The organism is Vibrio sp. Isolate33 (assembly GCF_022397895.1).
GTDB classification, from domain to species: domain Bacteria; phylum Pseudomonadota; class Gammaproteobacteria; order Enterobacterales; family Vibrionaceae; genus Vibrio; species Vibrio pomeroyi.
In genome coordinates this window covers 1-57,595 of the sequence record NZ_JAKEUP010000024.1, presented here as the reverse complement: position 1 = coordinate 57,595, position 57,595 = coordinate 1, and the positions used below count along the sequence as shown (strand labels likewise).

55 protein-coding genes, 1 tRNA gene and 1 riboswitch are annotated in these 57,595 nt (G+C 45.0%); of the genes, 17 read left to right on the top strand and 39 right to left on the bottom strand.

The annotated features are described in order from the left end of the window. Nucleotides 1-512: 512 nt before the first annotated feature. On the top strand, nt 513-965 hold the full coding sequence (locus L1D37_RS22050) for an RNA-binding protein (RefSeq protein WP_017061054.1): 453 nt from the start codon (nt 513-515) through the stop codon (nt 963-965). Here the strand turns inward: L1D37_RS22050 and murI are convergent. From murI to btuB, 3 genes are read right to left on the bottom strand one after another with little or no spacing between them, the layout of a single operon-like run. Continuing rightward, nucleotides 928-1,734, bottom strand: coding sequence for a glutamate racemase (gene murI, locus L1D37_RS22045; RefSeq protein WP_239849188.1), 807 nt, complete (start codon nt 1,732-1,734; stop codon nt 928-930). The genes L1D37_RS22050 and murI overlap by 38 nt on opposite strands. Nucleotides 1,735-1,794: 60 nt before the next feature. Beyond that, entirely contained in the window at nt 1,795-2,460 is a 666-nt protein-coding gene (locus L1D37_RS22040) for an adenine nucleotide alpha hydrolase (protein WP_239849187.1), read from the bottom strand. A 48-nt stretch (nt 2,461-2,508) separates the two neighbouring features. Continuing rightward, nucleotides 2,509-4,344, bottom strand: a complete 1,836-nt coding sequence (gene btuB / locus L1D37_RS22035) for a TonB-dependent vitamin B12 receptor (RefSeq protein ID WP_239849186.1) — start codon at nt 4,342-4,344, stop codon at nt 2,509-2,511. 39 nt (nt 4,345-4,383) lie between these two features. Then, a riboswitch (cobalamin riboswitch) is annotated at nt 4,384-4,588 on the bottom strand. A gap of 154 nt (nt 4,589-4,742) precedes the next feature. Between btuB and trmA the strand changes: the two genes are divergently transcribed. Then, the gene (trmA, locus tag L1D37_RS22030; RefSeq protein WP_239849185.1) at nt 4,743-5,852 is read left to right on the top strand and encodes a tRNA (uridine(54)-C5)-methyltransferase TrmA; all 1,110 of its coding nucleotides are present in this window, start codon (nt 4,743-4,745) and stop codon (nt 5,850-5,852) included. Between the two features lie 82 nt (nt 5,853-5,934). Here the strand turns inward: trmA and L1D37_RS22025 are convergent, their stop codons facing one another. Both L1D37_RS22025 and fabR read right to left on the bottom strand, forming a co-directional pair. Continuing rightward, the gene (locus tag L1D37_RS22025; RefSeq protein ID WP_017061049.1) at nt 5,935-6,306 is read right to left on the bottom strand and encodes a YijD family membrane protein; all 372 of its coding nucleotides are present in this window, start codon (nt 6,304-6,306) and stop codon (nt 5,935-5,937) included. After that, complete coding sequence (fabR, locus tag L1D37_RS22020) at nt 6,306-6,947, bottom strand: HTH-type transcriptional repressor FabR (RefSeq protein ID WP_010438693.1); 642 nt, start codon at nt 6,945-6,947, stop codon at nt 6,306-6,308. Before fabR ends, L1D37_RS22025 begins: the two co-directional genes overlap by 1 nt. Before the next feature lie 327 nt (nt 6,948-7,274). Here fabR and sthA point away from each other — a divergent pair, with 327 nt between their 5' ends. Next, nucleotides 7,275-8,675: a Si-specific NAD(P)(+) transhydrogenase gene (gene sthA, locus L1D37_RS22015; RefSeq protein WP_102478815.1), complete on the top strand. Its 1,401-nt coding sequence runs from the start codon at nt 7,275-7,277 to the stop codon at nt 8,673-8,675. Nucleotides 8,676-8,858: 183 nt separating this feature from the next. Here sthA and dinF read toward each other — a convergent pair whose 3' ends face one another. From dinF to L1D37_RS21995, 4 genes are all read right to left on the bottom strand, one after another. Then, nucleotides 8,859-10,214, bottom strand: a complete 1,356-nt coding sequence (gene dinF, locus L1D37_RS22010; RefSeq protein WP_239849184.1) for an MATE family efflux transporter DinF — start codon at nt 10,212-10,214, stop codon at nt 8,859-8,861. Nucleotides 10,215-10,330: 116 nt separating this feature from the next. Then, nucleotides 10,331-11,209: a class I SAM-dependent methyltransferase gene (locus L1D37_RS22005; RefSeq protein ID WP_239849183.1), complete on the bottom strand. Its 879-nt coding sequence runs from the start codon at nt 11,207-11,209 to the stop codon at nt 10,331-10,333. A gap of 97 nt (nt 11,210-11,306) precedes the next feature. Then, entirely contained in the window at nt 11,307-11,927 is a 621-nt protein-coding gene (gene lexA / locus L1D37_RS22000; RefSeq protein ID WP_019820514.1) for a transcriptional repressor LexA, read from the bottom strand. Between the two features lie 94 nt (nt 11,928-12,021). Then, nucleotides 12,022-12,384: a diacylglycerol kinase gene (locus L1D37_RS21995; RefSeq protein WP_132788353.1), complete on the bottom strand. Its 363-nt coding sequence runs from the start codon at nt 12,382-12,384 to the stop codon at nt 12,022-12,024. A gap of 220 nt (nt 12,385-12,604) precedes the next feature. On the opposite strand from L1D37_RS21995, the gene plsB reads away from it, so the two are divergent. Continuing rightward, nucleotides 12,605-15,028, top strand: a complete 2,424-nt coding sequence (plsB, locus tag L1D37_RS21990; protein ID WP_239849182.1) for a glycerol-3-phosphate 1-O-acyltransferase PlsB — start codon at nt 12,605-12,607, stop codon at nt 15,026-15,028. A gap of 98 nt (nt 15,029-15,126) precedes the next feature. Here the strand turns inward: plsB and ubiA are convergent, their stop codons facing one another. Beyond that, nucleotides 15,127-15,981 carry a 4-hydroxybenzoate octaprenyltransferase gene (gene ubiA / locus L1D37_RS21985; protein WP_239849181.1) on the bottom strand — a complete coding sequence of 285 codons (855 nt, stop codon included), beginning with the start codon at nt 15,979-15,981 and terminating at the stop codon, nt 15,127-15,129. After that, a complete protein-coding gene (locus L1D37_RS21980; RefSeq protein ID WP_164913326.1) occupies nt 15,982-16,521 on the bottom strand; it encodes a chorismate lyase in 540 nt (179 codons plus the stop codon). 162 nt (nt 16,522-16,683) lie between these two features. On the opposite strand from L1D37_RS21980, the gene L1D37_RS21975 reads away from it, so the two are divergent. Beyond that, nucleotides 16,684-17,091 (top strand): flagellar basal body-associated protein FliL, encoded by a 408-nt coding sequence (locus L1D37_RS21975; RefSeq protein ID WP_017061041.1) that lies wholly within the window; start codon nt 16,684-16,686, stop codon nt 17,089-17,091. An 80-nt stretch (nt 17,092-17,171) separates the two neighbouring features. On the opposite strand, the gene glpG is transcribed toward L1D37_RS21975, so the two are convergent. From glpG to ftsY, 6 genes are all read right to left on the bottom strand, one after another. Next, nucleotides 17,172-18,014: a rhomboid family intramembrane serine protease GlpG gene (glpG, locus tag L1D37_RS21970; RefSeq protein ID WP_239849180.1), complete on the bottom strand. Its 843-nt coding sequence runs from the start codon at nt 18,012-18,014 to the stop codon at nt 17,172-17,174. Between the two features lie 48 nt (nt 18,015-18,062). Continuing rightward, nucleotides 18,063-18,383 carry a thiosulfate sulfurtransferase GlpE gene (glpE, locus tag L1D37_RS21965; RefSeq protein ID WP_076651411.1) on the bottom strand — a complete coding sequence of 107 codons (321 nt, stop codon included), beginning with the start codon at nt 18,381-18,383 and terminating at the stop codon, nt 18,063-18,065. A 442-nt stretch (nt 18,384-18,825) separates the two neighbouring features. Further along, a complete protein-coding gene (gene rpoH, locus L1D37_RS21960) occupies nt 18,826-19,683 on the bottom strand; it encodes an RNA polymerase sigma factor RpoH (protein ID WP_017055518.1) in 858 nt (285 codons plus the stop codon). A 177-nt stretch (nt 19,684-19,860) separates the two neighbouring features. After that, nucleotides 19,861-20,829, bottom strand: a complete 969-nt coding sequence (gene ftsX, locus L1D37_RS21955) for a permease-like cell division protein FtsX (protein ID WP_137002207.1) — start codon at nt 20,827-20,829, stop codon at nt 19,861-19,863. Continuing rightward, nucleotides 20,819-21,493: a cell division ATP-binding protein FtsE gene (gene ftsE / locus L1D37_RS21950; protein ID WP_004740528.1), complete on the bottom strand. Its 675-nt coding sequence runs from the start codon at nt 21,491-21,493 to the stop codon at nt 20,819-20,821. The genes ftsX and ftsE overlap by 11 nt, the downstream gene beginning before the upstream one ends. 77 nt (nt 21,494-21,570) lie before the next feature. Continuing rightward, the gene (gene ftsY / locus L1D37_RS21945) at nt 21,571-22,839 is read right to left on the bottom strand and encodes a signal recognition particle-docking protein FtsY (protein ID WP_239849179.1); all 1,269 of its coding nucleotides are present in this window, start codon (nt 22,837-22,839) and stop codon (nt 21,571-21,573) included. 230 nt (nt 22,840-23,069) lie between these two features. Here ftsY and rsmD point away from each other — a divergent pair, with 230 nt between their 5' ends. Then, entirely contained in the window at nt 23,070-23,672 is a 603-nt protein-coding gene (gene rsmD / locus L1D37_RS21940) for a 16S rRNA (guanine(966)-N(2))-methyltransferase RsmD (protein WP_176680586.1), read from the top strand. Nucleotides 23,673-23,682: 10 nt separating this feature from the next. Continuing rightward, complete coding sequence (locus L1D37_RS21935; protein ID WP_215407815.1) at nt 23,683-23,949, top strand: DUF1145 domain-containing protein; 267 nt, start codon at nt 23,683-23,685, stop codon at nt 23,947-23,949. A gap of 78 nt (nt 23,950-24,027) precedes the next feature. Here L1D37_RS21935 and L1D37_RS21930 read toward each other — a convergent pair whose 3' ends face one another. The 4 genes from L1D37_RS21930 to L1D37_RS21915 all read right to left on the bottom strand — a co-directional run bounded on the left by L1D37_RS21930 (nt 24,028) and on the right by L1D37_RS21915 (nt 27,064). Beyond that, the gene (locus L1D37_RS21930) at nt 24,028-24,612 is read right to left on the bottom strand and encodes a YhgN family NAAT transporter (protein WP_017061035.1); all 585 of its coding nucleotides are present in this window, start codon (nt 24,610-24,612) and stop codon (nt 24,028-24,030) included. Nucleotides 24,613-24,818: 206 nt separating this feature from the next. Next, nucleotides 24,819-25,055: a YecH family metal-binding protein gene (locus L1D37_RS21925; protein ID WP_017066763.1), complete on the bottom strand. Its 237-nt coding sequence runs from the start codon at nt 25,053-25,055 to the stop codon at nt 24,819-24,821. A gap of 88 nt (nt 25,056-25,143) precedes the next feature. Beyond that, a complete protein-coding gene (locus L1D37_RS21920; RefSeq protein ID WP_239849178.1) occupies nt 25,144-25,764 on the bottom strand; it encodes a lysoplasmalogenase in 621 nt (206 codons plus the stop codon). Between the two features lie 925 nt (nt 25,765-26,689). Continuing rightward, the gene (locus L1D37_RS21915) at nt 26,690-27,064 is read right to left on the bottom strand and encodes a hypothetical protein (RefSeq protein WP_017633159.1); all 375 of its coding nucleotides are present in this window, start codon (nt 27,062-27,064) and stop codon (nt 26,690-26,692) included. Nucleotides 27,065-27,307: 243 nt separating this feature from the next. Here L1D37_RS21915 and L1D37_RS21910 point away from each other — a divergent pair, with 243 nt between their 5' ends. Further along, the gene (locus L1D37_RS21910) at nt 27,308-27,637 is read left to right on the top strand and encodes a DUF2500 domain-containing protein (protein WP_132764908.1); all 330 of its coding nucleotides are present in this window, start codon (nt 27,308-27,310) and stop codon (nt 27,635-27,637) included. Between the two features lie 71 nt (nt 27,638-27,708). On the opposite strand, the gene L1D37_RS21905 is transcribed toward L1D37_RS21910, so the two are convergent. The 7 genes from L1D37_RS21905 to rhtB all read right to left on the bottom strand — a co-directional run bounded on the left by L1D37_RS21905 (nt 27,709) and on the right by rhtB (nt 34,219). Next, nucleotides 27,709-28,722, bottom strand: coding sequence for an acyltransferase (locus L1D37_RS21905; RefSeq protein ID WP_137002210.1), 1,014 nt, complete (start codon nt 28,720-28,722; stop codon nt 27,709-27,711). A gap of 153 nt (nt 28,723-28,875) precedes the next feature. Next, complete coding sequence (arsJ, locus tag L1D37_RS21900) at nt 28,876-30,096, bottom strand: organoarsenical effux MFS transporter ArsJ (RefSeq protein ID WP_239849177.1); 1,221 nt, start codon at nt 30,094-30,096, stop codon at nt 28,876-28,878. A 221-nt stretch (nt 30,097-30,317) separates the two neighbouring features. Then, nucleotides 30,318-30,809 (bottom strand): cyclin-dependent kinase inhibitor 3 family protein, encoded by a 492-nt coding sequence (locus tag L1D37_RS21895; protein ID WP_239849176.1) that lies wholly within the window; start codon nt 30,807-30,809, stop codon nt 30,318-30,320. 41 nt (nt 30,810-30,850) lie between these two features. Next, the gene (locus L1D37_RS21890) at nt 30,851-31,852 is read right to left on the bottom strand and encodes an ArsJ-associated glyceraldehyde-3-phosphate dehydrogenase (protein ID WP_239849175.1); all 1,002 of its coding nucleotides are present in this window, start codon (nt 31,850-31,852) and stop codon (nt 30,851-30,853) included. A 41-nt stretch (nt 31,853-31,893) separates the two neighbouring features. Further along, nucleotides 31,894-32,235, bottom strand: coding sequence for a metalloregulator ArsR/SmtB family transcription factor (locus L1D37_RS21885; RefSeq protein ID WP_136981726.1), 342 nt, complete (start codon nt 32,233-32,235; stop codon nt 31,894-31,896). 99 nt (nt 32,236-32,334) lie between these two features. Next, nucleotides 32,335-33,555, bottom strand: a complete 1,221-nt coding sequence (locus L1D37_RS21880; protein ID WP_239849174.1) for an EAL and HDOD domain-containing protein — start codon at nt 33,553-33,555, stop codon at nt 32,335-32,337. Between the two features lie 46 nt (nt 33,556-33,601). After that, the gene (gene rhtB, locus L1D37_RS21875) at nt 33,602-34,219 is read right to left on the bottom strand and encodes a homoserine/homoserine lactone efflux protein (RefSeq protein ID WP_123312060.1); all 618 of its coding nucleotides are present in this window, start codon (nt 34,217-34,219) and stop codon (nt 33,602-33,604) included. An 81-nt stretch (nt 34,220-34,300) separates the two neighbouring features. On the opposite strand from rhtB, the gene L1D37_RS21870 reads away from it, so the two are divergent. After that, on the top strand, nt 34,301-35,287 hold the full coding sequence (locus L1D37_RS21870; protein ID WP_239849173.1) for an alpha/beta fold hydrolase: 987 nt from the start codon (nt 34,301-34,303) through the stop codon (nt 35,285-35,287). Between the two features lie 184 nt (nt 35,288-35,471). Next, nucleotides 35,472-36,299, top strand: a complete 828-nt coding sequence (locus L1D37_RS21865) for a Cof-type HAD-IIB family hydrolase (protein ID WP_239849172.1) — start codon at nt 35,472-35,474, stop codon at nt 36,297-36,299. 73 nt (nt 36,300-36,372) lie between these two features. On the opposite strand, the gene L1D37_RS21860 is transcribed toward L1D37_RS21865, so the two are convergent. After that, entirely contained in the window at nt 36,373-36,840 is a 468-nt protein-coding gene (locus L1D37_RS21860) for an EVE domain-containing protein (RefSeq protein ID WP_239849171.1), read from the bottom strand. 39 nt (nt 36,841-36,879) lie between these two features. Here L1D37_RS21860 and L1D37_RS21855 point away from each other — a divergent pair, with 39 nt between their 5' ends. Both L1D37_RS21855 and L1D37_RS21850 read left to right on the top strand, forming a co-directional pair. After that, entirely contained in the window at nt 36,880-38,424 is a 1,545-nt protein-coding gene (locus L1D37_RS21855; RefSeq protein ID WP_239849170.1) for a hypothetical protein, read from the top strand. 2 nt (nt 38,425-38,426) lie between these two features. Beyond that, nucleotides 38,427-39,023, top strand: coding sequence for a DTW domain-containing protein (locus tag L1D37_RS21850; protein WP_239849169.1), 597 nt, complete (start codon nt 38,427-38,429; stop codon nt 39,021-39,023). Between the two features lie 133 nt (nt 39,024-39,156). On the opposite strand, the gene L1D37_RS21845 is transcribed toward L1D37_RS21850, so the two are convergent. From L1D37_RS21845 to L1D37_RS21810, 8 genes are all read right to left on the bottom strand, one after another. Then, nucleotides 39,157-41,637 (bottom strand): EAL domain-containing protein, encoded by a 2,481-nt coding sequence (locus tag L1D37_RS21845; RefSeq protein WP_239849168.1) that lies wholly within the window; start codon nt 41,635-41,637, stop codon nt 39,157-39,159. Between the two features lie 192 nt (nt 41,638-41,829). Beyond that, nucleotides 41,830-44,328 carry an EAL domain-containing protein gene (locus L1D37_RS21840; RefSeq protein ID WP_239849167.1) on the bottom strand — a complete coding sequence of 833 codons (2,499 nt, stop codon included), beginning with the start codon at nt 44,326-44,328 and terminating at the stop codon, nt 41,830-41,832. Nucleotides 44,329-44,496: 168 nt separating this feature from the next. Beyond that, a complete protein-coding gene (gene yigB / locus L1D37_RS21835) occupies nt 44,497-45,213 on the bottom strand; it encodes a 5-amino-6-(5-phospho-D-ribitylamino)uracil phosphatase YigB (protein WP_239849166.1) in 717 nt (238 codons plus the stop codon). Between the two features lie 15 nt (nt 45,214-45,228). Continuing rightward, complete coding sequence (gene xerC / locus L1D37_RS21830; protein WP_048658895.1) at nt 45,229-46,161, bottom strand: tyrosine recombinase XerC; 933 nt, start codon at nt 46,159-46,161, stop codon at nt 45,229-45,231. After that, nucleotides 46,130-46,828, bottom strand: a complete 699-nt coding sequence (locus L1D37_RS21825) for a DUF484 family protein (RefSeq protein ID WP_048658896.1) — start codon at nt 46,826-46,828, stop codon at nt 46,130-46,132. The genes xerC and L1D37_RS21825 overlap by 32 nt, the downstream gene beginning before the upstream one ends. A 45-nt stretch (nt 46,829-46,873) precedes the next feature. Continuing rightward, nucleotides 46,874-47,704 (bottom strand): diaminopimelate epimerase, encoded by an 831-nt coding sequence (gene dapF / locus L1D37_RS21820; protein WP_017061013.1) that lies wholly within the window; start codon nt 47,702-47,704, stop codon nt 46,874-46,876. An 11-nt stretch (nt 47,705-47,715) separates the two neighbouring features. After that, nucleotides 47,716-48,969, bottom strand: coding sequence for a diaminopimelate decarboxylase (gene lysA, locus L1D37_RS21815; RefSeq protein ID WP_017633315.1), 1,254 nt, complete (start codon nt 48,967-48,969; stop codon nt 47,716-47,718). A 41-nt stretch (nt 48,970-49,010) separates the two neighbouring features. Continuing rightward, nucleotides 49,011-49,223 carry a lipoprotein gene (locus tag L1D37_RS21810; protein WP_017104751.1) on the bottom strand — a complete coding sequence of 71 codons (213 nt, stop codon included), beginning with the start codon at nt 49,221-49,223 and terminating at the stop codon, nt 49,011-49,013. Between L1D37_RS21810 and cyaY the strand changes: the two genes are divergently transcribed. Next, nucleotides 49,203-49,517, top strand: a complete 315-nt coding sequence (gene cyaY / locus L1D37_RS21805) for an iron donor protein CyaY (protein ID WP_017633314.1) — start codon at nt 49,203-49,205, stop codon at nt 49,515-49,517. The two genes, L1D37_RS21810 and cyaY, sit on opposite strands and share 21 nt — an antisense overlap. A gap of 71 nt (nt 49,518-49,588) precedes the next feature. Here cyaY and L1D37_RS21800 read toward each other — a convergent pair whose 3' ends face one another. After that, complete coding sequence (locus L1D37_RS21800; protein ID WP_176680602.1) at nt 49,589-52,117, bottom strand: class I adenylate cyclase; 2,529 nt, start codon at nt 52,115-52,117, stop codon at nt 49,589-49,591. 344 nt (nt 52,118-52,461) lie between these two features. On the opposite strand from L1D37_RS21800, the gene hemC reads away from it, so the two are divergent. Genes hemC through L1D37_RS21780 form a run of 4 tightly spaced genes read left to right on the top strand, consistent with a single transcriptional unit; the run spans nt 52,462 to nt 56,558 of the window. Then, nucleotides 52,462-53,400: a hydroxymethylbilane synthase gene (gene hemC, locus L1D37_RS21795; protein WP_017633312.1), complete on the top strand. Its 939-nt coding sequence runs from the start codon at nt 52,462-52,464 to the stop codon at nt 53,398-53,400. Nucleotides 53,401-53,402: 2 nt separating this feature from the next. After that, nucleotides 53,403-54,131 carry a uroporphyrinogen-III synthase gene (locus L1D37_RS21790; protein WP_239849165.1) on the top strand — a complete coding sequence of 243 codons (729 nt, stop codon included), beginning with the start codon at nt 53,403-53,405 and terminating at the stop codon, nt 54,129-54,131. Nucleotides 54,132-54,150: 19 nt separating this feature from the next. Beyond that, entirely contained in the window at nt 54,151-55,377 is a 1,227-nt protein-coding gene (locus L1D37_RS21785) for a uroporphyrinogen-III C-methyltransferase (RefSeq protein ID WP_239849164.1), read from the top strand. Next, nucleotides 55,377-56,558 (top strand): heme biosynthesis HemY N-terminal domain-containing protein, encoded by a 1,182-nt coding sequence (locus L1D37_RS21780; RefSeq protein WP_239849163.1) that lies wholly within the window; start codon nt 55,377-55,379, stop codon nt 56,556-56,558. The genes L1D37_RS21785 and L1D37_RS21780 overlap by 1 nt, the downstream gene beginning before the upstream one ends. Nucleotides 56,559-57,495: 937 nt before the next feature. Here the strand turns inward: L1D37_RS21780 and L1D37_RS21775 are convergent. Beyond that, nucleotides 57,496-57,572: transfer RNA gene (locus L1D37_RS21775), tRNA-Asp, on the bottom strand. Between the last annotated feature and the right edge of the window lie 23 nt (nt 57,573-57,595).

Here is a 57,595-nt window from a genome sequence, read left to right as displayed (position 1 = left end):
TGCCAAATAACCGAGGTTATTTGTATTGGTCACTCAGTTCATTGAAATCATTTTGATTCCGAAGAATCTGTTTTATCTAACGATAAAACGTTTTGATATTCATCAACGAGTGCCCACACAGATTGATAGGTTTAAATTGTTAAAGAGCTCTAGCGTTTTGTGATTCACATCTCAGTCGCTAGGGGTGCGTACTATACCTGCACCACTTTGAGAGTCAAGGGTTATTTTCAAACTCTTTTTCTCTACCGATTTCGCTGTGCGACTTTCGTCTCACTCCGTGTCGGTGAGGCGGCATTATAGAGAGATTGAAGGGGAGCACAAGGGCTTTTTGAAATAAAAGTTTTGTTCGCCTAAAAAGCCACCAGATCCGCATTTTTCGAATAAAAACTAAACATTTGAGACGTATCACAGCAATACATTGGAAAAATGGAAGCCATGAACGTAAGATTCATGTGTCTATTTTGTTAATGGTAGATGCGTCTATTTCGTTTATTAATATGTAGTATTCTGATATGAACTCAAAAAAATCGATGTTGTTAATTGTCGCACTGGCTGTACTAGGCGGCATTGTTTTCTCTCAGGTAGATATATCGCCTGCAATTACCTTTATCCTTGGTGTCTTGGCTTCCGCTTTTGTTGTTAACTTTTCAAGCACCGACTCAAAATCAGATTCAGAACCTAAGGCTTCAACAAAAACACTTTATGTGGGTAACCTTCCATACAAAGCAAACGAATCACATGTGCGTGAATTATTCTCAGAGCATGGTGAAGTCTTTGCGGTGCGTTTAATGAAAGACAAACGCACTGGTAAAAGAAGAGGCTTTGGATTTGTTGTTATGGCAAGTAATGATGTGAATCATGCAATCTCTGCCCTTAATGATAAAGATTACATGCAACGAACTTTAAAAGTACGTGTTGCAAATGATCCTAAACATCCTGAAGCGGACGAATCTGAACTGAGCTAAACCCTAACTGCTTTAACATGCTATTTAGTGCACTTTCTTTTTTAGGAAGTGCACTACAAAAAACCTCACGTACTCCCCCCTCTTTATTATCACTTTCCAAATCCAATAAATCTTGCACTCGCTTGGCGATCGCTTTACCAGAATCAACCAATAAAACATTGCTACCTAGGACCTGTTGAATCTCTGACTTTATCAATGGGAAATGTGTGCACCCTAAAACGGCCACATCAATAGTATTGAGCATCGGTTGAAGGATTTGCTGCAACTCTTGAAGATTAATCGCCTCACCTCTGAGTTTCTCTTCAGCCATATCCACCAGCCGAGTAGAGCCTAAAAGCTCGACTCTTTTATTACTCGAGAAGTTTTTGATTAAGTCATGCGTGTATTGACGAGTGATCGTTGCCGGAGTAGCAATAAGACCAACCGCTTTATTAGCAAGCAGGGATGCAGGCTTAATTGCCGGTACAACACCGACAATAGGGATAAGGTTATTGGCTCTGAGTGTCGGTAAGACAATCGTGCTCGCCGTATTACAAGCTATCACTACAATATCAATCGCGTGACTAGCCACAAAACTGGCCACGATACTTTGAACTCTGCGAATGAGCACTTGCTGGTCGAGTTCACCATAAGGATAAGCCTCGTTGTCGAATACATAGATATAGTTATGATTCGGTAGTAACTGACTTATCTCTTTATATACAGATAGACCACCCACTCCAGAATCAAAGACCAATATATTTTTTTGTAGACTATCCGACACAGCGATTACCTATAATAAGTTTCGTTGCAATGATACTCCTTCGCTTAGTTTTCGCCAATCCTCACTCTATATAATGCAAGCTTGATAGCGTTGATGAACAAAACGCTCACCTTGTTCTACATTTTCTAACTCTATCTTAATCTTTCCTTTAAAACACGGCGCTGACGTGACTAGGGTATGGAACTCACCGTCTTCACCACATGGATCGACATGACTCGGTAAACTGTCTATTAGTTCTGACGTGTATTTCTGTCCACAGTAGCTCTTATCCAATGCGTCGCTATCAACCGTGACGAGAAAGGTTTCGATTCCTCTGTTTATTATCTCACTAGCTAGAACCTGACTACTCTCTCCCAGAAGAGGAAATACACACTCCCAACCCGCAGGCTCTATATAGCTTTTTCGGTAGTCGGCTATTCCGTTACAAAACATATCGCCAAATGCGACCGCATCAATTGATAAGCCAGACCCTTTCAATGCTGAGACAATCGTACTTTGGTAAATCTCATTGCTTGGGAACACTTCTGGAAGCTCTATGGTGATGAGGGGCAAACCGATTAATTGCGCTTGCATGGCAACCACATCAATAGGAGTTACCTGGAAGGGGACTTCATCTCCAACATACGTAGTATAGAGAGCAACAACTTCATACTCGATACTCTCAAGCAAACGCTCTAGGGTTAAGGTGGAGTCTTTACCTGAGGACCAGCTTATGACGACTTTCTTTTTCATTGATATACCCAATAAGAAAAAACCGCCCGAAGGCGGTTTAGGTGTTAATTAGAATTGGTAAGTAGCATTCACGTAATATGTACGCTCTGGTGATGGGTATCCACCAGCAGTCTCGTATTCTTCGTCAGTTAAGTTATCCACTCGACCATTTAAAGTAAGGTTTTCATTCGCATAGTAGTTCACTGAAACATCAAACAAGCTATACGCTGCGAGATCTTCAGAGAAGTCCGGTCTCTCACCTACATATTGGTAACCAAGTGAAACATCAACCTCATCGAAACTAGCCACTGCATTATACTTGTAAATCTTCTTAGCTCGGCGTATCAGTTGCTCACCAGATTGATCTTCTGGATCTTGGAAGTTAGCGCTCACTTGGTGATTAATAAAGCTAGTATCAAATCCAACGACCATTTCCACACCACGTAGTTGGCTTTCGCCATCGGTATTGTAGTACTTATTTGTCGCATAGTTGTAATCAATTAAGTCTTCAACGTTCGTGTCATAGCCAGTAATCGACCAATCAACATCCTTGATTAAGCCACCAAAAGTCAGCTCGAATGAATCTGCCTTTTCAGCTTCTAACTGTGCATTACCGTAGTAGCTGTATAGTTGATATAAGTTAGGTGCCTTGAAAGATGTGCCATAAGCTGCTTTCACGACAAGCCATTCAGCATAACGATAGCCTAACCCAGTGTTGTAAGTGGTTTCGGCACCAAACTGTTCATTGTCATCCACGCGAAGGCTCAGTTCGCCAAACACTTTATCCGCATCAGCGTTTAATGCTGCAAAGTATGCAACATTCGTTCTGTCATATTCAGTATTCGAAGGCTTCACAATATAAGCCTCATCACGCCAATCTACACCGCCGCTTAGAGTCAGTGCCGAAGTCAGTTGGTATGAATTCACCCATTGAACATTTAGCTGTTCAAGCTCATCAGATGTTGCTGACGCTGAGTTCTTGCCTAAAGACTGTTCGTAGTTCCAGTTATCTTGATTCTGATAGTTAACGAGGAAATCAGACTTAAGTTCACTGCCACTATATTTAACCCCAGCAGCAAAGGTAGAATTCTGAACTTCTGCCTCTTTGTAAGAGTGGACAGGTGCTCCTGTAATATAATCAACATACGAACCATCATATTGAGAGATAGTCTCGAACATGCGGAAGTTAGCAAAACCACTCCATTGCTGATCAAAGTTATGAACATAACCAATTAGTGCGTTGCGCGATTCAAAACCATGGCGGTCACCATCATTTATTCCAGGCATTGGATGAACGTTGTATCCCTCATCGGAATCATAACCAACAGACACGTTCAAGTGACCATTTTCACCGACCTTAGTACCACTAACAAAGCTCAGCTCTTGGTAATCTAGGCTTCCTAAACCTGCACTTACCGCCGTTTTTTCATTATCAGAGTTTGCAACAGTAATAATGTTGATAACACCGCCGATAGCTTCTGAGCCATACATAGCGGCACGAGCTCCTCGAACGTATTCCACTCGGTCAACGAATGTAATTGGTAACTGACTAAAATCGACACCACCCTTTGCAGCTCGCGCAAAACGAATACCATCAATGAGAACAAGCACTTGGTCAGAGTTAGCACCACGAACAAAGATCGAAGCTTGCTGTCCTCGGCCTCCATTTTGTGAAACCTGAATACCCGTTAAGCGTCTAAACACATCTGTTAGAGACTTAGCTTGAATTCGATCGATGTCTTGGCGTGTTACTACTTCTACTTGAGCGACAACACTTTCCGTGCTTTGCTCAAAACGGTTAGCCGTAACCACCATGGTTTCGTCGGCAGAGGCTTCTTGGGCGTGTAAATTGGAGATAGGTGAAAGCAGCGATGCTACAGCAATCGCTAAAAGGGATTTGTTCATGTTGTTATCCTAAATCGCGTAAATTCCTACCAAACCACATCTTATGGTTTAGCTACTGGCAGGTATTCGGACTCAAGAGCACAACCTTATGGTTACCTTATATTCGACTTCCCACAAAAAGCTATTTGCAGTGTCTTATGAATACTTGTTCTCTTTTACCGCTGCGCGTCAGTTCTGGATTCACACCAGATTCCCTCTTCAGCCATCTATACATCTAAATGGCACCAGCTTGCCGAAGATAGTATTGACCTCTGAATCATTTGTCTAGTCTAAGATAGTTATAAGCTATAGTTTTCATGGCCTATTTACACTGATTAGCTCTCAACACTGGACAAGCGCCTGTGATTGAATAAAATCTGCGCTCTTGATTTAAAAGCACGACAGCAAAAGGCATAACAATGGCGAATTTAGATGTAAACCCGCAACGCTACCAAGAACAACTGGCAGAAAAGACTGAGCGTCTTACTGAAATGTTCTCAGAATATAATGTGCCTGAGCTGGAAGTGTATGAATCTCCAGAACAACACTACCGCATGCGTGCTGAGTTCCGTGTGTGGCATGAAGGTGACGATATGTATTACGTCATGTTCAATCAAGAGACCAAAGAAAAATACCGCGTAGACCAATTCCCTGCAGCTAGTCGTCTCATCAACGACTTAATGCCTTTGTTAGTCGATGCAATGAAGGACAACTATTCTCTACGCCACAAGCTATTCCAAGTAGATTTCCTTTCTACACTAAGCGGCGAAATTTTGGTGTCACTGCTTTACCACCGTCAATTGGGTGAACAGTGGATTCAAGATGCTAAAGCACTTAAACAGCAATTAAACGATGAAGGTTTCAATCTAAACCTGATTGGTCGTGCTCGTAAGATGAAGATCGTTTTAGACCGTGATTACGTTATTGAGAAACTAGACGTAAATGGCGATAGCTACATCTACCAACAAGTAGAAAACAGCTTTACTCAACCAAACGGAAAAGTAGCAGAGAAAATGTTGGAATGGGCTGTCGACTGTACTCAAGACAGCAAAGGCGACTTGCTTGAGCTGTACTGTGGTAACGGTAACTTCTCATTAGCATTGGCACAAAACTTCGAGCGTGTACTGGCAACAGAACTAGCGAAGCCATCAGTAGAGTCAGCGCAATACAACATTGCAGCCAACAAGATTGAAAATGTTCAGATTATTCGTATGTCTGCGGAAGATTTTACCGTAGCAATGGAAGGCAAGCGTGAGTTCCGTCGTCTACAGCAAGCGAACATCGATCTTAAGAGCTACAACTGCAACACTATCTTTGTCGATCCACCGCGTTCAGGTATGGATGTTGATACTTGCAAGATGGTTCAAGGCTACGAGCGCATTATGTACATCTCTTGTAATCCTGAAACGTTGAAAGAGAACCTAGAGATCCTAAGCGAAACACACGATATCACTCGTTTTGCTCTATTTGACCAGTTCCCTTACACGCACCACATGGAAGCTGGCGTATTCCTAGAGCGTAAAGCGTAAGTCTCGCTTTCTAAATCTAAGTCAAACAGCAGATACAAAAAAACGAGCCCATTGGCTCGTTTTTTTATATTTCTAAATCAGCTTAAGCGGTTTTACCGATAAAGCCTAGTTTCTTACCTACCCATGCAAGAAGCAACATCGCGACAATAATCGCAAAGAAGTTTGAGCCAGCGTCAGGGTGTTGTGCCTTCACAAAAGCCGAATGGCCAAATGCACCTACAAAGAAGCAAGCTAAACCTACTAATGGAATATCTTCAGATACTGGGTTAGTTAGGTACTCTTGGTAAAGTGCTTGTACAGCCAAGACTAAAGCAATCAGTGGGAAAATAGAGAAGCCCACTTCGCTCATCGTTACCCAAGATAGCAGAGCATCACCACACACACCGGCAATAACAGCAAGTACGAGTGTCTTTCTTTCTGAACCACGGTTTACAGTATTATTTTCATTCGACATTATTCAATCCCGCCTTTTAATCGGTTACGTTCACGTTCTTTACGATACCAAAAAGCCCCTTTGGCCATCATTCGCAATTGCATGATCAAGCGTTCAGCCAGTTCATCTCGCTGACGTCGATCTAAATCTAATGCTTCTGCCCCTGAGTTGAAAACCAAGATAACGGAGGCTTCAGCTTGAGTAAAAGCTTCGTCTCGTGTCATGCCGGTTGTTATCAAATATTCGGTTAACTCAGCAGAGAAGTGCTGTATCTCACGAGCTACCGCCGCACGAAACTCAAACGAGGTTCCTGAGCGCTCTCGTAATAACAGTCTGAATACGTTTGGACTGCTTTCAATGAATTCCATAAAGGTTTCAACCGATGTGCGAATCACACTGCCTTCTTTTACTATGCGTTGCCTAGCTTGTCGCATGAGCTGGCGCAGTAGTAAGCCACCTTCATCAACCATGGTTAAGCCAAGCTCATCCATATCTTTGAAGTGACGATAAAAGGAAGTCGGTGCTATTCCAGCCTCACGAGCGACTTCTCTCAAGCTTAGGTTGGAAAAACTACGATCGGCACTGAGTTGGCTAAATGCTGCATCGATTAAGCTGCGACGAGTTTTTTCTTTTTGCTGTGCGCGAATGCCCATTGGTTTCATACTTTATCAATTTCTTCTTTTACAGCCTAAACAGGCATGTCTAATACTCTCTTCAATATAACGCGAATCACTTATTTATATAAGGCACTCTGGTTATATAAGACACTCAACACGCCTCTTTGTTCACGTACCGAAGTAAATACGTTCGAAGAAAAAATTTCAATATCCACACTGTCATTTGGAGACATACGACATACCAAATATTATTTTTTCGGTAACACTGCGTGATCTCACCGACTCTCTGATGCCCTTTTCATGTACCCAAGAACAGAATCAGTTAAAATCTCGCTAAAGCAATGTTAATCAAATATAACAAGGAAGATATCTATGCCACACTCCAACCACTTTGATGTAATCGTAATTGGTAGTGGCCCCGGAGGCGAAGGGGCAGCGATGGGATTAACCAAAGCCGGGTTGAACGTTGCAATCATTGAAAAAGAGAGCAGCGTTGGTGGCGGTTGTACCCACTGGGGAACCATTCCTTCCAAAGCACTGCGTCATGCCGTAAGCCGTATTATTGAATTCAATAACAACCCACTGTTTTGTCAGAACAACAAAAGCATTCACTCAACGTTCTCTAACATTCTGGGGCACGCGAAATCAGTCATCGATAAACAGACTCGATTACGCCAAGGCTTCTATGACCGCAACCAATGCACGTTGGTATTTGGTACTGCACGTTTTATCGATACCAACACTGTCTCGGTAATGCAAAGTGACGGTACTGAAGAACATTACAGTGCAGACAAATTTGTTATCGCGACAGGCTCTCGCCCTTACCAACCAGACAACGTCGACTTCCTGCATGAGCGTGTCTACGACAGTGACTCGATTCTTTCTCTTAAACACGATCCTCAACACATCATCATTTATGGTGCTGGCGTTATCGGTTGTGAGTACGCGTCTATCTTCCGCGGTTTAGGTGTCAAAACCGATCTCATCAATACTCGAGACCGCCTACTGTCATTCCTAGACAACGAAACTTCTGATGCGCTTTCTTACCATTTCTGGAACAGCGGTGTGGTAATTCGTAACGATGAAACCTTTGAGAAAATCGAAGGCACGGACGATGGTGTGATCATTCACCTAGAATCCGGCAAGAAAATGCGTGCGGATTGCCTACTGTATGCCAATGGCCGAACCGGTAATACCGATAAACTGAACCTTGGTGCGGTTGGCTTAGAGGCGGATTCTCGTGGACAAGTATCAGTAAACACCAATTACCAAACCAATGTGGACCATGTTTACGCGGTAGGTGATGTGATTGGCTACCCTAGCCTAGCGAGTGCGGCTTATGACCAAGGTCGATTCGTTGCACAAGCGATTGTCAAAGGTGAAGCTGAACGCCACCTTATTGAAGACATCCCAACTGGTATCTACACCATCCCTGAGATCAGTTCTGTAGGTAAAACCGAGCAAGAACTAACGGCTGCGAAAGTACCGTACGAAGTGGGACGTTCTTCATTCAAACACTTAGCTCGCGCTCAAATCGCCGGTAAAGATATTGGTAGCTTGAAGATTCTGTTCCACCGTGAAACCAAAGAGATTTTGGGTATCCACGTGTTTGGTGAGCGTGCTGCTGAAATCATCCATATCGGCCAGGCAATAATGGAGCAAAAAGGTGAAGCGAATACCATCGAGTACTTTGTGAATACCACCTTTAACTACCCAACGATGGCAGAGGCTTATCGTGTTGCAGCACTTAACGGACTTAATCGTTTGTTCTAAATAAAGAACCAACAGGAGTATTTGACCACCCATAGGCCAAATACATAAACAGCAAGCCATGAGCTTGCTGTTTTTATATAAGATACTGAATGATATGACGATGATAGCAATTAGATCATGATGTTCTAAATACCCCTTTACCTGTACAGCCTCATTTACTCTCCACAAACAGAGCCCTCAGAGCTAAGCGAGAAACTCCCCCTTCTTCCACTGAGAAACAAACAACACCCCAAGACCAATTCCGCGCATTGCCATAAAGCTCAGCATCGCCAGCCACAGAGCATGGTTTTCTAAGCTAGATGCTAGGAAGAAAATCGCGAAGAAACTGCAGGTCGCAACAAACATGCTATTGCGCATATCTTTACCCTTGGTTGCCCCAACAAAAATACCATCAAGTAGGAAGCACCACATAGAGACCAGCGGCATTGCGATTAACCACGGTAAATACACTTCAGCTTGGCTCTTCACGTCTGGGATTGTGGTGATCATATTAATCAAACTAGACCCTGCAATCGCGAACACGATAGTGAGTACCAAGCAAATATTGAAGCTCCAGAAAAAGGTGCCAATCAATGATTGGTTTAATTCATCTTTATCTTTCGCGCCAATCGCTTTACCGACCATGGCTTCCATCGCGTAAGCGAAGCCATCCATCCCATAAGAGATGATCATCAAAAAGCTCATCAATACCGCATTAGCCGCCACAACATCATCGCCAAAGCTTGCCCCTTGGAAAGTCATAAAAGTAAAAGTAGCTTGTAGACATAATGAGCGGAGAAAGATATCGCGATTCAGTTTTACGAAACGGCTCAAGCCTTGACTGGTTTTCTTAAGCAAATCCCACGGTGAAGGAAGTTGTCTCTTAATCCAGATTCGATAAACGCAGATTAAGCCAAACGTTAAGCCTGCATAATCAGCCATTACTGATGCCAACGCGGCACCTTCAACCTGCCACCCAAGACCAATAACAAATACGATATCCAAAACGATGTTGGTGATATTGGTGATAATCACCATCCACATTGGCGCTTTGGCATTTTGGGTACCAAGTAGCCAACCCAAAATCACAAAGTTAGTGAGCGCAGCAGGTGCACTCCATGCTCGGATTGAAAAATACTGCTGACCATAGTGTTTCACTTGATCACTGGCACTACTCAAAGAGAAAACCAGATCCGCAACCAAGCTATGCAAGAGTAAGAAGACACCAGCAAACCCTAAGGCCATGGTCACACCTTGCACAAACACCAAACCGAGCTGCTTGCCATCGCCTGCGCCATAAGATTGTGCTGCAAGCCCAGTTGTCGACATACGCAAAAAACCGAGCAGCCAGAAGGTCACGCTGATCATAGTTCCACCTAATGCCACACCACCGAGATACCATGAATGCTCCAGGTGACCGATAACCGCGGCATCGACTAAGCCAAGAAGTGGAACGGTAATATTGGAAAGAACCATCGGGATCGCGAGCAACAGCACTTGTTTGTGCATTGCTTGATTAGATAGCGTTTGAAAAATAGTTTGGGGATTAAATAACTTCACGATCACCTCTTTGATTAGAGGCGATAGTTTAACCTAGTGAGTAGGCTTTCACTATGTTGCGAGGTTTTGCTTATGGCGAGGTGGGCTTTAGTGATTTGTAAACTAAACCGTTGACACTACCATTTAACCAACACCAATTGTGGTGTTAAACGCTTTTTGACTTGAGAGATCTTGCACAATAATCGCTGCCATAATTTCCAACGATTACATTGCTGATCTAGTGGAGAAAAGGCTTTTACCCATTGCGTCCATGGTAACCAATTTAGAATGCTATCAACTGGGGAAGATAAGCCATGAGCATAGTCACCAGAACCAAGCTTTTTGCCTAGAGTGCTTGAGCTTTTGTCTCCCGCTAATACTAAACACGCATGTGCATGAGTAAAGTAGCGGCTCAGAGACTGAATAAAGTGCGCGGTCTGCTGTTCATTACAATCAAGCAGAGCATGTTCACACACCACCATCACCGATGCTTGCTCTGGGATATTAAGTTCATCTAACCAAGTTAAGTCGTCAACAGAGCCACACTCTAAACGATAGCGTTCATTTTTGTGGAACAAGCGTTGTCGCCAAAGCAGATTCTCGGTTACATCCAGCTCAACCCAATGACAGCGACCATTATCTAAACGGTAGAAACGGGTATCGAGCCCTGCTCCCACGTTAATAACCCAAGCATCTGGGTTATGAGATAAAAACTGTTGAATTTGAGAATCACAAAGTTGAGTCAGAGTCGCGTAAAGGAGTTGTTGTTGGTCGAGTTCACCGGTAAGGCATTCAGGTGCGAGTTGGCAACGCTTGCAGGCTTGAGCTGCAATAGGGTCATAAACTAAGCCATCGTCGGCAAGGCTTTCGCGGCTGCGAAACCAAAGATGTTGAACAAGATTCGTCGGAACTTGAAATTCTTGATGAGCAGACCCTTGAGCAGAAGAAGCCCTTTGATCAGAGGCGCGCGGCTTACGAGTAAGCGGCTTTGTTTGAGGTTTGGTTGGGTTTGGCATCATCATCTTCCTTGTATCTCGACAAAGAAGATGATAATGAATATCAATTACAATAACAAGTTATTGAGAATAAATATCAATAAGCTGTGTGTAATGACTACATCCAGTCGGTGTTACGAATGATACCAACAGCAAGGCCTTCAATAGACAAGTGTTGAGATTCAAGATCGACATGGATTGGAGAAAACTCTTCATTTTCAGCATGTAACAGCACTGTTGAACCTTTACGTTCTAGGCGTTTTACCGTTACATCATCGTCGACACGCGCCACGACAACCTGACCATCGCGAACATCTTGAGTTTTATGAACAGCCAGTAAATCACCATCCATAATACCGATGTCTTTCATACTTTCGCCATTTACACGAAGTAGGAAGTCAGCCTGTGGTTTAAACATGCCAGGGTCAACTTGGTAATGCATTTCTACATGCTCTTGAGCCAGAATAGGCTCACCAGCGGCAACCTGACCGATTAATGGTAAACCTTGCTCTTCGTTTGCTGCATCTTCAAGCAAAATACGAATACCGCGAGACGCACCCGGGATAATCTCAATCGCTTCTTTACGAGCAAGAGCTTTCAAATGTTCTTCTGCAGCATTAGCAGAACGGAAGCCTAGTTCACGCGCGATTTCTGCACGTGTCGGTGGCATACCGGAATCTTCGATCTTACCTTTGATAAGGTCAAAGACTTGTTGCTGGCGGGGCGTTAACGGCTTCATGATTCACCTGTCTTTTTATACAGTTGACTGTGAGTATATCCAGTAACTGAACAAAAGCAAAGCAATTGGTTGTTTTTAGTTCATTTTTAACGAATTACAAAAACAAGATCTCTAACCACACATAACCCGCGAGCGCCAAACAGATGAAAACGGCCGCTGAACCGACATCTTTCGCCATCCCAGATAACTCATGATGTTCGCTGCCAATTCGATCGACGACCGCTTCTATCGCGGTATTGATCAATTCAACCACCATCACCAACACAACCGACGAGATCATCAAGATTCGCTCTACTTGGCTTACGTCTAGGTAAAACGCCAACGGAATAAGCACCGCAGCCATAAACACTTCTTGTCGAAATGCGGCCTCGTTTTTAAACGAACTCGTGATGCCTTGCCATGAAAAGCCTGCCGCTTTCACGATACGTTTGAATCCGGTGTTTGATTTTTTCGCCATTTTTAACCCTATACTCAATCAGTCGATGAATGATTTTCCACAAACTTAACGGCAATATGACTATTTCCATTAAAAGGTTAGACCAGTTTCTGGTATTCTTGCATCGATTAAATTTACGCCTAGGCCTATCCCTATTTCACTCATAGGTTTTATCCTTTTCATCATAGAAATAGAGATACGCTTAAGCACATTGAAATAACTATTGAGGCAGTGAACCTATATGTCTTCTGGACAATCTTTTTCACGTTCATTAATGAAGCTACCTTTATCCGTTTTGGTAAAAGGCACATCAATCCCTTCAAACCCAGTTGAGGATTTGAACATTGATTTAGGCAAACCGATTGTATACGCCTTACCGTTTCGCTCAAGTGTCGACCTGCTGACGCTACAAAAGCATGCGTTGGAATTAGGCCTACCTGATCCATTAAGCAAGCTTGAAATAAGTGGCAAATCACTGCAACGCTACGTTTTTATCTCTTCTCGCAAAACACTGCTGCAAGACGATGATTATGTACCAAGCTCTTCTATTGAAGTTTTCTCTGAGCTGCTTTCACTGCATGCTGAAGACTCTGAGCTCGATGTTCAAGTTATCCCAGCCACAGTGCTGTGGGGACGTAAGCCTGGTAAAGAGAATAACCAGAAACCTTACCTACAAGCAATGAACGGCTTAGAGAAGTCTAAAGCGGTATTACTTGCAGGTCGCGACTGTTTAGTGCGCTTCAGCCCTGTGGTTTCTCTACGTTACATGGCTAACTCACACGGTACTGACAGCACCATCGCACACAAACTGGCGCGTGTAGCTCGAATCCACTTCTCTCGTCAAAAACTTGCTGCCTCTGGCCCTAACCTGCCAAGCCGCCAAGCACTGTTCGATCGCCTACTAAAATCAGAAGCGATCAAAAAGGCGATAGAAGACGAAGCGAAATCAAAGAACATCTCGATCGAAAAAGCGAGCAAAGAAGCTCAAGACATCATGGACGAGATCGCTGCGAACTTCTCTTACTCGCTGATCAAGCGTGGTGAGAAAATTCTTGGTTGGCTATGGAATAAACTGTACCAAGGCCTGCACATCAGCAACGCTTCAACGGTTCGTAAACTGGCGCAAGATGGTCACGAGATCGTTTATGTCCCTTGTCACCGTAGTCACATGGACTACTTGCTGCTTTCTTACGTGCTTTACCACGAAGGCATGGTACCTCCGCACATCGCTGCTGGTATCAACCTGAACTTCTTCCCTGCCGGTCCTATTTTCCGTCACGGTGGTGCGTTCTTTATTCGTCGTAGCTTCAAAGGCAACAAGCTGTACTCGACTATTTTCCGTGAATACCTAGCGGAATTGTTCGCTAAAGGTTACTCGGTAGAGTACTTCAGCGAAGGTGGCCGTTCTCGTACTGGTCGTTTGCTACAAGCTAAAACCGGCATGCTAGCGATGACAATCCAAGCAATGCTGCGTGGCATGAACCGCCCAGTCACACTTGTTCCTGTGTACATCGGTTACGAGCACGTAATGGAAGTCGCGACTTACGCGAAAGAGTTGCGTGGTAAGCGTAAAGAGAAAGAAAACGCGAGCCTAGTAATTCGTACTATCCGTAAACTGCGTAACTTTGGTAAGGGCTACGTGAACTTCGGTGAGCCGATTCAGCTAAACCAATATCTGAATGAGCATTCGCCAGAGTGGACTAAAGACATCGACCCAATGGGTACCAGCAAACCACAATGGATGGCTCCTGTGGTGAATGATCTTGCCACCAAGATGATGACGCACATTAACGATGCGGCCGCGACCAACGCACTGACACTGTGTGCAACGGCTCTGCTTGCGTCGCGTCAGCGTGCGTTGTCTCGTGACTCTTTGGTTTCTCAGATCAACTGCTACTTGTCTCTACTTAAGAATGTGCCTTACTCAGACACGTTCACGGTACCAAAAGACAGCGCAGAAGAGTTGGTAAAACACGCGGAATCATTGAACAAGTTCCTGATTGAATCCGATTCTATGGGCGACATCATTTCACTTGATCGTCACCAATCGATTCTGATGACTTACTACCGTAACAACATCATTCACTTGTTTGCTCTGCCGTCGTTAATTGCTCAGATGACCATTCGTCAGCGCGGCTTATCAATTGACGCAATTCAAGAGAACGTAGCTGCTATCTACCCGTTCTTGAAGAAAGAGTTGTTCTTAAGCTACGACGAAGATCAGCTTGAGACTGTGGTTGCGAACATCATTGATGAGCTTGTCAGCCAAGGCATGCTGATGGTGTCGGACAATGAAGTCACCATCAACCAATCGAACAGCCAAGCACTGATGCTACTAGGTCGTACGATCTCAGAGACGCTACAGCGCTACTCTATTGCTCTCAACTTATTGGCAGAAAATCCTGAACTGGATAAGTCTGATCTTGAGCAGAAGAGCCAGGACATCGCACAGCGCCTTGGTCGCCTACAAGGTATCAATGCGCCAGAGTTCTTCGACAAAGGTGTATTCGCATCGATGTTTGCAACGCTTAAGCAGCAACAGTATCTAGATAACGATGGTAACTGCGATTTAGAAAAGACTCAGCAATTCGCTAAGCTTCTTTACTCAATGCTTTACCCAGAAGTACGCTTGACGATTCAAGAGAGCATCCACCAAGTAGAGTAACCGCTTGGCAAGCTCGCTTTATTCGCTAGGCTAAACGATCAAAAAAGGCACCCGATGGGTGCCTTTTTATTTTTGTATTCTATTACTCTAACAACTGCTTACCAGAAGGTAATAAACAAGCCAACGGTGACTGCCATTCCAACGTAGTTGTTGTTCAGGAAGGCCTGGAAACATAAATCTCGGTCGCGATGACGCATCAGGTGTTGTTGGTACACAAACAAGCTACCAGCCACTAACAATGCCCAGTAGAAGGTATCACCCAGTTGGTAATGCATGCCCAGAGCAATCAACATCGCCAGTGTCACAAGTTGCAAGAAGCCAACAATCAGCTTATCGAAGCGCCCGAATAAAATAGCCGTCGACTTGATGCCAATTTTCAGATCATCGTCTCGGTCAACCATCGCATATTGCGTATCGTAAGCAATCGTCCACAGCGCATTAATAACAAAGATAAACCAGACCACACTTGGTAGTTCATTGGTTTGTGCTGCCCATGCCATTGGAATTGCCCAGCTAAACGCTAATCCAAGGAACAACTGTGGAAGGTGTGTAAAACGCTTCATGAAAGGGTAAATGAACGCTAAGCCAACGCCGATAAAAGAGAGCTTGATGGTTAGCGGGTTCATGGTGAGCACCAACAAGAATGAAACCACAGCTAGCACTAAAAATAAGATTATCGCTTCTTTACTGGAAACCAAACCTGAAGGTAATGGACGCTGCTTGGTGCGTTTAACGTGTCCATCAACTTTGCGATCGGCAAAATCATTGATCACACAGCCAGCTGAACGCATCAGTACCACACCGAGTACGAAAACAGCCAAGACATCCAAGTCCGGCATGCCTTGTGCGGCGATAATCAGCGACCATAACGTAGGCCAAAGAAGTAATAGGGTACCAATCGGGCGATTCATTCGCGTTAATTGCCAATACGCCTTCGCTTTGGTGGCAAGCATTTACACACTCTCCTTAGAGTAAATGGGTGATGTTGGTAAAAACAGTTCTGCCACAAGCATCGGTTTATGGTTCATCCATAATCGAGAACGACGGGCGAGCAATCGCTCATCGCCTGCGATAACCCAACCGACTTGCAGCGCATCTCGCTCCACGTTCTCAGCGCTGAAAACGGTTAATCCAAGCGGGACATTACCTTGTTGAGAAAGGTCGGAATGCTGATCTTCTAGCGTCACTCGGGGAATCAAGGTTCGACCTAACACCCACGGTTCGCCATCACCCTTTAAAATCACTTTACGCAGTAAGCAATCAAACGATGATAAAAGATGTTCCTCGTCTTGTTGTAGCCTTGAGCGTTCTACAACTTGATTATGAAGCAACTCAACAGACAGGTGCTGACAGCTCTTGCCCAACTTGCGGGAAAGAGAACCTTGCTCCATAAGCCACTCTTTGGTGGTTTCATTAGGAAAATCAAATGTTTCTGTACTTTGCCAATCTACATTCATTAACGAATTAAGATACAGCGATATTGGCTGATTCATACTAGTATTCAATAGGTGACTTTACACGTACAATAAAGCTTCAACTTTCGAACAAAATTAAAGCGTTCTTCGAATTGTAAACGTATTTAGATTTAGACCGCTCATTGTAACAAGACTAATGCGTTTCGAATATCGCGAATAAACTAAAGAAAAGTCACAAATATGCACAAACGTTATGTAGCCCAAATAATTCTTGCGATTACCCTACTATTTTCAGCATCAAGTTTCGCTGAAGAGGAATCGGCACCCAAACTCGCCTACTTCACGCTAGAGCCAGACCTGACCACCAATTTTTATACTAAAGGTAAAAAACTGGGCTACATTCAGGTTCGCCTCGATATCATGGTCGCGAACAGCAATGACCTAGCTGCTATTGAGCATCACCAACCATTAATCCGCGATGCCGTGATTGAATTACTTGGTAAACAAAACGAAGAAACGATTAAATCTCTGTCTGGTCGTGAAGATTTGAGAAAGACTTTGGTTGAACACCTCAACAAGATTCTGCTGCCTGAAACGGGCAAAACCCTGATCGCTGACTTACTGTTTACCAAGTACCTTTATCAGTAATGATGTAAAAACGAATCCCAATAAAAAAGCGGCTCATCTGGCCGCTTTTTTGTATCTATCGATTCTCGGTGACTAGCACGCTAGCTTGTTGCCGATTTCGGCGCTTTCATTGAATCCACAAAGCCGATAATCACACCTGCGACCAAACCTGCTAAGTGAGCGGTATTAGCGATAGCCATGAACGGCTGCATATACCCAAGTACCAACCACACCAACATAAAGCCGACGATCTGTCTTGGAATACCCAAACCAAGTTGCGGTGCTTTGGCGCCAACTACCCATAGGTAACCAACCAAGGCATACACTACTCCAGATAAGCCGCCGAAGTTCGCACCTTCCACCCAATACTGACCCGCGCCAGAAAGCGCAGAAGAGACAGCAAAGATCTGCAGTAACTTGAGGCCGCCTAACTTTTTCTCAATATCTCCGCCCAGTTGCCACCACCACAAGATGTTGAATGCTATGTGCATAACCGAGAAATGCAAAACAGCGTGACTGAGCCAGCGCCACAATTGCCATTGCTGTCCATCAACCGCTGGGAAATGTAAGGTATTAAAAATCGCCTGCCCGAAACCTATCTGTTGCAGAGCAAAAATCACCACACATACCAACATGATACTGAGTGTCACAGGGCCAGCTTTGGCTTTTATCATGCCCATGAAACTTGGCGTGTGATAATGGAAGTTGCTCTTTCTGGTCTCAGCCATGTCCCAAGACGCCGCTTGATAGCGCTTATGATTGGGTTCCGACAAGAAGCGATTGAGCTCAGCTTCGGTTTCAACCTGAAATTGACCATCAATAAGCCAAAGCGCAAAACGCCCTTCCCCCTCAGGAGACATCTGAATAGGGATCTGACGAGACGCCATATAATCAATAAATGCTTGAGCAAGACGTGGGTTGTCTAACACCATCAATCTAATCATTGGTACTTCCTATTCATGCTATGAGAGATGCTTGAAGCTTAAAGGTAATTAACCAGCAATCACAGGAAGTTCAGCACGGTGCCAAGCTTCGAAACCGCCATCTACACTATATACCTCTTCAAAGCCTTGGTTCACTAAATATTGTGCAGCACCTTGGCTACTAATACCGTGGTAACACATCACCAAGATAGGTTGCTCGAACTCAACCTCATCCATGAACGACACCATAGTATCGTTGGTAAGGTGGTAGGCTGTTTTTGAGTGCGCAACCGCAAAAGACTGCGGGTCACGTATATCGACAAGTCGAGCGTCGCCTTGTTCAATGAGGGCTTGAGCACCTTTAACGTCGATATGTTTAAACTGGTCCATGACTTTCTCTTTTTTATACTGATTTACTTTGCTGCCATTGTAACCTATCCCAAGGCTAACAATCACATCCACTTAATAAGGTTATCCACCAGCGATCACTTTTACACCATTTGTGGATAAATCTGTGAATTGCGTGAATAAAGTGCCTTTTCAAAAATAGATCCACAACATGTAGTAATGATCCTGATCTAACTGTGGGTTAACTAAAACATATCCCCACTCGAAAAACCCGTTCAAAGCCTTACTACACCCTGCTTTTAGACAGCTGACGAATAAACTTCTCACAGAGTTATCCACAAAATCATTTTGCAAATTTCGATCGCAAAACTTGAGAAATCGATCCAAAACAAAAAGGCCGAGATCTCTCGATCTCGGCCTTTTCAAAATTCAGTTATTTGCTAGCTACTATTAGAAACCAAATATTATTAGGAACTAAATGCTATTAGAAATCACCAACGGCTTGTTTCAGTTTCTTCATCGCATTCTTTTCTAATTGGCGAACACGCTCTGCAGAAATGCTGTAGGTATCCGCTAAGTCTTGTAGCGTTGCTTTGTTGTCATCTAACCAACGTGAGCGAACAATGTGTTGGCTACGCTCGTCTAAGCTTGCTAGTGCTAATCCTAGGCGATTATTGGTGTGTGACTCCCAGTTAGCCGCTTCAACCGTTTCAGCAACGTCTGATGCTTTGTCTTCTAGGTAATAAACTGGAGCTGTGTAAGCAGAACCGCCGTCGTCATCGTCCATAGGCGCTTCAAACGTCGCGTCTTGTGCCGCTAAGCGAGATTCCATTTCACGAACTTCAGAAGGCTCAACACCTAGCTCACGAGCAACCGTCTCAACTTCACCGTTATTAAACCAACCTAAACGCTTTTTAGACTTACGAAGGTTAAAGAACAGTTTACGCTGTGCCTTAGTTGTCGCTATTTTAACGATGCGCCAGTTACGCAGCACGTATTCATGGATTTCAGCTTTTATCCAGTGAACTGCGAAAGAAACCAATCGAACACCAACTTCTGGATTGAAGCGCTTAACAGCCTTCATCAAGCCGATGTTACCTTCTTGGACGAGATCAGCCATTGGCAGCCCGTAGCCAGAGTAGCCTCTTGCAACGTGCACCACGAATCGTAAGTGAGAAAGGATCAAGCCTTTCGCAGCGTCGATCTCACCTTTGTAATGTAATCGCTCTGCAAGTCCACGTTCCTCTTCAGGCGTCAGCATTGGGTAGCTGTTCGCTGATCGGATATAGCTATCTAAACTATCTTGTGTGACTAAAGCCATTTGATACGCTTGGTTTGCCATTCGGTTCCTCATCAATCTCTGATCTGGAGTAATACATCTATTAAAACCCGACAATCTTGAACCTAAAATGAACAGGTTTCAAGGAGGGGGAAGTAATTATGCATAATCAATTCGTCTATACAAGGCAAAAACTGGTTAAGAAGTGCCTATTTTTCGTCTAAATATGACTCTATTCACCTAAACTGGTTCAATTTCTTTTAGGTGACGCTGTGCAGAAAGCTTCGCAGCCACACTACCAAGCAGGGTTCCGACGATCAAAAGCAGTAAAGATTCATCCCAGCTCAGGCCAATTAAGCGGAAGTGGCTGTCATACAGCTGAGCCAAGTCATCCACTGCGCTATTCAGTAATACGGTAATCAATGCCGTCATTACCCAAGCGCTAATCGAACCTAAAACACCAAACCACATCCCAGCATAAAGGTATGGGCGAAGGATGTAGCTGTCGGTCGCACCAATCAGCTTCATGGTTTGAATCTCTTCTTTATGCGCCAACACATTAAATCGTAATGTATTGCCGATAATCAAAAATACTGCGCCTAGCATCAATACCGTTAAGGTAATTACGATGACGGCTGCTAACGCTTTGATAGCGTCTAGTCTAGCCAACCAATCTTCGTCTAGGCGAACATCGGTGACGAGCTCTTGCTTTTTAACGGTGCCAGCAAGTTCTTTAATTTGAGTATCGCTGTGTACGCTTGGCGTAATCACCAATACACCAGGCAGTGAATAGTCGTCTAAGATAGTTAGGGCATCTTCGAAACCAGAATACTGGCTGAGATCGGCAAGTCCTTGCTGCGGTGAAATGTATTCCACCAGCTCAACTTGCTCCCAACTTTCAATTTCATCCTTGAGCACCATTACTCTAGGCTCAGGAATGCCATCCTCTACATAAGCACTAATTTGTGACGGGCTTGTGACATCTTGCGCCACTTCACCCACGTTTTTACCCAATAGGTACAAACACGCAGGCATCGCCAACGCCATTGAGATCACCGCAAGGGTCAGCAAATTACCCAGCGGGCGCTGCCACATCTGCGAGAACGATGACTTGGCTTGTTTCCAATGCACAACAAAGAAGCCATCACTTGAAGCGCGGCTTGCTGCTCGATTAGATTGAGGTTTCTTGATGCGCTTATTAGCGGCCATAGTCTTCAACCTCACTCAAAAAGCCTTGGTTTAATTCAAGATGACGATATTGAGGGCGAGTGTTCACTAACCCGATATCGTGCGTCGCTAGGATGATCGTCACACCGGCACGGTTAAACTCTTCAAACAGTCGCAATACGCGGTTAGATAATTCAGGATCTAAGTTACCCGTCGGTTCATCCGCTAAAAGTAGAGTTGGGCGGTTCACCACAGCGCGAGCAATACCCACGCGTTGCTGTTCACCACCAGAAAGTTGGCTTGGTAAACAACGGGCTTTGTCGAGTAAGCCAGTTTTATCCAACGCAGCACTCACTCGGCGCTTTATTTCGTTTTCAGAAATAGATTCAATACGCATAGGCAGAGCAACGTTATCGAAGATCGAGCGATCCATCAGCAGGCGATGGTCTTGAAAGACAATCCCGATATTACGGCGTAAAAACGGGATGTCTTTAGCTGGGATACGTGTGATGTCGTGATCGTTGAACCAGACACGTCCATCGGTTGGACGCTCTATCGCGCAGATCAACTTCAGCAAGGTACTTTTACCAGCACCGGAGTGCCCGCCTAAAAATGCCATCTCTCCACGTTTGAGGTGAAAGTCCACTTTTTGGAGCGCTTGGCGTCCGCCTCGGTAGGCTTTACTCACTTGCTGAAATTTGATCACCGAAAATTCCTCTTACGATCACTAATATCAAATTTAAAACGGTAGCAGGTTAAGGATAAACCACTTTGCTACTCGCGTTACTCTTCGCGGCTAAATAGCGCTTCAATAAAGTCTTTTGACTCGAATGGACGTAAGTCGTCAATGCCTTCACCAACACCAATGTAACGAATTGGAATCTGGAACTGGTCTGCAATTGAGAAAATCACACCACCTTTCGCCGTACCATCAAGCTTAGTTAGCGTAATACCCGTTACCGGTGCAACTTCACTGAATAGTTTTGCTTGGCTGATAGCGTTCTGACCTGTACCTGCGTCAAGCGTTAGCATGATTTCGTGTGGTGCAGAGTCATCAATCTTCTTCATTACGCGAACAATCTTACGCAACTCTTCCATTAGGTTGCTCTTGTTCTGCAAACGACCGGCTGTATCGGCAATCACGACATCAACGCCACGTGCTTTCGCCGCTTCAATCGCATCGTAGATAACTGACGCACTGTCCGCACCTGTATGCTGAGCGATAACAGGTACATCGTTACGTTGACCCCAAACCTGAAGTTGTTCAACGGCTGCTGCACGGAAGGTATCACCCGCCGCTAGCATCACTTTCTTGCCTTCGTTTTGGAATTGCTTCGCTAGCTTACCGATAGTGGTTGTCTTACCTACACCGTTCACACCAACCATTAAGATAACGTAAGGTGTTTTCGTGGTATCAACAACTAATGGCTGTTCCACTTGGCTGAGGATATCCGCCATCTCATCTTTGAGCAGACCATAAAGCGCTTCACCGTCTTTTAGGTCATTGCGAGATGCTTTTTCTGTCAAGTTTTCAATGATCTTCACTGTGGTATTCATACCCACATCAGCGATCAGAAGCTGCTCTTCTAGCTCTTCAAACAGATCTTCATCGATTTGCTTACCTTTGAACAGACCAAAGAAGCCCGCACCAATGTTTGCTTTAGTACGGCTTAGACTACGCTTAAGGCGAGCAAAGAAGCTTTCTGTCGGCTTCTCTTGAACTTCTTCAACTTGAGCTTTAGGAGCAACGACTTCTTCCTGTTCTGCTTCTGCTTCTGCTTCTGCTTCTGCTTCTGCTGGGACAGGTTGCTGCTCTTGTTGAGCTTCTTCAAGCGCTTGCTCTGATTCAGCAAGCTCAGATTCAACTGACTTAGCTTCAGTTGATTTAATTACTTCAGCTTCAGACGCGGCTGGTTCAGCCTCGACTTGTGATTCAACTTCAGTTTGATCTTCAACGTTTTCTACGTTCGCTTCATTCTGAGTTTTTGGGCTTTGTTCTTCTTCACCAAAACCAAGCCACGATAATAATCCGCGCTTCTTTTTTTCCGTCATCCGAGGAGTTTCCTAGATCTACTAATTAACTGTATTGACTTAATGCACGTCGACTCTTTGCTATTGTTATACAATACAAGCTTGTACAAACGAATAGTAAAGAAAAATGACAAAGCAGTGATAAGTTTGCTTTTAGCTTGATACACTTTGTCATTGCAAATTTACTTAATACTCGAACCAACTTAAATTGGGCTCGGTATAGTATCACTTTATTAGCGGTCAAAAAATCTATGGTAAGACGTCGCCAGCAAAACACATCACAAAAAAAGCCATCCGGTGGCTTTGTTCGAATTATTAGTGGCTCATGGAGAGGCAGAAAGCTACCTGTTCATGATTTAGAAGGCTTACGCCCAACCATTGACCGAGTAAAAGAGACCCTCTTTAACTGGGTGGCACAAGATATCCCAAATTCGACCTGCTTAGACGTATTCGCAGGTTCTGGTGGTTTAGGTTTTGAAGCAGCTTCTCGCCAAGCAAAAATGGTGACGCTGCTCGAAATGAATCAAAAGGCCGCCAAGCAGCTTTCTGATAATGCTAAAGAGCTCAAAGCGGACAACATCAATGTGGTAAATACTGATGCTATCTCTTTCCTTAAGAAGCCAGGCACTCCTTACGATATGGTTTTCCTTGATCCTCCATTTCGTAAAGGCTTATTAGCAGAGACGGTACAACTGCTTGAGAGCAATGGTTGGCTTGCAGATGATGCCATCATTTACGTTGAGACAGAGAAAGAGCTGAAACTCGAAGCGATGCCAGAAAACTGGGAATTACATCGCGATAAGACCACCGGCCAGTCGAGCTACCGACTGTTTAATCGAATCACTGAAGAATAGGAGTTATTGAATGAAGTTCTTGCTTCCACTAGCAAAAGCAGCCATCGCCTTTGTTTGGTTTATCTTAATCACCAATATTTTCTACCCGTTCCCGGGTAATGCGGCGATTGCACTTTATATCATGACCGCATTCTTGTTCTTCATGCACGGCCTGCAGATGCTGATCTTTATCGGTGCCTTCGGCGATAAGATCGAGATGTCACGCTGGGAGAAATGGTCAATATTGATTTTCGGAGTCTTTGCCCTACTCGATATTCGTCGTAAGCACATGATGTAATCGAAATAAAAACGAAGTAACAGATACAAAAACGCCGCTCAGTAGAGCGGCGTTTTTTATTGAGTAATGATAGCAACACTAGCCCATGTAGCCCTTCACACCATCCAAGAACATTTGAGTCGATAGCATAACAAGTAGCAAGCCCATCAAGCGCTCGATGGCTTTAAGCCCTCTCTCACCCAACACTCGTAGGAAGAAGCCATTAAACATCAGAATGAAGAAGGTAGCGCCCCAAGCCAGCATCACAGCGGCTGAAAGCTCCAACATATTGTCTGGGTGCTGTGTCGACAGCAGAATCAGTGCAGCAATCACTGACGGACCTGCAATCATAGGGATCGCCATTGGTACAATAAACGGCTCTTCACCAGCCGCAAGGCCAGTAATGCTGCCTGCGCTTGGGAAAATCATCTTAATCGCGATGATAAATAGAATGATACCGCCAGAGATACTCAAGGTTTCAGGCTGTACGTGCAGGAAGTTCATGATGCTTTGGCCTGCAAACAGGAATAGCAGCAAGATAACCAGTGCGAACATCAGCTCACGAATCAGAACAATACGGCGACGCTTCGGGTCAATATGCTTAAGGATAGAGAGCACGATTGGCAGGTTGCCAAGCGGGTCCATGATAAGAAACAGCATGGTTGCTGCAGATAAGATTTCCATAAGTTTGTCTCGAAAAGCGTAAGTGCGCGGAGTATAGCAGCCTCAACATTGATTTTCGAACGCAGTGATAAGCGGGTTAACTGATGCTTTTAAAAGGGGATGTTATAAGAAGGTAAATTAGCGAAAGCAGATTGAAAGGTAATGAAAAGAGTGGAGCAGAAACATGCACCCACTCTCTATTCACGAATAAAACAAGGCACTAAGAATTAGTGATTACACACACGTTCGCGGTTAGTGCAAAGCTTATCATCGACAACGACAACCTTTTCCATCTTCAAGAAAAACTTCAACAGGCTATCTAAATCCAGACCATTGAGTTTACAAGTATGAAAGCGAGCTTCTTCCCCATAGGTTTGAGCAAGCGCTAATGTTAGCTCTTCGCGAGTCAGTGGCTTTTCACTAAGCAGGTTTAAAACGTTGTGTGCGTGAATTTCAGTCGTCATAACTCAATCTCATGTTTAATGAATTACACGTAGAGTACCGAGTTTTAGCAACGTCGTTTTGATGTAGCTCAGGCTTGAGAGCTCTCCCCTAAATAGTAATCGATGCGACAATAAGTGCGTGTGCCAGAAAGTAACTACCCGTTACCCAAAAATAAGCCCCCTTGATCGGGCTACGGTAACTATTTAGTGCATAGGCCAAGGCCGAAAGGAGCAACACGCTACAGCCAGCAAAACCGACCGCGTGTGATAGTTGAGGATCCAGCAACCAAACCTCACCAGAAGCCCATGCTAGCTGAATAAGCACAATACCCATGATGACCACAGGAAATACGAGTTTGTCTAAGCGTGGCAACAGTAAAAAGAAAGCAACAACGCAAGCTGCTAATAACAACGCGAACAACCACCAAACCATTTCACCTGATAGTTGTAACCAAAAAGCTTTGCTGTAACAGAGTTGAGCCAATAAGAAGCAGACAAAATGCAGAGGACGTTTTTGAGTGAGTGTATGAAGCACATCTGCGATCGCAGAGATAGCCAACCCCGCGACTATCCAATAGGTAAAGTCAGCCACAAGCGACTGAGTTAAAGCAATAGTCGCTAATAATACAAAGGTAAATACCTTATACGATAAGGCCTGACCGATATGTCCATGTTTCGTTCCTGCTATTGCTCCGATACCAGATAAGGAAACCGCTAACCAACTCCACATACCACTTGCCCTATTGCTTTAAATCGTCGCCAGTCTAGGCACACGAGTGTTGATGTAAAGCCTAAGCCTTTCAAAATTGGATCTTGATTACGCTTCCACTAAAAAGAGCCTCTTTCGGTTGAAGCCATGACAATTACGCGGAGATAACGATGATTCGTTTAAAACTAGAGCGATTCTTCGTTAAACCCATCGAAAAGCACCTTACAGCGTCCAGCTTTTCATTTTGGTCATTTCTAACCTAGCCAAATCGCAAAAACCCATCAAAAACAGCCAAAAACCACACTTTAAAATTAGAAAAACCAACATTAAAAATCAATAAATACATAAACTTAAATATAAAAAATAAAGATTAAAAAGGAATTAAAAACCTCAAACATCCCTAGCTTTGTAAAGTAAGTAACTTGCGTTAATTCAGCTCCTTTTTGTCAGAATTTTCCTAGCTCCTTATCAAATTAGCCACCATAACCAAGACAAAAACGCACAAACAAAACCAAATTCGACCTAGAAGCCACCAACCCCCATTAATACAGTTTAACAACCTTTAACAATATAAATCAAACATAACAACCATTATAAAACAGCAACTTAAATCAAATAAGAACAAACATGAATCACAACGAACAAAATAAGAACACACCAAAAAACACAGTTAAACAGCCCCAAACAAGCCAGTATCCAATAGTTTTCTACCACTTTTAAGGCTTTCGAAAGTAATTCTTGATCTAATCCTATAAGTGGGCTATTCTTTAAAACATAGCGAGAGACAACCAAATTTAGGAGTAGTGTTATGATTTCATCTTCGCAAAGACAAGGACTTGTAATGATCGCGGTAGTTGTAGGTCTAATGACACTACCGATGATGTACTAAGCAAGTTACAGATAAAAAAAGGGACGCCATGAGCGTCCCTTTTTTTGTTCAAATTTTTCACTTCGAAAACAGATGCAGTGTTAACACATCCCAGTTCGCATAGTAGAAACCCGCCGCGGCTAAAGTCATTGCCATCATCAATAAGATCGCAACACGCCAGATAAAACGACCGCTTCGTGGAGTCAGCTCCTTCTCACAATCGTTACACATCATGATGAATTTATGCTGGTCTTCCAACTGAGCGTCATGCTCATTCACTACCTTGTTACGACACGTTGCGATATAACGCAGCTTACTTACCATATCGTGCGGTAGCCTTTCTTCACAGCTTGTCACAAGCTCGTGCAATCCTTCGCCTTCAGCGTGATATTGAAGTCTCAATAATTTTTCTATATTGCGAGTTCTTGTCACCACTTTTTCAATGTCGGTCATCTTGGCCTCCCACTCCACACTATAATTCTAGTCGAGCATTTCCTTATTCTTATACAAAATCATCGCTATTTACGTGAGAAAGAGACAATAAATAACAATGCTTTATCCCAAACTGGCCATTAAATGTGATATCAGCCGAAAAATAATCAGCTTTGCTTACAGCAGTTCACGAATAGCGGCTTTAAACACATATCCCTATTGCCCGAAAGACTAGAATAACCATCACGACTACATGGAGGTTATATGCCTAACTCACTCTTTTTTGCCATCTTTGCACTCGCAGGTCTAGCGGCCTGGGGGTTTCTTGTTTTTTATCGAAAACATATGCAAGGCGAGAACGCACCAGAAAAGAAAGTGAACGTGACGGTATTAGATAAACAGTCCATCGACCTTCCTGATGCAGAACCTGGTCAAGAAGATCAAGAATACTGGATTTACGTTCAACGCGGTATGGTTGGTCCGAAACGAGAATTCCAAGTCGGAATCCACTATTTCCACGCACTTAATCCTGGTGACAAAGGAACCTTGACCTACCAAGGCGATAAGTTCTTACACTTTGCGTTGAAGCGCTAATCGTAAGTCGCTTCAACGATTCATCAAAACCGACCATCAGCGATAATAACTAATGGTCTTAGTGTTGACGCCTAAGGCAACAACCAGCGCGTTTTCTCAGACTTAGATACCATCCAACTCATCCACAGCGCACCAGCGCCACTGATCACAATCCACAATGGGATAACCCACGCAGGGTGCCCTTGGTACCAACCGAACTCTTTCATCGGCCACAAGAAGATAGGATGCAGCAGGTAGATACCTAAGCTGTGCTTACTGATAAAGCCAACCACTTGGTTACCTTTCTCAGATAACCCTTCTCCGTAGTAACGACACAACATAAACACCATGCTAGCGGCTAATACGGTATTCAGCGTTTTGTATGATAACCAACGACCAACCGTGTACTCCTCGGCAATTAGACTCGCATCAACCACCATGTAGACCGTGGTTAACAACGCCAGCGCACCAAGTCCTGCACTCACCCCAACGGTGAACTTGTTGAGCGGCACCTTCTTGTACAACAGGTAACCCAGTGGCAAGTAGCCTGTGTAAAGCCATAACTCATGACTCCATGGACCATCAATTCTCAGTAAGAACAGTAACGTTGTGAACAGCCACACTGCTGTAAAGCCATAGACTGCTTTGTCGCCATACTTTCTGACCATGATCTGTAAGAAAGGAATCACAAAGTAGAGCGGGATAAAGTAATAGAAGAAACCAAGGTGGTAGTAGGTGTAGTGATGATAGCTATTAAGCAACACATCCCAACTGACGTCAGCATCAAAGCCCATCGCAGACCAACCAGATAGGTAGGTATAGAAAAGCGACCAGACGATGAAAGGTATCAATACCTTGCCTAAACGTCGCTTGAGGTAGTATTTAGCATCAAACGGGCGCTGATCGCTTAGCATCAAGGCGCCGGTTATCAATATAAAGACAGGCACTGCCCAGCGGCTGAAGCCATTGACGGTGATTGCTGTTAACCATTCGCCGAAAGGAATCGTTCCTAGTTCGTTGCGATAAGGCGCCAAAACATGAATCGCGATAACCGCTACGGCCGCGACACATCGTGCTAAATCAAAAAAGAGAATTCGCTGCTTCATGTAAATGCCTGATTAATATTCAATCATTCTACTATAGCAATAAAAAAGCTGACCGGAATAAATACCAAGTCAGCTTATTGTTAAAGGAGAAGCATATCGCGAATTAATCTTATACGAATGAGCAGTTGCAACTTTCGCCCTTACGAATGAGGCCTATGCGGCAGATGTTTGCGGCACCTTAGGTAAACGCAAAGAGATCACCGTCGTTATCGCTAAGAATGCGAACGATACCCACAAACACGCAGACAAGCCGCCCATTTGGAATACTAAGCCTGACAAGATTGTGCCAATCAAGCGGCCCATTGCATTCGCCATGTAATAGAAGCCAACATCAAGCGATACACCATCGCCTTTCGCGTAGCTCACAATCAGGTATGAGTGAAGGGACGAGTTCACCGCGAAGATGGCACCAAACACCATCAAACCACCAATGATCACTAACTCTGGTTGCCAACCTATTTGCACCGCATAAGCAATAGCACCTGTCACGATAGCCAGAGCACCTGCCCATAATAAAGCGGCATGACCGTCTGGAACCTTGCCTTGCGCCTTACCCGTAATCTTGGGAGCAACACCCTGCACAAAACCGTAAGCGATAGTCCAAGCCGCTAAGAAGCCCCCCACCCATGAGTGGTCCCAACCAAATACGCTGCCCAGATAAATTGGTAAAGCAATCACAAACCACACGTCACGAGCACCAAACAGGAACATACGCGCCGCAGACAGGATGTTGATGGATTCAGATTTAGAGAAGATCTGTTTGAACTTAGGTTTGGTCTTCGCCTTACCCATGTCCGCTTCTAAGCTCAGCACACTGCCAATGAAGACCAAGGTCAACACAGCGGCCATCGCAAGCACTGCATATTGGAAGCCAATCGTCGAAAGCAACAAACCACCAATAAAGAAGCCTGCCCCCTTAAGCGCATTCTTAGATCCGGTCAGAATCGCAATCCACTTATACAGTGCACCTTGCTGTTCATCGGGTACCAAGGTTTTGATTGAGCTCTTGGCACTCATCTTATTGAGGTCTTTAGCGATACCAGACAATGCCTGCGCTGCCATCACCCAAGGAATAGTCAACATGGCCGATGGCAGTGCCAACATGCCCAAGGCGAAGACTTGCATCCCTAAGCCGATGTTCATGGTCTTATTAAGGCCAAGACGCGCGCCCAACCAACCACCGATTAGGTTAGTCACCACACCAAAGAATTCATAGAAAAGGAACAGTGAGGCGATCTCTAGCGAACTGTAACCAAGGTCGTAAAAATACAGGACCACCAGCATACGAAGTGCACCATCAGTAATGGTGAAATTCCAGTAGTTGAATGTCACCAACATGTATTGGCGAACGCTCTTACTTAGATTTGAAAACATAACGCTATCTCTGCAATCTAAACAAAAAGAGCTTTTAGATCATAGGTGTCCAAAAGCTCTAATTCTTACTTTCCACTTAACTTATACTCAAAATAATTGGAGTTGCAGCTAGGCAACAAGCAAGTTCAGCCCTATGAGCATAGGTGTTCTATGTGATTAGGGCGGCCGGCGCTCCGGTGAATTTGCGCAGTTAACGACGCTGCTGCTTCAAGTATGAAGAGCTACGCAGAAGCTACGCCGTTGATATACTCAACCTGAATAGGTTTAGTAAAAGCACCTGGACGAAGCGCCTGAACCTCTTGAACAATCTTGCTCAGATCCCAACTCTTCTCTAGCAACAGGTGTGCAGCCAGTAAGCCAGTGCGACCAGAACCGCCCATGCAATGCATCGCTACTTTGCCGCCGTTATCGACAACTTGGTGTAGCGCAGGGCTCGCCGCTTGCCATTTCGCAGCAAAATCAGCACCTGGTGCACAATCGTCTTCGATTTCGATTTGGAACCACTGCATGCCTAGTGCTTGTGCTTTTTCACCTAGCTCAGAAACATTCTTGCTCGCCAGTTCGTCACTGTCTAAAGCCGTCACAATCGCTTCTACGCCTTGCGCTTTAAGTTGAGCTAGAGATGCATCTAGGTCAGCTTCCTTGGTGCCTGGGCACGGAGTAAGCACTAACGCACCAGTTTCTAAATCTAGTTGCCATGTTGGATGTGTCATTGTGTATTCTCCAGATTCTACTATTTCTTAAATACGCAGGCTTATGCCAAACCAACTGTACGTACTAGCTCTGCTGTACGTGTCGCGTAACCCATCTCGTTGTCGTACCAAGCGTAGATCTTAACCATGCGCTTACCTACCAACATAGTTGATAGTGCATCTACGATAGTTGAGCGTTGGTCGCCTTTGTAATCGATAGAAACCAGTGGACGCTCTTCAAAGCCAAGAATGCCTTTCAGCTCGTTCTCAGACGCTTCTTTCAGCATCGCGTTAACTTCTTCTGCTGTTGTATCTTTCTTCACTTCGAAGATGATGTCTGTCAGAGAAGCGTTCGCTAGTGGTACACGAACCGCGTGGCCATTTATACGATTTTCCAGCTCAGGGAAGATCTCAACAATTGCCTTAGCACTGCCCGTTGTTGTCGGGATAAGGCTCATGCCACATGCACGTGCACGACGTAAGTCCTTATGGGGCGCATCAAGAATAGTTTGCGTGTTGGTTAGATCGTGAATTGTCGTGAAAGACGCATTCTCGATACCAAGCTTCTCGTTGATCACTTTAACCACTGGCGCGATACAGTTTGTTGTACAAGACGCGGCGGTTACGATTTTGTGTACTGCTGGGTCGAAGATGTTGTCGTTCACACCAACAACGATGTTTGCGATGCCTTCTTCTTTCACTGGCGCTGATACCACAACACGCTTCACGCCCTGCTCTAGGTATTTGTTTAGGAAAGATGTCTTACGGTGAACACCTGTCGCTTCGATAACCACATCACAACCAGACCAATCGATCGCGTCAATGTCGCGCTCTTTGGTGGTTTTGATGCGTTGACCGTTGATGATCATCTCATCGCCCTCAACCGCAACTTCGTGGTTCCAACGACCTTGTACTGAATCGAACTCTAAAAGGTGCGCCAGTGTTGCAGTGTCGCCAGCAACGTCATTAATTTGTACAAACTCTAGCTCAGCCCAATCGAATGCTGCGCGAAGTGCTAGACGGCCGATACGGCCAAAACCATTGATACCTACTTTAACTGTCATTTTCATTTCTCTCAGTTAGTGGTGAATCTAAAAATATTCGATTAAACGCAACATTGAGGGCGTGAAGTCATCGCTTCTAAGCGCTCAATGTCTTGTTGGTATTCAGTTTTCAAACAGTTCGATGCGATAAGGTCATCAATTAACTTTAGCATCCAACCCGGTAAATCTTGTGACAGGCGGTAAAACACCCACTGCCCTTGGCGAACGTCAGTCAGAATGCCGTTTGAGCGTAACTGCGCAAGATGGCGAGAAACCTTTGGCTGACTTTCTTGTAATGCCTGAGTCAACTCACCAACAGAAAGGCACTCTTGGCGCACAATCAACATTAAGCAACGCACTCGCGTTTCATCAGACAGTAATTTAAAAAATTGGTGAGGAAGCATAAGTACATACTCATATATGGATATGCGCATATATTAGTTATAAAAAAACGCACGTCAAGGCGTGCGTTTCAATTGTCATAAAAGTTTAACGAAAGGAAATCAGAGCTGATTAGTCACGGTATGGCTCCAACGTCGAGCTTCGGTGAGCTCCGTTCTTACCTGCTCCACACTTAAACCTAAGTCGGCACAGTGTTCATCAATCTGCTGCCAGTCAGCGTGTTCAAAGCTCTCCTCAAGGGCGAGTAAGGTGCCATAAGGCCCTTCTCTGCGCAGCAAAGCGACCTTAATGCTTTTACACAGCGGTAATTGCTCTACGAGGTTCTCTAGCGACAGGTCGAGCAGAGCATCGAGCAAGGAGAACAAACCGATCATAAAGGCTTGCTCAGTGTGCCCTTCAAACGCTTGATAGCGAGACATGCGCTGACAAAATTGCGCTCGCTGTAAAGACAAGCCATATAGCTCTTTCGGTTTTTTATCAGAGACATAAGACGCCACCGCCAGCGAGACAAACATTTTCAGCTTCTCTTGCCCCAGGTAAACCAAGGCCTGACGGAATGACGAGATAGTTACCTCAAGACGAGGCGACATGGTATTCACAAAACGCAGCAACTTATAAGATAAAGCGACATCTTTGGCGACGATGCTCTCGACACGTTGGAAGTCGACATCCGGCTTACACACTTCTTGGAACAGCTCCATGGCAATCACTTGCTCAGGGCTGATGTATTTGGTCTTAATGATTTCAGGCTTGCTAAAGAAGTAGCCTTGGAAGAACTTAAAGCCCGCCTCTTTGGCTTGCTGAAATTCTTGTTCGGTTTCGACTCGTTCAGCAAGAAAGCTAAATTTCTTCCCTTGATGCGCCCTAACCAAATCACACGCTTCATCTAAGCCCATCTGCATGATATCGAGCTTAACAATGTGCGTATATCTGAGGAAACGTTCCCATTCTGGCGTCGAAGTAAAGTCATCAAGGGCGATCATGTAGCCCGCTTGGTAAAGGTCTTTAACCGCTTCTAATAACTCATCGGTCGGTTGGCAGGTTTCAAGGATCTCAACCACCACCTTGTCTTTCGGCAAGCTCAAAGGCAGACGACGAATCAGGCTTTGATACGGGAAGTTAATAAAGCAGCGTGAAGATGGGATCGAAGGGTTAAGCCCAACCGACAAGAAGTTCTCAACAATCAGACGATACGTTGCTCTGTTAGACTCAATATGCGCTGGATAAGCATTCCTTTCTCCGTCGCGAAACAACAGCTCATAACCAAGCGTGTTCTTGTTACGGTTTAAGATAGGTTGTCGAGCAACGTACGTAGCGGTCATTTATTGATAACTCTAATTGTTTTAACTATAACTCTAATTACTTTCACTAAGCTTTGGCGGCAGCCAGCAACGCGCCGCAGCCCATGAACATACCACCAAATATCTTATTTATCTTACCCATTATACGATCTGAGCGGATAAAGCGTCCCATTTGTGAAGCTAATGACGTGTAACCCAACATAACAACGCTATCAATGAATACGGTTGTCACGCCCAGCACTAACAGTTGCGGTGCTTGCGGTTGTGTCGGGTCAATAAACTGAGGAAACAGAGCCACCAGAAACACGATAGATTTGGGGTTAGTAAGGTTGATAAGCACAGCATTTCTCAACAGCTTGCCACTCGACAGCGTTGAGCTCTCTTCAGAAGCCACTAAGCTAGAGTTGTCGCGCCACTTTTGGATACCTAACCAAAGAAGATACACCACGCCCACCCATTTGATGATGGTGAACGCCAATGCAGATTGTGCCACTAATGCACCAATACCCGCTCCCACCAGCATGATGTGAAATGCAAGACCAAGCTGTAATCCTGCGATCGACGCGAGTGACTTCTTAGTGCCATAGCTTAGGCCATTACTGATTGAATTAACGGTACCTGAGCCCGGAGCCAAACTAAACAAAATCGCCGTGACGACATAAGCAAGCCAAACATGAGTATCCATTTGCATTTCCTTACTAGTTCTTTAATCTAACAACATTAGTAGCGATAAAGCTCTCACATGCACCAGTTCAGGTAATTTCCCATGGAAAACCACAGCGCCGCCCCGTTTTCGTACACGCAAGAACCTCAGTTCGAGCAAGCGATTAAACACCCGATCCCCACTCTTTGGCAACAACGAAAAGATGGGTATGTAACATCATCCGGTAAAAAGAAGCTGTACTGGTGTAGCCTAACCTCACCGACTCATACCAAAGCCATCGTTATTTCAAATGGCCGTATCGAGTGCTGCCTAAAATACCAAGAACTCTTTTATGATTTCTATCAACAAGGCTATGACGTTTATTCATTTGACCACCAAGGTCAAGGTCAGTCGGAACGTATGGTAACAGACTCTGACATTGGTCACATTCATGAGTTCGATGATTATGCATCAGACATGTCTGACATCATTGCCAGTTTTGACTTAAGTAAGTATTCCGAGCGTTACCTTCTTGCACATTCAATGGGCAGTACCATCGCGACTCGCTACCTGCAGACTCATCCGGATCACCCGTTTGATAAGGTAACCCTGTGTGCACCGATGTTTGGTATTAACACTGAATGGTACCTAAAACCTATCGCGATGGTTGTTGGACAAGTGCTTACCGCGTATCACGCTAAACCAACTTATGCGCCTGGCCAACAAGCGTATTACTCGAAGCCTTTCGAAAACAACTTACTGAGCCACAGCCAGGTTCGCTATCAGTGGTTCCGCCGTTTGTATGACGAGTCACCCTCTTTGCAGGTAGGCGGACCGAGTACACGTTGGGTGTGGCAAGGGTTAATGGCAGCCAAGCAAGCCATCCAGCAAACTCGCCAGATCAAAATCCCACTGCTTTTGATTCAAGCTGGGGAAGAGAAGATTGTCAGTAACGATGCTCAAGTGAAGTTCATCAACAAGCTGAAGAAAACCAACTCCGATTGCCAGTTTAAGGTCATCGAAGGTTCTAGGCATGAGGTGTTGTTTGAGAAGGATGAGTATCGCAATCTAACATTGGATGCCATTACTCAGTTTTTTGCTCAGCGTTAGCGTGGTAACAAGAAAAGTAACAGACAAAATAGAGAGACGCTAAAGAGGAAGAGAAGTAAGTGAGCTTTGCCCTCTTTTCTTGCGTGAATTTGGCATACAATTTCTAGATAGAGATATTGTATTTCAAAGGGCGCTAGCATTGGCTGGTGTCGATATTGGTTAAGCATTTTGCAATGAGGGTTAAATGACTATTCCTGCACTTAAAGATTCCGTGAAAATCGTTGCCTCTGATTTAGATGGTACGCTTCTGGCTCCCAACCATCAGTTAAGCGTTTTTACCAAGCTAACACTCAAGAAGTTACACGACCAAGGCTACACCTTTATCTTCGCGACGGGTCGCCACCATGTCGATGTTGCGGGTATTCGTGAGATAGCTGGGATTCCGGCATACATGATCACTTCAAACGGTGCGCGCGTGCACGACCAAAATGATCAGCTAATGTATAGCCAGAACGTGCCTCAGGATTTAGTTCAGCCTGTTATTGATGTGGTTCGCCAAGATCCAAACATCTTCATTCACATGTACCAAAATGAAGATTGGTTGCTGGATCGTGAAGACGAAATGTTGGCTAAGTTCCACAGTGAATCTGGCTTTAGCTACAAGCGCTTCGAAGCTGACAGCGCGCCAAGTGATGGCATTGCGAAAGTCTTCTTCACACACCCAGAACAAGACCATGAATACCTAGTGACGTTTGAGCAAAAGCTAAGAGATACGTTTGGCGACAAACTGAACATCGCTTTCTCTACGCCTTGGTGTCTAGAAGTGATGGCAGCAGAAGTATCGAAAGGCCACGCGTTAGACGCGGTTGCGAAGTCACTGAACCTGACTCTTGATAACTGCATTGCCTTTGGTGATGGTATGAATGATGCTGAGATGCTGGCTATGGCGGGTAAGGGCCTGATCATGGGTACATCACATGAGAAAGTGATGAAAGCTCTGCCAGATAATGAAGTGATTGGCAGCAACGCAGACGACGCCGTTGCACACTACTTAGAAAAACACCTACTCTAAGCAGTCCCAATAAAACATAAAGGCAGCCAATGGCTGCCTTTTTTGAACCTTACGCCAAAAGCTTTCTCTAAGGTTAGCGAGAACCGAGTACTTCTTTGCTTAAGATGGCCTGCCACTCCTGTTCAGTCACAGGCATGATGGACAAGCGATTACCGCGTTTCACCAACGGCATTTCTGATAGCTCTGGCATGGCTTTCAATGTTGCTAAGGGAATCAAACGCTCAGTCACTCGTACAAACTCGACATCCACCATAATCCAACGTGGGTTATCGGGTGAAGATTTAGGATCGTAGTAATCACTCTCAGGATCGAATTGAAAATGATCTGGGTAGGCTTCTCTGGTTACTTTTGCGATCCCCGCTACGCCAACTTTTTTACATGATGAATGGTATATCATCACCAAGTCTCCAAGCTTGACGTCATCACGCATCATGTTTCGAGCCTGATAGTTGCGTACACCCTCCCAACAAGAGGTTTTTTGTACTCTAAGATTCTGAATAGAAAAGGTGTCGGGTTCTGTTTTAAATAACCAATATGCCATAATAAATCCAATTAACGGTTGCTCCGAGGAAGATATAACATGAAGGTAATGAAAAACCCAGTGACATGGCTAGTCGCATTCGCGCTACAAGGTTGTGTAACGGCGCCAGATACGCCGCAACAACCTGAGGTTCCACCAGCAACCTTGGACGAGCCACTGAGCATTCAACCGCAAACCTTCATCATGCGTGGTCAGGTTGTGGTTGGCCATGAGAGCCGAACCTTCACCCCTTGCGGTAGCCAGCAACAATATTGGTTAGATTTATCTCCAGAGCTAGCACTCGAGGCTCAAGGCTTAGCGACCAGACCTTATCAAGCCTTATACGGTGAGCTCATCGGTCACCTAACGGTACCAAGCCAAACTGGATACAATGCCGACTTCACCGCGCGCTTCGTGGTTGACCAAGTGAATATCCTCACTGCAGAGAACCCTGAACGTTGTGACCAACCCTTGCGCCCTACTCGTGTGTTCGGTAATGAACCCTTCTGGTCAGCGACCTTTGATAAAGACCAACTGAAATACACCATGATGGGCGAACAGCCTCAGCGCCTCAATATCGAATCCAGTCGCACTACTCCAAGCACTCGTGATTACCAACTAGAAGGTCAATCAACGAAAGGCGAACTCAACCTGATCAAAGAAAGCTGTAGCGACGGCATGAGCGATTCTATCTATGGCTGGGAAGCGAAACTCAACCTTAATGACAGCAAGTACAACGGCTGTGCAACAGTATCTAACCAAGATCCTACTCTAGACTGGAGTGGACTCTACTTCGCAAGCTCAACGCAAAACTCTGGGTTCTCTATTAACCTAGAGCTCAACGATGACCACAGCGCGATCACGACCTACTCGTACAGCAATGGCGACCCTTCGATTGTTGAACAAGGCTTCTGGCAGCAACTCAACCAAAATCAGGTTCAGGTTGTAATGACTCGCCACCAGCAGCAATACCTAATCTCAGAGCGTATCTTCACACTCGATAACGGCAAGCTGGTCGCTGAGAAAGAAAAGGTTGGCAACGTTGTTTATCCGATTGCCAATGGCGGTCTAGTGCTATTTGAGGCCAAGAGTGAACAAGCACAAATGAACACGACCAAGGCCGTGGATCTAACCGCAAAGCAGGTTAACTCAAGTGATCAACTTGATCCAAAAGTCGACCAAGCGATCCGCGAGTATTTTAAGATCAACAACAGCTCACCAGACGATACTAAGTACCGCTGGCTGACCTACGATCTCAACGGTGATGGAAAAGAAGAGCTGTTTGCTCAACTCGACTGGTGTGGTTCTGGTGGCTGTACACTGCTTATCTTTGAAAACCACCAAGACAACTGGCGCTTCAATAGTCGAGTGACATTGGTTAAGGGCGATATACGCTTAGGTAAGTCGCAAAATCATGGCTGGCAGGATCTGATCTTCAATGTCAGTGGCGGCGGAGCAACACCTGCAAAACATGTACTGTCTTACACTGGTGTGAGCTACCCACTCAACCCAAGCGTTGCTCCAGTTGCAAATGACGCTGACATCAGCGACGTAGTTCTATTTGCAGATGGTATCTCACCAGCACAAAGCGGAGTTAAGCTGTAAACATGAGTAACCAACAAGCTTGCAGTGGTTGTGGTTTCACTCACCAGTGTATTTGTCATCGAATACCGAGTACCGAAAGCCAAACCCATGTTGTGTTACTCACTCACGAGAATGAATTGTTACGCGACACCAATACAGGAAAGCTGCTGCAACAATCGCTTGAGCAGTGCGAGTCGTTCGTGTGGCAACGAAAAATGCCACCAGCCGAGTTGATGACATTACTTGAAGGTGGGACACGACAGCCTTTTCTGTTGTTCCCAAGCGAAGAAAGTATGGAATGTCAGCAAGCGGTATTGAACAAAGCTAATGGCCGAGAACCGTTATTCATTATCTTGGATGGCACATGGCAAGAAGCGAAGAAGATGCTTAACAAGAGCCCGTGGTTACAATCCATTCCGCAGGTTCATCTCGATATTACCGGCGAATCTTCGTATACCTTGCGCCGTAACCAAGACAGTGGCCATCTCTGCACCTGCGAAGTAGGTGTCGAGCTACTCAAAGCATTAGGTGAAGACGAAGCCGCGAGGTTGATTAACGATTACTATCAGCACTATCTCAAAGTATTCCAAGCCGACAAGAGTGGTCACGCGCTCAAATAGCGAAGTACTGATGCTTAAGATAAATAGCGATAACAAAAAGGGTGAGCCATAAGCTCACCCTTTTTATATCTAAATTTAATCCATTGAACAGGCTAGTGTTTCACGTGAAACGATCGGCACATAACCCATCCCATCAAAATAGGCGTTTGGGTTCACCAAAATAATAGCCTTGCAGGTAATCAACACCCATATCCTCTGCGATTCGACATATTTGCTCGTTATGAACAAACTCCGCCACCGTCTTAGCATTCAGAATCTGACATAGACTCACCAACTGCTGGGCTATCTTTCGCTGCTTCTTATCTTGGTCGATATTTCGAATCAGGCTGCCATCGAGCTTGATCACTTGCGGTTCTAACTTCAATATCTCATCAATGTTCGAATAACCTGACCCAAAGTCATCAACGATAATATTCACGCCAAGGTCACGGAAATGGTTACACACCTCAATCAAGCGACCGTAGTCTTGAATTTGCTCCGTTTCCAACACCTCTAAACCAATACGTTGTGGGTGGCTGATTTGCTTGATCGCTTGCTCAAGATGAAGAATGGTTTTCTCATTGTTGAAATCTTGTGGCGCTAAATTGATTGAGAACGAATCGGTTCGCTGACTCATAAAATCAAAGGTACGCGTTATCATCTGACGGCTTAAGCGAGTATAGAGATGAGTTCCTTCAATGATGGGTAAGAACTTACCCGGAGCAATCAACTGACCGTCTTCTTCGATTCGAACCAAGCATTCATAGCTCTCTATCTGATGACTGTGTGCCGAGACTATTGACTGAGAACACGCGACAATGTTTTGATTGAGCACTGCACGGCTGACGCACGACAACCACCCCAACTGTTCTTGGCGATGCTTCTCTAGTTGAATAAGCGTCTTGGCACTCACCAAATGTTTGTTCTGACTCACCGCACTGCGACGCGCTTCAATCGCCTTCAACAATAAGTCATCTCTCGAGGTATCAGGGAAATCTCGACGACTCGCAACACCCGCACAGATAGACACCGACAGGTAATCAATATCGGGTAAACCAGTAGGCTCGAAGTTCACATGCTCGGTTTGATCGGCAAATTCAGAGAAGCGTTGATGGATATGTTCTTGGCTTGCCCAACTATCAAACACCACCGCCCACTCACCAATACCGATGCTATAAAGCTGACACCCTTTATCAAAGAACTGCCACAAAGCTTTTTGAAAGTACTCGCTCAAGTCATGCAACAACTTGTCACCGACGCGATAACCATACTTCTCATTGATCTGACCAAATGTCGTCACCTTCAAAGCCAACAAGTGACTATCCGCACTCATCTTCGACAGCTTCTCTCGCAATACACTTCTGTTGGGTAAACCAGTACGGCGATCAATTCGATAGCTCGCCGTCAATGCGGTGGCTTGTTGTTGAATCTTGCTGGCCATGCTGTTGTTCATGTCATCAACATCCAACAAAGCATTACGAATCAGTGAAAACAGAGGAGAGATATTGGCCGCGGGCTGTGTCTCTAATGGTTGCACTGCCTTGCCTTCGCCTTCTCTGAGCGCAAGATACGTCAAGCTATGGTGCAGAATTCGTTGTTGGTCACTCTCTTGGAAGAGCTCTCCCATGCAGTACACGCCATAGGTGTCGGCCAGTTTTTGGAAAACCTCCACCTCTTGGTTGCCATCAATAAAATCGATGCGAGAAGTGCAGTTATAGATGAAGAACTGCTCTGGCTTATGGGAAGCAATCTGTTGAACGCCAAGTCGAATTTGTTCCAAGGTCAGCGAAGGATGGTCATAACAGAATCTAACCTCTTCACCCACTTGGAACTGACCGCTGAATTCTATTTCTCCGCACTCCATTACCTTGAGTGGCAAATGAATGTTTTGCGCTTTGGGGTCACCGACCATTAAGGGGAAGTTATGCAGTTGCTCAAAAGGCACTTCGAGGCCATCGGCCAAATAACGGTTATAGAGATCGCGCACCGGCATCCCATCCAATTCCGCTAATCGGTTACCTTTAGCTCCCGTGACTCGAAAGGTTCGTCCAATTGGATTCCACTCAGTGTAATACCCCTTGGTAATGGCCAGTTCAACGCTGTGTAGCGCCACCATCACATAAGCATTTTCATAGCAGATACCATCGAGCATCACCCACCGCCCATTATCTGTGATGGTCGATGCTCCGCCACAGATAGGCAATGAATACCTCGATTGCTCAAATGCGGCAAACAGTGCTCGGTCATTTATCTGCAAGCGATCAGCAAAGCAGATGACGCTTTGCGTACTCTCGTCGCATTCAAGCTGCCGCCACATCGCTTGGCTATCAACTTGTGGTTGTTCGCTGTATTCCACAACGCCACAGGTGTAAGACGTCGCCTCAAAGCGAGTGACAATAAGGTAGAGACCTTGATGGAGAATGACACCTTGGCTGATGTAGTGGTTAGCACTACAACCAATCAGTTTGGCATTAGGGAAAGTCGATTGAATCACTTGGCAGGCAGCCAAAACCGGACCTTTCTCGAAAGACGAAAACACCTGAATCAGTAGCTTTTCATGTTGATGAAAATCTATCTTTTCCAATTCACGTTGGGTTTGTTCTATGTCTTGTATCAGGAGAGAGGTCGACTGCATATTCACATTAATCGTTGCGTTAATGATTTGTTATTGTGCTTATTATAGATAAGGCTTGCACGGAATATTTACGATCGTCTTACGAATAATGTGAGGTTAGTTAGACATCATCCACTCCACTGAAAATCAGTCATTAATGGCGGCTGAGCGCTTTTGTATCCAGTAGTTTTAGAATACTGAAAGCTTTAACAACTAAAACAGTCGCTTAGGCTCACCAAAGTAATAACCTTGTAGATAATCGACACCCATCTGTTCTGCTATCTCACAAACCTGTTGGTTATGGACAAACTCAGCAACCGTTTTGGCGTTGAACACTTGGCACAGGCGAACCAACTGAGAAGCAATGTTTCGTTGCTTTTGGTCTTTGTCGATATTGCGAATCAAACTGCCGTCGAGCTTAATGATCTGAGGCTCTAGCTTAATAATTTCATCAATATTGGAATAGCCAGAGCCGAAGTCATCGACAATGATTCTTGCACCTAACGCGCGGAAGTGATCACACACCTCAATCATACGGCCATAATCTTTAATCTGCTCTGACTCGAGCACCTCAAGACCCAGTCGAGTGGGATCGTTCATCCCACTAATTGCAGTCTCAAGAACCTCGAGCGTTTTGTCGCTCAGTAAATCTTGTGGTGATAGGTTGATAGAGAACGGGCTCTGCTTATCTGCCATGTAACCTATGGTGTTCTTAATCATGTGCCGGCTAAGACGAGTGTAGAGATGCGTGTCGGCAATCATGGGTAGGAACTTACCTGGCGGCACAATCGTCCCGTCAGATTCCATGATTCTGACCAAGCACTCTTGGCCAATCATTTCATGAGTGCCCGATGCCACGATAGGTTGTGAGTAAGTGATGATGTTCTGATCTAAGATCGCGCGGCTTACACAGCTCAACCAACCGAGTTGTTCTTTCCGGTCTTCTTCACTCACCTGAATGTCTTTGGCATTGGTGATGTGGGTGTTATTTCGCACCCCATAGCGTCGAGCTTCAATCGCTTTCAGTAAGATCTCATCACCGCTGTCGGTTAAGAAATCACAGCGACTGGCAAAACCACCGCACAATGAAACCGACAGGTAATCAATATCGGTTAAGCCATACGGCTCAAAGTTAATGTGTTCGATGTCATCCGCAAACTCAACGAAGCGCTCTTTTATCTTAGAGCTATCAACACTTGCGTTAAAGATGATCGCCCACTCACCAACACCAATACTGAACAGCTCTACTTTGACCTTAGACTCTTTAACTACACGAAGCTGTAATCGCTCGATAAAGTGATTAGACAGGTCGAGCAGTAACTGATCTCCCACTTGATAACCATACTTCTCGTTAACCTGATGGAAGTTAGTTAGCTTTAAGGTCAACAGATGCTCACTGAACAGAATCGTATTGAGGCGCTCTTTCAATACGATTCGATTCGGTAGCCCAGTACGGGAGTCAATACGGTAGCTCTCGGTTAAACGGCGAGCTTGTTGATGGAGTTTCTTTTCCATCTGAGTATTCATACTATCGAGATCGGCCACAGCATTTCTTACGAGATTAAGCAGCGGTGATACCGTGGAGTCACATTTAAAGTCTTCACAACGAAATTCATTAATCTCGTCCGATTCTCTCATCGCAATGTAGGTGAGACTGTGATGCAAGATATCTTGGCGATCTTCATTGCGATATAGCTCACCCATGCAGTAAGCACCGCACGTGTTCACAATCCCTTCAAATGGTTTCAGCTCGACCTTACTGTCGATGAACTCAAGGCGAGAGACACAGTTATAAATGATCACAGATTCAGGCTGATGCATGGCAAGCATCTCAGCGCCATGACGCACTTTTTCAGCGGTCAAAGAGGGATGGTTATAGCAAAACTGCGCCTCTTCTCCGACTTGCCAAGGGCTATCAAACTCAATACTGCCGTCATCATTGATACGAAGAGGTGTCGAGATACCCTTCTTTCGACCAAGTTCTCGATACAGCGGGAAGCTCATCAACTGGCTGAAAGGGAGATCTTTGCCATCAGCGAGGTAATGTTTGAACACTTCAATCGCAGGTTTGTCGTTGAGCGCATACAGGCGATTTCCCACCGCATGAGTCACTCGCAGCTTCATCCCAATAGGATTCCACTCAGAGTACGCATCTGACCACACCTTTAACCTCGGGTTAGTCAAAGCCACCGCAACACAAGCATGTTGATAGGTTTGCTCGTTATGCATAACCCAGCGGCCAAACTCGTTCTCATGACACAGTCCACCAGCCACCGGTAACGCGTAAGGTAAGTTTTCGAAGGCGCTATAGATAGGATAATCACGACCTTCGACCTGATCACACAGGCTGATAACGGTTTTAGTATCTTTGGTGAGGCCTAGCTGAGAAGCAAGCGCTTGGCTGTCTTGATTTGGGTTACCTGTAAAAGGCTGAACCGCTGAGGTTAAATGGGTTTCGTTGAACTCACTGATGATTACTAAGGTACAGGCACTCTCAAGGCAGTTATCGCAGATAACATGACGAGCACTCTGACCGATTAACGTCGCACTGTTTAAACGATTAAGGGCAACATTCGCGATTCGACGAGCTATATCAGAGGATTGAGCGGAGAAAATTTGAATAAGGTACTGTTTGCTGTCACACCACTCTCGCAGATCAAATTGAGATTTAAATAACTCCTCAGTATTTGCGAGAAATGTAAATGTTTGCATGCCAACCCTTGTTCAAAATCGAGTGAAGTGAGAACCCGCAACCACGGCTATGACTGAATGAATCGATAAAAAGTAGTCGCCAATTATCCTAGCCTAAACAGGCTTTTATTGGCGACTAATGTAACAATTCACTATCATAAATGCGACACAATAAGCTTACAGTAGCCATTAAATTAGTCGCATAAGATCGCTGAGTTGCTCTATTTCAACATCAGGAAGCACACTCGCCTTCGAAGAGAGGTATAAATTGGAACCAGTGTCATTAAACCAGCATGCTTGGAAGCCGTTTTTCTTGGCTCCGTAGACATCGGTTCTCAGGTGATCACCCACATGAAGAATGTTATTCGCATCAAAACCTAGGTATTGCTGCGCTTTATCAAACATATCTGGGTAAGGTTTGGCTCTGCCATCAGGGCCAGCTTTAAGGATTAATTGGAAGTACTGACCCAAGCCAATTTTATGCGGGTCTACATTGCCATTGGTAATCGCCACCAAAGGAATGCGTTGGCTAAGCTCTGCCATCACTCGATGTGTTTCTTGAGGAACGTCGACTTGATTGCGCAGCCATAAAGCATGTTCGATACCTTCACGAGCTGCCTGTTCAGCTTGCTGCTGTGAATAACCCAACTGCAGTAAACCGACCTTTATCTGGGTTTCACGCCACACGGTGACGTCGTGCTTTAGCATTGGATTATCAGATGCGACCTGCTGCTTAATGCCCTGCCACTCTTCCAGTGATAAAGAGGCCGACACAGGGTGCTTTTGATAAAGCCACTGCGCCATCTCTTTCTCAACCTTCATGATCACAGGCCAGTTGTCGTACAAGGTGTCATCCAAGTCAAAGGTCATGGCTTTGATCGGCTTTAAGCCTCGATAAATTCGCATAGTAAAACCTTTAATCTAATCTTTGTTCTTCTTACGAGCTCTCGGATGAGCCTGATCATAAGCTTGCGCTAAGTGTTGGAAATCCAAGTGGGTATACACTTGCGTGGTCGAGATGTTTTCATGCCCTAATAACTCTTGAACAGCACGAAGATTTTGGCTTGACTCGAGTACATGCGTTGCAAAAGAGTGACGCAGTTTGTGCGGGCTAATATGGCTCGCCACAGCCTGCTTCTTACCCCACTCTTCCATACGCTTTTGCACGCTACGATGAGAGATTCGCGTTCCGAGTTTAGAAACAAACAGTGCAGTTTCGCCCGGCGAAGCCAATTCACCTCGGACCTTGAGCCATTTATCGACCCACTCTTTGGCTAAACCAGAAAACGGCGCCTTGCGTTCTTTGTCGCCCTTACCAATCACTCGGATCTCACCTTGGCGACCCAACACATCTTTAAGGTTGATACCGACCAGTTCCGCCAGTCGTAACCCTGCACCATACATCACCTCCATCATCGCTCGGTCACGAATCGACAGTGGATCGTCCTCATTCACATCAAGCAGTTGACCTACTTCATCGACATCGAGGTTTTTAGGCAAAGGGCGTTGTTTTCGAGGTGCTGAGACCCCTTTCGCAGGGTTAGCGGTCATTTCACCACGCAATACAAGGAAATCAAAGAAGCTGCGCAGTGAAGACAAACGAGTCGCAATACTGCTCGCTTTCATCCCCTCACGCATGCCTTTACTGGCAAGTTGTCTTACCCACGCAGCATCAACCTGGCCCCAGTCCTTTAGTCCAAGAGTGACTAAATGTGCGGCCATGGTTTCAAGTTGTTGTCGGTAATTACGTTGGGTGTGTAGGCTGAGTCCCTTCTCGCTTCTGAGATATTCATAGAAGCGAGAAAGTGGCTTTTGAAGGCTGTTAGGAAGAGGTATTTTGGGCTCTAGGCTCATTATTTATCTGCCAAGGTAAGGTGTCCGCCAAGTGAGCAACAACAAGCGCTAAATGACGTAAAAAGAGCGTATCCATATGAGGTTGGAAATGTCCGCCATCTTCACTAGAGAAAGCGAGCAAACCCAATGGAGACTGCTTAGCAAGTGGAAGTACTACATAAGAGCCTAGCTCTGGAACCTGAAAATCACCAAACAAATCGTGTCTATCGGCTTTTCTCAGGCGTCCTAGATAAGCATCTTTGCCATTAAAATGGTTAAGCGAAAACTTCGAATAACCCTCAGCACTCAGTTGATAAAAGCCCGATTGAGAAAGAATTCGAACATGCGCTTTAAGCCCAAGGTCTAACGCTTTCTGCTCAACGGCTTTAATCACCTGCATGAAGTCGCTGCATTTCAGCACTTGAGCTTGCAGATCCATAAACTCATAAAAGGTTTTATCGTTATTCGCCGCCAGCGACATCAAGCCCGTGATCTCTTCTTCGAGCTCTTCGATTCGATGACGTTGGCGTTTAAGTTGAATCTCAACCAGAGAAACAGCACCCTGCTCAACGTTATTGATAGCAAGGCGATCAACCAAATCTTTTCTATCTTGGAAAAAATCTGGGTTATCACGTAAATATTCCGCGACCACTTCTGCGGTGAGTGCGTCGGCTTCAACGTAAGACAAAACCTATCCTTTATGTTTTATGAATCTATTGGTTATAAATCGTTATTAGCAAGAAAGTTGACCATCAAACACATGCGTTGCAGGGCCGGTCATAAACAGAGGTTTACCCGGTCCTTGCCAGCTAATGTGCAAGTCACCACCTGGTAGACGAACTTTCACATTCTCAGCCAATAAGCCTTGGGTAATACCTACCGCAACCGCGCCACATGCACCGCTGCCACACGCTTGAGTTTCGCCAGCACCACGCTCATAAACACGTAAGCGAACCTCTTCACGGTTAACCACCTGCATAAAGCCAGCATTAACACGCTCAGGGAAACGTTCATGTGATTCAAGAAGCGGGCCTAAGGTATCTACATCCGCTGTGTCAACATCATCAACAACAGTCACCACATGTGGGTTACCCATGCTTACTGCACCACAGAACAAGGTGTGTACATCCGTTCTCAGGATGTAAGTCTTCTCTGGTTGCTTGGCCTTGAATGGAATCTTGCCTGGTTCGAACTCAGGAATACCCATGTTGACTGTGATCAGGTCATTCTCTTCAATCTTAAGAACCATTTTGCCTTTCTTGGTGCTCACGTTGATGCTGTATTTATTCGTTAAGCCTTTCATGCGAACGAATCGTGCAAAACAACGAGCGCCATTGCCACACTGCTCCACTTCACTGCCATCCGCATTGAATATGCGGTAATGGAAATCAGTTTCTGGATCATAGGGAGCCTCAACCACAAGTAGCTGGTCAAAGCCCACACCAGTGTGACGATCCGCCAAACGACGGATCAAATCTGGAGAAAAGAAAATATTTTGAGTAATGCAGTCCACGACCATGAAATCATTGCCCAAACCATGCATTTTAGAAAAGTGGAAGTGCATAACGCTTAAAATTACTCCGGAAGAATGTTTTCAAGTTCCCACAGACTCGTAAGCTCTTCACGCTGACGAACCAAGTGAGTTTTATCGCCATCAACCATCACTTCAGCCGCACGCGAACGAGTGTTGTAGTTAGATGACATCGCGAAGCCATAAGCACCCGCAGAACGAACTGCCAGTAAATCGCCTTCTTCAAGAACAAGGTCACGATCTTTACCTAGGAAGTCACCTGTCTCACAGATAGGGCCAACCAAATCGTAAGTCACCGCTTCACCCTGACGTGGGCTTACTGGAACAATATCTTGCCACGCTTGGTAAAGCGCTGGACGCATTAGGTCATTCATCGCGGCATCGATGATGGCAAAGTTCTTATGCTCAGTTGGCTTCAGGAACTCGACTTTCGTTAATAATACACCAGCGTTAGCAGCAATCGCTCTTCCAGGCTCGAAAATCAGCTCTAGATCAGAATGATTGTCTAGGCGAGCCAATAAGGCTTTCGCATAGTCAGAAGGCTGTGGTGGTAATTCATCACGATAAACCACACCTAAGCCACCACCAACATCAAGATGTTTGATGTTGATACCGTTAGCACGCAGTTGGTCGATAAGAGCAAGCAGACGATCGGTTGCATCAATGAAAGGTTCGATATCCGTTAACTGAGAACCGATGTGGCAATCAATACCGTGGATAGACAAGTTATCAAGTGTTTGTGCAAACGCATAAACAGCTGGAGCACGGTCGAAGGCAATACCAAACTTGTTATCACGCAGACCGGTAGAAATGTAAGGGTGAGTGTTTGCATCAACATCTGGGTTGATACGCAGTGAAATCGGCGCTTTAACACCAAGCTCACCAGCCACTTTATTCAGTCGCTCTAGTTCTGGTTCAGACTCTACGTTGAAACACTTAATGTTCAACTCAAGCGCACGCTTCATTTCAGCGGCTGTTTTGCCGACACCAGAGAACACAACTTTTGCCGGATCGCCACCTGCAGCGACCACGCGCTCTAGCTCACCGCCAGAAACGATGTCAAAGCCTGAGCCCAAACGAGCCAAAGTGTTCAATACGCCAAGGTTCGAGTTAGCTTTAACGGCATAACACACCAAGTGTGGATGCTCACCAACCGATGAATCAAACGCATTCCAGTGGCGTTCTAATGTTGCACGAGAATATACATACAGCGGTGTACCATATTGCTCTGCTAGTTGTGAAAGTGCGACGTCCTCAGCCCAAAGCTGGCCATCTTCCTGATAGTTGAAGTAATCCAAAGTTCTTATCCCTTATAAATAACGATTTCTGCGTGTTTCACTTATTGTGATTGTTCAGTCTGCTGAACTTCATCAGGATCGTATAACGGACCCGTTTGACCACAACCAGAAAGTCCAATAACGGACACCATAAACAGAGCGGTAATTAATTTTTTCATTTTGCATATCGTGATTATTAACTCAATGCCCCCTATAATCGCACCACACTCAGGAAAAGCAATAGGATAGAAAGGATGAACGAGACTGAATTTCATCAGCTGGTCGATATACAGATGCAAAACATCGAAGAAGCTATCGATGAATCAGAGGCAGATATTGATTACGAAGTGACTGGTAACGTGATGACGCTGGAGTTTGAGAACCGCAGCCAAATCATCATTAACCGCCAAGAACCAATGAAAGAAATCTGGTTGGCGTCTAAATCTGGTGGCTTCCACTTTAAATTAATCGACGACAAGTGGACATGTTCTAAGACGGGCATGGAGCTGTTTGAGATGGTGAAAGAAGAATGCGTGAAGCACGCAGGTGAAGAGATCGATTGGGTCTAATCATTTGTAAGCAAAACTAAAAAGGAGTGAATCAATCACTCCTTTTTTAATATCAATCAGTCTTAATAAGACTAGATGTTCACTATCTTTGAACTCCGAGAAGCTAACGTCGCATCGTTACGGTAAGGCACAACGTAAGAGTTGCCCTCTTCTGGATGAACGATCTGGTAGTACTGAGGTAAGTTAAAGTTAATCAACTTAGACGACATCTTCGACTCATCTTTTACTGACGTGTAGAAAGAGTTCACACTCGCGATCATCTCATCTTTTTCGCCGCTGTATTGATGATACACCTCAACCTGATTCGACTCGTCCAATACATAAATATTAAAACCTTTATCGGTATCTTCGAAGAAGAACTGAATTAAGCCCTCACTCGCAAAACCATCCACCACTTCTGGCAATTGATACTCTTGCTCTTTGTCGAGCATCAGTAAAGGCGAACCCTTCAACTTGTTAGTTGAGATACTACGATAGAAGTCGACCGAGTTTTCTAGCATCTGTACCGATACACCGCGGCGCTCGAAGAACAGACCAAACATCTTGTTAGCTAGGCGAATAGCCTTAAAACGACGGCGTTTCTCTGGTTCGATTGGTTTTAATCGTAAATCGATACACTCAGCAAGCAGTTGATACACCATGTTACGCATCACACCACGCAGGTTCTTGCTGTAACAGAACACATCGACTGACTCTGGCGGCAACGCATCTTGGTGCATTTTGCCAAGAACCGTTTTAAGTGCGTCCAGCATTGCGGTATCACCTTGGAAATGAAGCGTACGTACTTCATGCCAAGAGTTACGGTAAACCAGATCGACACTACCGACTAAGCTCTTACCCTCTTCACCAAAGCTGAAGATGTCTGCATTCTTTAGATCTACCTTCAAGGCACGACCGCTTAACTCAGAGGTTGGGTCATTTTCGAAGTTAATGAACATCGCTAGCTGGCTGATCTCACACGGGCTCGCCAGTGCCTGCATACTTGGGCGACGCTTACGTAAAGAGAAGGTATTACGCAGATCGCTCACCATTTGATAGAACTTATCGATATCAATGTGGGCGTCACGAACCACAGAATGCAAACGTGTCGACTCAGTAATCAAACCATTGAAGAATGACCAAGCAACTAGCTTACTCAAGTACTCATGGTGCTCAAGTGAAGGTTGACCAAGAATACGGTGCGCAATCAACGGCTGTTTATACAAGTACCAACCCGCTTTATTGGATTGCCCTTGGCGAACCTCAATAAAGCTCAAGTCTGGTTCATGCAGATCCGGAGAGATTTGCGGATTCAGTAACGTCACCTTACCCGGCAACACCTCAAACGCAGCATAAAGCTTACGTGCCAAGATACTGATATCTTGTGGGCTGATTGCCGAAGTAATGTCGTTACGACGTGCAAATTGAATCAGGTTACGATAGCTCAACATCAAGGCATCAAGTAGCGCATGGTGCACCACTTTCACCTGTTCAACCTTCCAGTTACGGCGGTTATCGAGCTCAGCAATGGTTTCCTGTCCCCAATTCCAAGACTTAGTCATCTCGGTTAGGGCTTCACGACGCCATGCAACAGAACCGATACCGGCTTCACGCGACAACTTCTCGTGAGTCTTGAGGTAGAAACAGCGTCTCACCAAGTCCAAACGAGTATGGTCGTTAATACGCTCTAGGTAGCGAGTTACCTTCTCTAGCATCAGATAGTAGCTATCCATGCCATACAGATCAGGTTCATCCGCAAAGAAGCGGCGCTTGGTATCGATACTCAATAGTTGGGTATTTGGGTATTCCCATGAATAAGCTTCAAGCAAGATCGCCTTTAACACCGATTTATACGGTGAGTCGATACTCTTGTAGAGCTGCCACAGGTTAGAACCGAAGTACTCTTCCGCGGGAATGCGATTCAGCTTGCCGAAGTCGATCCACTGCGAACAATCAAGATAACCATCCTGACATAGGCCTTGAACGTATTGGTCATAACACTCTTCCATTTCTGGCGGGATGATTTGCCACAACAAGCGTTGGCCAGCTAAACGAACGGCTGAACGATAGAACTCATCAAGCAATAACAGGTGCTGTGAAGAGCCACAGTTATCACCAGTCATCTCTTCAGAATGGTTCGAGCGGAAACGCTGTTCATCCATCAAGAAAAAGTTAGCTTCAACACCTAAGGTTTCAGCCCAATCGGTAATCAGCAGGCACTTGTTCGTCAAGCTATCGCGCGCTGGACCATCCATATCAGGAGAAACACATACCCAGATATCCAGATCACTTGAGGTGCTTTGACCAATAGAAGAGGTACTACCCATGGTGTACAGACCAAGGATTGCAGGTTCAGCAGCCTCGGTAAGCTTTCCGCCAAGCGTTAATTCGGTATCAGACACAAATTGCTTTTGGAATTCATTAAGCGTGAAGCTACGAATTCCAAAAGGAACTTGTTGGTCATAGTAACCAGGCATCATTGGATGATTGAAATGAAGGAGTGCGGGGATTAGGTTAAAAACTCGCTGGCCTTGGACATTCATCAACGCCAACGCACGATCAATGCGCTGCTGATTTAGATTGTCTAACCGTTGAATCAAAGTCTGAGTGTAAGCCTGCAAGGTAAGTCCTTGGTTTGAGATTAAATGCACTTCTGTTTAGTTACTGAACGAAAGCAGCAACAAAACGTGATCAATTTAACACTTTTACCCTTATTGGTAAAGTAAAGGAAGCCGTCATACTGGCCAATCCCTTGATGACAGAAAGTTAAACTCACGGCGCCGTAGTGTCCTCTTTATTGACTATTTCTAATAATAGCCCATGTTTCAAATGAGATACTAATCACACTATTTTGGTGAACTCATGAAAATCTCCCAGCTATCAAAGCATGGAATGATCAAACAGTAAGAATTTTCCCCTCACAATGTTAGGATTAGGCTATTACAGAACCTATATCGGAAACACCATGACAAATTCAGCACCAATCCGTATCGCAACCAGAAAAAGCCCTCTTGCCCTTTGGCAGGCATACTTTGTAAGGGATGCACTGCAAGCTGCTCACCCTGGTTTAGAGGTTGAGTTGGTAACTATGGTGACCAAAGGTGACATCATCCTAGATACCCCACTGGCTAAAGTTGGCGGTAAAGGACTGTTCGTTAAAGAACTCGAAGTGGCAATGCTAGAAGGTCGTGCTGACCTTGCAGTTCACTCGATGAAAGATGTACCTGTCGACTTCCCTGAAGGTCTAGGTCTGGTAACGATCTGTGAACGCGAAGATCCTCGTGATGCTTTCGTATCAAACACTTACAACAATATTGATGAGCTCCCACAAGGTGCTGTCGTGGGTACATGCAGCCTACGTCGTCAATGTCAGCTATTGGAATACCGCCCTGATTTAATCATCAAGGAACTGCGTGGCAACGTTGGTACTCGTCTAGGTAAACTCGATGATGGCCAATACGATGCTATCGTCCTAGCGGCAGCTGGCCTTAAGCGCCTAGAACTTGAAGAGCGTATCCGTAGCTTTATCGAACCAGAACAGTCTCTACCAGCTGTAGGTCAAGGTGCTGTGGGCATTGAATGTCGTCTTGATGATGAGCGTCTGATTAAGCTTCTTGAGCCACTAAACCACCAAGACACAGCCGATCGTGTACTTTGCGAACGTGCAATGAACCTAACTCTAGAAGGCGGTTGTCAGGTACCTATCGGTAGCTACTCACTGTTAGATGGCGACAACATCTGGCTACGTGCACTTGTTGGTGAGCCTGACGGTTCTAAGATGGTTCGCGGTGAGATTTCTGGTCCTCGTAAAGATGCTGAAGCACTTGGCGTTACTCTGGCTAATCAACTGCTGGATGACGGGGCGAGAGAAATCTTAACCAAGCTTTACGCAGACCAAGAATAATCATGACAGTGTTGGTAACTCGTCCCGGCTCAGAGGGACAATCGCTTTGCCAACAACTAGCGGATGAAGGGATTCAAGCAATCCATCATCCGCTTATTCGTATAGTTGATAATCCAGGCTCTGCCGATTTAAGCACTCAGCTCAATAACAGCGATATCATTATTGCAGTCAGTCACCATGCTGTGGCCGCGGCTCAAAGCATCCTTTCCAAAACCTCATCTATTTGGCCTACTTCGCCGCTTTATCTTGGCGTTGGTCAAAAAACTGCGCACGTTTTAAGCAAAGTCTGTAAACAAAAAGTAAACTATCCTCAAGTTAGTGATAGTGAACATCTTCTTAAACTTACTGAACTTAATGGTGTCGATAATAAATCCATTTTGATATTACGTGGCAATGGTGGGCGTGAGCTCATTAGAGATTCTTTACTCAATCAAGGTGCACAAGTCTCCTATTGTGAGACCTACCGTAGAGAATATATTCCCATTAACGACCACAATACCTATCAAACATGGATAAACCAAAATACATCAAAAGTTGTCATCACTAGTCAGGAACAATTGGAGTATCTCTGCTCAATAACCCCTGACGAGTATTTGGCTTGGCTTTCAACAAGACAACTATTTGTCCCAAGTCAGCGCATAGCAGAACGAGCACAACAGCTCGGGTTCTCCAATGTGATTAATACTCAAAGTGCTACGAACCAAATATTACTGGCTGCTCTCCGGCCTTAGCTAGAAACAGGAAATAAGCATGACAAGCAAAAAAAATAATGAGCATATTGAACCTGAAAAGAAACAAGATACTCAGCCAGTAGTTGTTGAAAACGAAAAAGCTGAATCTACAGAGACAAAACAGCCTGAACAAAAACTTGATGCCTCTGCATCAAATACCGCTCAAAATGAACAGTCTCAAGCTGAACATAAAGAGCAAATAAAGAAAGCGGAAAAGCAAGGTAAGCGCGGTGTTACACTAGGCGCTATTGCGATCGCTTTTTCTATTATTTTCAGCGGTGGCATTGCCTTTCAAATGCAACAAAAGAGCGCCGATTACTCAGCTCAAATCGCAGCGCTTCAAGCGCAACTACAAAATACCCAATCTGCAGTAAATAAAAACCTACAAACCATCAAGCAAGAGACCATCCAAGAAGCATCACATGCGGTGGAAAAAACTCAGGTTGTTCAATCCCAACAACAGAAAAGCATTCAAAGTCTGCAGTTAGCCGTAGCTGACGTTAAAGGCCGACGCCCGAATGACTGGTTACTTGCCGAAGCCGATTACCTTGTAAAACTTGCTGGCCGTAAACTTTTCCTTGAGCATGATGCTGTTAGTGCAACCAAACTTATGGAAAGCGCCGATCAACGTATCGCAGCACTGAACGACCCAAGCTTGGTGTCTCTACGTCAATCAATGACCAATGACATTACTAAGCTTCGCACTATCCCTCTGATTGACCGCGATGGTTTAGTTCTGCGTATCACAAGCCTTCAGCAACAAGTCGATAACCTTCCTCTAGCTAACGCTATTCTTCCAGAAGCTGCGGTAGTTGAGAAACAAGCAGTATCGCAAGACATCAATGATTGGCAGAACAACTTGATGACGTCGATGAAAGACTTCTCAGAAAACTTCATTACTTTCCGTAGTCGTGATGGTGAGGTTATCCCACTACTATCACCAGAACAGCACTTCTACTTGCGTGAAAATATCAAAGGCAAGCTCGAGACAGCAATTCGCGCGGTCTACAAAGAGCAAGGCGAAGTCTATAGCGCAGCGCTTAAGACAGCTAACGAGTGGTCGAAGTCGTACCTAAACCAAGATAACAACTCAGTAATCGAGTTCGAAAAGGCGATTAAACAGTTAAGTGAGCAAAATATTTCTGTGAAATACCCTGTAAAGCTTGAGTCTCAAAATGAGTTGTCAGATGTCATTCGTGAACGTCTACGCCGTGAGGTAACGGTAATGACCTCGGAGGAGAAATAATGATTCGTTTGATTTTTCTTTTCCTTGTACTCGGTGCGGGTCTGTTTGTCGGTACTCAGTTCTCGGGTCAACAAGGTTATGTACTGATCTCAATTGCCAATAAGACGATTGAGATGAGTGTGACAACAATGGCTATCTTTGTGATTGCCCTCTTGGCGGTACTATTTGGCTTAGAGTACCTATTTAAAAAGCTTATTTACGCGAGCTCAACAACTTGGAACTGGTTCAGCGTTCGTAAACTAAAACGCTCTCGTCGTTATACTAATGAAGGCATCATCAAGCTTCTTGAGGGTGATTGGAAAGGCGCAGAGAAGAAAGTAACTCGCTGGGCGAATCACCACGACATGCCTCTGCTTTGTTACTTAGTGGCGTCACAAGCGGCACATGAGCAAGGTAATACTGCTGAGCGCGATAAGTACATTGAGCTTGCTAGCCAGCAAGACGACTCTCTATTGGCTGTTGAACTAACCAAGGCTAAGCAACAAATCAGCGAATCAAACTACGAAGCCGCTTTCGATACGCTTTCAAACCTAAAAGGGTCACACCCTAACAACACTGCGGTGCTTGGATTGCTAAAAGCGACCTACATGCAGCTTAAGTTATGGCAGCCATTGTTGGAACTAACGCCAAAACTCGCTAAGAACAAGCTTCTAACGGCAGATGAGCAGCGTGAACTAGAACAGAAAGCACAATGTGGTTTGCTTCACGACGTCGCACAGCAACAAGGCAGCGAAGGTTTAATCAGTCACTGGAATAAGCTTCCAAGAAAACAGAAGCAAAGTTCACACCTTGTATCGTGCTTTGTGAAGCAGTTGATCGCACGTAAAGCTGATTCAGAAGCCTTCACAGTGATTAAAGAGAACATTGCGAAGAATGGTTCAAACGAACTCTACATGTTGCTCCCTGAACTTAATCTAGCCGATCACCACCCTGTGGTTGTTATGCTAGAGCGCGCAATCAGTAAAGATAACAACAATGCAGAAGCACACAGTGCATTGGCTCAGTTCTACCTAAGAGAGCAAAAATGGGCAGAAGCGCAAAGCCACTTCGAAAAAGCACTAGCACTTCGCTCTAATGTTTCAGATTACGGATACCTATCTGATGCACTAGAAAAGCAAAACCTAACTAAAGCAGCTCACGAGGTATCTCGTAAAGCACTCGCTCTAGTTCAGCCAGCTTAAGCAAATACACTTAACATGAAGCCGATGCCAAGCATCGGCTTTTTTGTGTCTGTTATTTACCACAAGATAGCGTCCAATAATCCAACCTTCCGCCAGCTACAGTTTAAGCTTAAATATCCCACTAAATTCCAACAGCCTCTAGACACTAAACTGAGGCACGAATCCAATCATTTAAGCAGCTTTAAGTGCGAGTTTCGAGTCAGAAGGCTTTAGCTCGAACTCTAACGAGAGTGTTTAAATAGACAACAAACTCTTTAGAAACGATTAGAGCTAACAAATATTCGCAATGTGGACATCTAGCCTGGCTACGACTATAGCGAAGAAAGATCAAATACCTCAGAAGGTTTTAGATTAGGTGTGAACTCAGAATTCAACGACCAATTTCCAACTATAGATCCAGTAATCCGAGTAACTCTTTCTTTGTGCTAGGGAGTGTAGACAGCTCAACCGCTGTGCTCACCATACAACTATTATCAACTAGGCTTTATCCGCAATTCGCCCTCTAAATTATCGGAACCTACAGGCATAAATATCACAATTGAGAGCAGAGCTTTCTTACCCCGATAGGTTCAGGGAGAATAGAAGTTAAACAACCTCATGCAAGTTAGTACTAGGCTTTCTGATAACTGGCAAACATCGAGGCCGTGAACTAAGGACAAGCCACGAGTGGGACGCTTTCGACCTAGGAATTAAACAGCAAGACTTCTTAGTAAATGCTGTTGTAGCAGCACGAAGCGAGCTGAGCTTGATCGAAAACCAGACTGCCTATAGCCAGAAACGACGAAAGCCTAGTCGTAAGACTAGGCTTTCTGAATAATTGACTGGGCTGGCATTCCATCGAGATCGCGCACGAGTAGAACTATTTCGACCGAAGGAAATATACAATGACTCAAATGTAAAAAAGCCCTGCTATTTCTAGCAGGGCTTTTCTAATAAGTGGCGGAGTGGACGGGACTCGAACCCGCGACCCCCGGCGTGACAGGCCGGTATTCTAACCAACTGAACTACCACTCCGCAGTGGACTACTTGTCGTCGCT

What these genes read in the sequence shown, in the direction of transcription:
- L1D37_RS22050 (WP_017061054.1), top strand. Translation starts at nt 513, where the DNA reads ATGAACTCAAAAAAATCGATGTTGTTAATTGTCGCACTGGCTGTACTA.
- L1D37_RS22040 (WP_239849187.1), bottom strand. Translation starts at nt 2,460, where the DNA reads ATGAAAAAGAAAGTCGTCATAAGCTGGTCCTCAGGTAAAGACTCCACC.
- btuB (WP_239849186.1), bottom strand. Translation starts at nt 4,344, where the DNA reads ATGAACAAATCCCTTTTAGCGATTGCTGTAGCATCGCTGCTTTCACCT.
- trmA (WP_239849185.1), top strand. Translation starts at nt 4,743, where the DNA reads ATGGCGAATTTAGATGTAAACCCGCAACGCTACCAAGAACAACTGGCA.
- L1D37_RS22025 (WP_017061049.1), bottom strand. Translation starts at nt 6,306, where the DNA reads ATGTCGAATGAAAATAATACTGTAAACCGTGGTTCAGAAAGAAAGACA.
- fabR (WP_010438693.1), bottom strand. Translation starts at nt 6,947, where the DNA reads ATGAAACCAATGGGCATTCGCGCACAGCAAAAAGAAAAAACTCGTCGC.
- sthA (WP_102478815.1), top strand. Translation starts at nt 7,275, where the DNA reads ATGCCACACTCCAACCACTTTGATGTAATCGTAATTGGTAGTGGCCCC.
- L1D37_RS22005 (WP_239849183.1), bottom strand. Translation starts at nt 11,209, where the DNA reads ATGCCAAACCCAACCAAACCTCAAACAAAGCCGCTTACTCGTAAGCCG.
- lexA (WP_019820514.1), bottom strand. Translation starts at nt 11,927, where the DNA reads ATGAAGCCGTTAACGCCCCGCCAGCAACAAGTCTTTGACCTTATCAAA.
- L1D37_RS21995 (WP_132788353.1), bottom strand. Translation starts at nt 12,384, where the DNA reads ATGGCGAAAAAATCAAACACCGGATTCAAACGTATCGTGAAAGCGGCA.
- plsB (WP_239849182.1), top strand. Translation starts at nt 12,605, where the DNA reads ATGTCTTCTGGACAATCTTTTTCACGTTCATTAATGAAGCTACCTTTA.
- ubiA (WP_239849181.1), bottom strand. Translation starts at nt 15,981, where the DNA reads ATGCTTGCCACCAAAGCGAAGGCGTATTGGCAATTAACGCGAATGAAT.
- L1D37_RS21980 (WP_164913326.1), bottom strand. Translation starts at nt 16,521, where the DNA reads ATGAATCAGCCAATATCGCTGTATCTTAATTCGTTAATGAATGTAGAT.
- L1D37_RS21975 (WP_017061041.1), top strand. Translation starts at nt 16,684, where the DNA reads ATGCACAAACGTTATGTAGCCCAAATAATTCTTGCGATTACCCTACTA.
- glpG (WP_239849180.1), bottom strand. Translation starts at nt 18,014, where the DNA reads ATGATTAGATTGATGGTGTTAGACAACCCACGTCTTGCTCAAGCATTT.
- glpE (WP_076651411.1), bottom strand. Translation starts at nt 18,383, where the DNA reads ATGGACCAGTTTAAACATATCGACGTTAAAGGTGCTCAAGCCCTCATT.
- rpoH (WP_017055518.1), bottom strand. Translation starts at nt 19,683, where the DNA reads ATGGCAAACCAAGCGTATCAAATGGCTTTAGTCACACAAGATAGTTTA.
- ftsX (WP_137002207.1), bottom strand. Translation starts at nt 20,829, where the DNA reads ATGGCCGCTAATAAGCGCATCAAGAAACCTCAATCTAATCGAGCAGCA.
- ftsY (WP_239849179.1), bottom strand. Translation starts at nt 22,839, where the DNA reads ATGACGGAAAAAAAGAAGCGCGGATTATTATCGTGGCTTGGTTTTGGT.
- rsmD (WP_176680586.1), top strand. Translation starts at nt 23,070, where the DNA reads ATGGTAAGACGTCGCCAGCAAAACACATCACAAAAAAAGCCATCCGGT.
- L1D37_RS21935 (WP_215407815.1), top strand. Translation starts at nt 23,683, where the DNA reads ATGAAGTTCTTGCTTCCACTAGCAAAAGCAGCCATCGCCTTTGTTTGG.
- L1D37_RS21930 (WP_017061035.1), bottom strand. Translation starts at nt 24,612, where the DNA reads ATGGAAATCTTATCTGCAGCAACCATGCTGTTTCTTATCATGGACCCG.
- L1D37_RS21925 (WP_017066763.1), bottom strand. Translation starts at nt 25,055, where the DNA reads ATGACGACTGAAATTCACGCACACAACGTTTTAAACCTGCTTAGTGAA.
- L1D37_RS21920 (WP_239849178.1), bottom strand. Translation starts at nt 25,764, where the DNA reads ATGTGGAGTTGGTTAGCGGTTTCCTTATCTGGTATCGGAGCAATAGCA.
- L1D37_RS21915 (WP_017633159.1), bottom strand. Translation starts at nt 27,064, where the DNA reads ATGACCGACATTGAAAAAGTGGTGACAAGAACTCGCAATATAGAAAAA.
- L1D37_RS21910 (WP_132764908.1), top strand. Translation starts at nt 27,308, where the DNA reads ATGCCTAACTCACTCTTTTTTGCCATCTTTGCACTCGCAGGTCTAGCG.
- L1D37_RS21905 (WP_137002210.1), bottom strand. Translation starts at nt 28,722, where the DNA reads ATGAAGCAGCGAATTCTCTTTTTTGATTTAGCACGATGTGTCGCGGCC.
- arsJ (WP_239849177.1), bottom strand. Translation starts at nt 30,096, where the DNA reads ATGTTTTCAAATCTAAGTAAGAGCGTTCGCCAATACATGTTGGTGACA.
- L1D37_RS21895 (WP_239849176.1), bottom strand. Translation starts at nt 30,809, where the DNA reads ATGACACATCCAACATGGCAACTAGATTTAGAAACTGGTGCGTTAGTG.
- L1D37_RS21890 (WP_239849175.1), bottom strand. Translation starts at nt 31,852, where the DNA reads ATGACAGTTAAAGTAGGTATCAATGGTTTTGGCCGTATCGGCCGTCTA.
- L1D37_RS21885 (WP_136981726.1), bottom strand. Translation starts at nt 32,235, where the DNA reads ATGCTTCCTCACCAATTTTTTAAATTACTGTCTGATGAAACGCGAGTG.
- L1D37_RS21880 (WP_239849174.1), bottom strand. Translation starts at nt 33,555, where the DNA reads ATGACCGCTACGTACGTTGCTCGACAACCTATCTTAAACCGTAACAAG.
- rhtB (WP_123312060.1), bottom strand. Translation starts at nt 34,219, where the DNA reads ATGGATACTCATGTTTGGCTTGCTTATGTCGTCACGGCGATTTTGTTT.
- L1D37_RS21870 (WP_239849173.1), top strand. Translation starts at nt 34,301, where the DNA reads ATGGAAAACCACAGCGCCGCCCCGTTTTCGTACACGCAAGAACCTCAG.
- L1D37_RS21865 (WP_239849172.1), top strand. Translation starts at nt 35,472, where the DNA reads ATGACTATTCCTGCACTTAAAGATTCCGTGAAAATCGTTGCCTCTGAT.
- L1D37_RS21860 (WP_239849171.1), bottom strand. Translation starts at nt 36,840, where the DNA reads ATGGCATATTGGTTATTTAAAACAGAACCCGACACCTTTTCTATTCAG.
- L1D37_RS21855 (WP_239849170.1), top strand. Translation starts at nt 36,880, where the DNA reads ATGAAGGTAATGAAAAACCCAGTGACATGGCTAGTCGCATTCGCGCTA.
- L1D37_RS21850 (WP_239849169.1), top strand. Translation starts at nt 38,427, where the DNA reads ATGAGTAACCAACAAGCTTGCAGTGGTTGTGGTTTCACTCACCAGTGT.
- L1D37_RS21845 (WP_239849168.1), bottom strand. Translation starts at nt 41,637, where the DNA reads ATGCAGTCGACCTCTCTCCTGATACAAGACATAGAACAAACCCAACGT.
- L1D37_RS21840 (WP_239849167.1), bottom strand. Translation starts at nt 44,328, where the DNA reads ATGCAAACATTTACATTTCTCGCAAATACTGAGGAGTTATTTAAATCT.
- yigB (WP_239849166.1), bottom strand. Translation starts at nt 45,213, where the DNA reads ATGCGAATTTATCGAGGCTTAAAGCCGATCAAAGCCATGACCTTTGAC.
- xerC (WP_048658895.1), bottom strand. Translation starts at nt 46,161, where the DNA reads ATGAGCCTAGAGCCCAAAATACCTCTTCCTAACAGCCTTCAAAAGCCA.
- dapF (WP_017061013.1), bottom strand. Translation starts at nt 47,704, where the DNA reads ATGCACTTCCACTTTTCTAAAATGCATGGTTTGGGCAATGATTTCATG.
- cyaY (WP_017633314.1), top strand. Translation starts at nt 49,203, where the DNA reads ATGAACGAGACTGAATTTCATCAGCTGGTCGATATACAGATGCAAAAC.
- L1D37_RS21810 (WP_017104751.1), bottom strand. Translation starts at nt 49,223, where the DNA reads ATGAAATTCAGTCTCGTTCATCCTTTCTATCCTATTGCTTTTCCTGAG.
- hemC (WP_017633312.1), top strand. Translation starts at nt 52,462, where the DNA reads ATGACAAATTCAGCACCAATCCGTATCGCAACCAGAAAAAGCCCTCTT.
- L1D37_RS21790 (WP_239849165.1), top strand. Translation starts at nt 53,403, where the DNA reads ATGACAGTGTTGGTAACTCGTCCCGGCTCAGAGGGACAATCGCTTTGC.
- L1D37_RS21785 (WP_239849164.1), top strand. Translation starts at nt 54,151, where the DNA reads ATGACAAGCAAAAAAAATAATGAGCATATTGAACCTGAAAAGAAACAA.
- L1D37_RS21780 (WP_239849163.1), top strand. Translation starts at nt 55,377, where the DNA reads ATGATTCGTTTGATTTTTCTTTTCCTTGTACTCGGTGCGGGTCTGTTT.